Source organism: Glycomyces buryatensis (genome assembly GCF_004912275.1).
GTDB lineage: Bacteria > Actinomycetota > Actinomycetes > Mycobacteriales > Micromonosporaceae > Glycomyces > Glycomyces buryatensis.
Genome location: NZ_STGY01000072.1, coordinates 159,323 through 216,993, shown reverse-complemented (window position 1 = coordinate 216,993; position 57,671 = coordinate 159,323). Strand labels below are relative to the sequence as shown.

Annotated in this window: 44 protein-coding genes (1 of these 44 cut by a window edge); 15 read left to right on the top strand and 29 right to left on the bottom strand. The window is 68.2% G+C overall.

Annotated features, from left to right (window positions below; translation table 11 throughout):
* A protein-coding gene (locus FAB82_RS22215) for a S1 RNA-binding domain-containing protein (RefSeq protein ID WP_136536756.1) crosses the window boundary here: on the bottom strand, positions 1 to 979 show its 5' portion. The gene continues 293 nt to the left of window position 1, outside the view; 979 of the gene's 1,272 nt are visible here — the first part of the coding sequence; the start codon lies at positions 977 to 979; its stop codon lies beyond the left edge, outside the window.
* 210 nt (positions 980 to 1,189) lie between these two features.
* Here FAB82_RS22215 and FAB82_RS22210 point away from each other — a divergent pair, with 210 nt between their 5' ends.
* Positions 1,190 to 1,846: a hypothetical protein gene (locus FAB82_RS22210; RefSeq protein ID WP_136536739.1), complete on the top strand. Its 657-nt coding sequence runs from the start codon at positions 1,190 to 1,192 to the stop codon at positions 1,844 to 1,846.
* 19 nt (positions 1,847 to 1,865) lie between these two features.
* Here FAB82_RS22210 and xynC read toward each other — a convergent pair whose 3' ends face one another.
* Positions 1,866 to 3,134, bottom strand: a complete 1,269-nt coding sequence (gene xynC, locus FAB82_RS22205) for a glucuronoarabinoxylan endo-1,4-beta-xylanase XynC (protein ID WP_136536738.1) — start codon at positions 3,132 to 3,134, stop codon at positions 1,866 to 1,868.
* A gap of 398 nt (positions 3,135 to 3,532) precedes the next feature.
* Here xynC and FAB82_RS22200 point away from each other — a divergent pair, with 398 nt between their 5' ends.
* Together FAB82_RS22200 and FAB82_RS22195 are read left to right on the top strand one after the other, a co-directional pair.
* Entirely contained in the window at positions 3,533 to 4,780 is a 1,248-nt protein-coding gene (locus FAB82_RS22200; protein WP_211116774.1) for a LacI family DNA-binding transcriptional regulator, read from the top strand.
* Positions 4,781 to 4,866: 86 nt separating this feature from the next.
* The gene (locus FAB82_RS22195) at positions 4,867 to 6,309 is read left to right on the top strand and encodes a non-reducing end alpha-L-arabinofuranosidase family hydrolase (protein WP_136536737.1); all 1,443 of its coding nucleotides are present in this window, start codon (positions 4,867 to 4,869) and stop codon (positions 6,307 to 6,309) included.
* 129 nt (positions 6,310 to 6,438) lie between these two features.
* Here FAB82_RS22195 and FAB82_RS22190 read toward each other — a convergent pair whose 3' ends face one another.
* Positions 6,439 to 8,490 (bottom strand): beta-galactosidase, encoded by a 2,052-nt coding sequence (locus FAB82_RS22190; protein WP_136536736.1) that lies wholly within the window; start codon positions 8,488 to 8,490, stop codon positions 6,439 to 6,441.
* A gap of 220 nt (positions 8,491 to 8,710) precedes the next feature.
* Entirely contained in the window at positions 8,711 to 9,391 is a 681-nt protein-coding gene (locus tag FAB82_RS22185) for an EF-hand domain-containing protein (RefSeq protein WP_136536735.1), read from the bottom strand.
* 296 nt (positions 9,392 to 9,687) lie between these two features.
* Here FAB82_RS22185 and FAB82_RS22180 point away from each other — a divergent pair, with 296 nt between their 5' ends.
* Both FAB82_RS22180 and FAB82_RS22175 read left to right on the top strand, forming a co-directional pair.
* The gene (locus FAB82_RS22180; RefSeq protein WP_136536734.1) at positions 9,688 to 10,830 is read left to right on the top strand and encodes a hypothetical protein; all 1,143 of its coding nucleotides are present in this window, start codon (positions 9,688 to 9,690) and stop codon (positions 10,828 to 10,830) included.
* A 104-nt stretch (positions 10,831 to 10,934) separates the two neighbouring features.
* Positions 10,935 to 11,732, top strand: coding sequence for a phosphotransferase (locus tag FAB82_RS22175; protein ID WP_136536733.1), 798 nt, complete (start codon positions 10,935 to 10,937; stop codon positions 11,730 to 11,732).
* Positions 11,733 to 11,778: 46 nt separating this feature from the next.
* Here FAB82_RS22175 and ligA read toward each other — a convergent pair whose 3' ends face one another.
* On the bottom strand, positions 11,779 to 13,884 hold the full coding sequence (gene ligA / locus FAB82_RS22170; protein ID WP_136536732.1) for an NAD-dependent DNA ligase LigA: 2,106 nt from the start codon (positions 13,882 to 13,884) through the stop codon (positions 11,779 to 11,781).
* Positions 13,885 to 13,956: 72 nt separating this feature from the next.
* Between ligA and FAB82_RS22165 the strand changes: the two genes are divergently transcribed.
* Positions 13,957 to 14,370: an Imm32 family immunity protein gene (locus FAB82_RS22165; RefSeq protein WP_136536731.1), complete on the top strand. Its 414-nt coding sequence runs from the start codon at positions 13,957 to 13,959 to the stop codon at positions 14,368 to 14,370.
* A gap of 68 nt (positions 14,371 to 14,438) precedes the next feature.
* Entirely contained in the window at positions 14,439 to 15,410 is a 972-nt protein-coding gene (locus FAB82_RS22160; RefSeq protein WP_136536730.1) for an aldo/keto reductase, read from the top strand.
* 273 nt (positions 15,411 to 15,683) lie between these two features.
* Here the strand turns inward: FAB82_RS22160 and FAB82_RS22155 are convergent, their stop codons facing one another.
* The 7 genes from FAB82_RS22155 to FAB82_RS22125 all read right to left on the bottom strand — a co-directional run bounded on the left by FAB82_RS22155 (position 15,684) and on the right by FAB82_RS22125 (position 24,041).
* Positions 15,684 to 18,125, bottom strand: a complete 2,442-nt coding sequence (locus FAB82_RS22155; protein WP_168801718.1) for an ATP-binding protein — start codon at positions 18,123 to 18,125, stop codon at positions 15,684 to 15,686.
* 129 nt (positions 18,126 to 18,254) lie between these two features.
* The gene (locus FAB82_RS22150) at positions 18,255 to 19,433 is read right to left on the bottom strand and encodes a 4-hydroxybenzoate 3-monooxygenase (protein WP_136536728.1); all 1,179 of its coding nucleotides are present in this window, start codon (positions 19,431 to 19,433) and stop codon (positions 18,255 to 18,257) included.
* Between the two features lie 30 nt (positions 19,434 to 19,463).
* On the bottom strand, positions 19,464 to 19,919 hold the full coding sequence (locus tag FAB82_RS22145) for a MaoC family dehydratase (protein WP_136536727.1): 456 nt from the start codon (positions 19,917 to 19,919) through the stop codon (positions 19,464 to 19,466).
* Positions 19,916 to 21,412: an acyl-CoA synthetase gene (locus FAB82_RS22140; protein ID WP_136536726.1), complete on the bottom strand. Its 1,497-nt coding sequence runs from the start codon at positions 21,410 to 21,412 to the stop codon at positions 19,916 to 19,918. The genes FAB82_RS22145 and FAB82_RS22140 overlap by 4 nt, the downstream gene beginning before the upstream one ends.
* Before the next feature lie 3 nt (positions 21,413 to 21,415).
* On the bottom strand, positions 21,416 to 22,294 hold the full coding sequence (locus tag FAB82_RS22135) for an amidohydrolase family protein (RefSeq protein WP_136536725.1): 879 nt from the start codon (positions 22,292 to 22,294) through the stop codon (positions 21,416 to 21,418).
* Positions 22,295 to 22,296: 2 nt separating this feature from the next.
* Positions 22,297 to 23,208: an SDR family oxidoreductase gene (locus FAB82_RS22130; protein ID WP_136536724.1), complete on the bottom strand. Its 912-nt coding sequence runs from the start codon at positions 23,206 to 23,208 to the stop codon at positions 22,297 to 22,299.
* Positions 23,208 to 24,041: a PaaX family transcriptional regulator gene (locus FAB82_RS22125; protein WP_136536723.1), complete on the bottom strand. Its 834-nt coding sequence runs from the start codon at positions 24,039 to 24,041 to the stop codon at positions 23,208 to 23,210. Before FAB82_RS22125 ends, FAB82_RS22130 begins: the two co-directional genes overlap by 1 nt.
* Positions 24,042 to 24,153: 112 nt before the next feature.
* Here FAB82_RS22125 and FAB82_RS22120 point away from each other — a divergent pair, with 112 nt between their 5' ends.
* The 3 genes from FAB82_RS22120 to FAB82_RS27610 all read left to right on the top strand — a co-directional run bounded on the left by FAB82_RS22120 (position 24,154) and on the right by FAB82_RS27610 (position 26,489).
* Entirely contained in the window at positions 24,154 to 25,446 is a 1,293-nt protein-coding gene (locus FAB82_RS22120; protein ID WP_136536722.1) for an MFS transporter, read from the top strand.
* 98 nt (positions 25,447 to 25,544) lie between these two features.
* Entirely contained in the window at positions 25,545 to 26,258 is a 714-nt protein-coding gene (locus tag FAB82_RS22115; RefSeq protein WP_211116772.1) for an extracellular catalytic domain type 1 short-chain-length polyhydroxyalkanoate depolymerase, read from the top strand.
* 33 nt (positions 26,259 to 26,291) lie between these two features.
* On the top strand, positions 26,292 to 26,489 hold the full coding sequence (locus tag FAB82_RS27610) for a hypothetical protein (RefSeq protein WP_211116771.1): 198 nt from the start codon (positions 26,292 to 26,294) through the stop codon (positions 26,487 to 26,489).
* A 120-nt stretch (positions 26,490 to 26,609) separates the two neighbouring features.
* Here FAB82_RS27610 and FAB82_RS22110 read toward each other — a convergent pair whose 3' ends face one another.
* The 8 genes from FAB82_RS22110 to FAB82_RS22075 form a co-directional block, all read right to left on the bottom strand.
* The gene (locus FAB82_RS22110) at positions 26,610 to 28,214 is read right to left on the bottom strand and encodes an alpha/beta hydrolase (protein ID WP_136536721.1); all 1,605 of its coding nucleotides are present in this window, start codon (positions 28,212 to 28,214) and stop codon (positions 26,610 to 26,612) included.
* Positions 28,215 to 28,347: 133 nt separating this feature from the next.
* Positions 28,348 to 29,079 (bottom strand): MerR family transcriptional regulator, encoded by a 732-nt coding sequence (locus FAB82_RS22105; protein ID WP_136536720.1) that lies wholly within the window; start codon positions 29,077 to 29,079, stop codon positions 28,348 to 28,350.
* 197 nt (positions 29,080 to 29,276) lie between these two features.
* Positions 29,277 to 29,990 carry a hypothetical protein gene (locus FAB82_RS22100; RefSeq protein ID WP_136536719.1) on the bottom strand — a complete coding sequence of 238 codons (714 nt, stop codon included), beginning with the start codon at positions 29,988 to 29,990 and terminating at the stop codon, positions 29,277 to 29,279.
* A gap of 5 nt (positions 29,991 to 29,995) precedes the next feature.
* Positions 29,996 to 30,403, bottom strand: a complete 408-nt coding sequence (locus FAB82_RS22095) for a hypothetical protein (protein ID WP_136536718.1) — start codon at positions 30,401 to 30,403, stop codon at positions 29,996 to 29,998.
* 19 nt (positions 30,404 to 30,422) lie between these two features.
* Positions 30,423 to 30,914: an SMI1/KNR4 family protein gene (locus tag FAB82_RS22090; RefSeq protein WP_168801717.1), complete on the bottom strand. Its 492-nt coding sequence runs from the start codon at positions 30,912 to 30,914 to the stop codon at positions 30,423 to 30,425.
* A complete protein-coding gene (locus tag FAB82_RS22085; protein WP_136536717.1) occupies positions 30,911 to 31,255 on the bottom strand; it encodes a hypothetical protein in 345 nt (114 codons plus the stop codon). The genes FAB82_RS22090 and FAB82_RS22085 overlap by 4 nt, the downstream gene beginning before the upstream one ends.
* A complete protein-coding gene (locus FAB82_RS22080; protein WP_136536716.1) occupies positions 31,252 to 31,842 on the bottom strand; it encodes a hypothetical protein in 591 nt (196 codons plus the stop codon). The genes FAB82_RS22085 and FAB82_RS22080 overlap by 4 nt, the downstream gene beginning before the upstream one ends.
* A gap of 46 nt (positions 31,843 to 31,888) precedes the next feature.
* On the bottom strand, positions 31,889 to 35,839 hold the full coding sequence (locus tag FAB82_RS22075; protein ID WP_136536715.1) for a CHAT domain-containing protein: 3,951 nt from the start codon (positions 35,837 to 35,839) through the stop codon (positions 31,889 to 31,891).
* 261 nt (positions 35,840 to 36,100) lie between these two features.
* On the opposite strand from FAB82_RS22075, the gene FAB82_RS22070 reads away from it, so the two are divergent.
* Positions 36,101 to 36,613, top strand: a complete 513-nt coding sequence (locus FAB82_RS22070; RefSeq protein WP_136536714.1) for a hypothetical protein — start codon at positions 36,101 to 36,103, stop codon at positions 36,611 to 36,613.
* A 101-nt stretch (positions 36,614 to 36,714) separates the two neighbouring features.
* On the opposite strand, the gene FAB82_RS22065 is transcribed toward FAB82_RS22070, so the two are convergent.
* The 7 genes from FAB82_RS22065 to FAB82_RS22035 all read right to left on the bottom strand — a co-directional run bounded on the left by FAB82_RS22065 (position 36,715) and on the right by FAB82_RS22035 (position 49,209).
* Positions 36,715 to 38,001, bottom strand: coding sequence for a cellulase-like family protein (locus tag FAB82_RS22065; protein WP_136536713.1), 1,287 nt, complete (start codon positions 37,999 to 38,001; stop codon positions 36,715 to 36,717).
* Positions 37,998 to 38,858: a carbohydrate ABC transporter permease gene (locus tag FAB82_RS22060; protein ID WP_136536712.1), complete on the bottom strand. Its 861-nt coding sequence runs from the start codon at positions 38,856 to 38,858 to the stop codon at positions 37,998 to 38,000. The genes FAB82_RS22065 and FAB82_RS22060 overlap by 4 nt, the downstream gene beginning before the upstream one ends.
* The gene (locus FAB82_RS22055; RefSeq protein ID WP_136536711.1) at positions 38,855 to 39,790 is read right to left on the bottom strand and encodes a carbohydrate ABC transporter permease; all 936 of its coding nucleotides are present in this window, start codon (positions 39,788 to 39,790) and stop codon (positions 38,855 to 38,857) included. Before FAB82_RS22055 ends, FAB82_RS22060 begins: the two co-directional genes overlap by 4 nt.
* Positions 39,787 to 41,106 carry an ABC transporter substrate-binding protein gene (locus FAB82_RS22050; protein WP_136536710.1) on the bottom strand — a complete coding sequence of 440 codons (1,320 nt, stop codon included), beginning with the start codon at positions 41,104 to 41,106 and terminating at the stop codon, positions 39,787 to 39,789. The genes FAB82_RS22055 and FAB82_RS22050 overlap by 4 nt, the downstream gene beginning before the upstream one ends.
* Positions 41,103 to 43,433 (bottom strand): beta-galactosidase, encoded by a 2,331-nt coding sequence (locus FAB82_RS22045; protein WP_168801716.1) that lies wholly within the window; start codon positions 43,431 to 43,433, stop codon positions 41,103 to 41,105. Before FAB82_RS22045 ends, FAB82_RS22050 begins: the two co-directional genes overlap by 4 nt.
* Before the next feature lie 26 nt (positions 43,434 to 43,459).
* Positions 43,460 to 46,828, bottom strand: a complete 3,369-nt coding sequence (locus FAB82_RS22040; protein WP_136536708.1) for a DUF5107 domain-containing protein — start codon at positions 46,826 to 46,828, stop codon at positions 43,460 to 43,462.
* A 197-nt stretch (positions 46,829 to 47,025) separates the two neighbouring features.
* Positions 47,026 to 49,209: a family 43 glycosylhydrolase gene (locus FAB82_RS22035; RefSeq protein ID WP_136536707.1), complete on the bottom strand. Its 2,184-nt coding sequence runs from the start codon at positions 49,207 to 49,209 to the stop codon at positions 47,026 to 47,028.
* A gap of 296 nt (positions 49,210 to 49,505) precedes the next feature.
* On the opposite strand from FAB82_RS22035, the gene FAB82_RS22030 reads away from it, so the two are divergent.
* Positions 49,506 to 50,408 (top strand): AraC family transcriptional regulator, encoded by a 903-nt coding sequence (locus tag FAB82_RS22030; protein ID WP_136536706.1) that lies wholly within the window; start codon positions 49,506 to 49,508, stop codon positions 50,406 to 50,408.
* A gap of 369 nt (positions 50,409 to 50,777) precedes the next feature.
* Complete coding sequence (locus tag FAB82_RS22025) at positions 50,778 to 51,653, top strand: alpha/beta hydrolase family protein (protein WP_136536705.1); 876 nt, start codon at positions 50,778 to 50,780, stop codon at positions 51,651 to 51,653.
* Between the two features lie 214 nt (positions 51,654 to 51,867).
* Here the strand turns inward: FAB82_RS22025 and FAB82_RS22020 are convergent, their stop codons facing one another.
* Positions 51,868 to 53,211 carry a right-handed parallel beta-helix repeat-containing protein gene (locus FAB82_RS22020; RefSeq protein ID WP_136536753.1) on the bottom strand — a complete coding sequence of 448 codons (1,344 nt, stop codon included), beginning with the start codon at positions 53,209 to 53,211 and terminating at the stop codon, positions 51,868 to 51,870.
* Between the two features lie 128 nt (positions 53,212 to 53,339).
* The gene (locus FAB82_RS22015; protein WP_211116769.1) at positions 53,340 to 55,265 is read right to left on the bottom strand and encodes a family 43 glycosylhydrolase; all 1,926 of its coding nucleotides are present in this window, start codon (positions 55,263 to 55,265) and stop codon (positions 53,340 to 53,342) included.
* 423 nt (positions 55,266 to 55,688) lie between these two features.
* On the opposite strand from FAB82_RS22015, the gene FAB82_RS22010 reads away from it, so the two are divergent.
* Together FAB82_RS22010 and FAB82_RS22005 are read left to right on the top strand one after the other, a co-directional pair.
* Positions 55,689 to 56,498: a GH12 family glycosyl hydrolase domain-containing protein gene (locus FAB82_RS22010; protein ID WP_136536704.1), complete on the top strand. Its 810-nt coding sequence runs from the start codon at positions 55,689 to 55,691 to the stop codon at positions 56,496 to 56,498.
* Positions 56,499 to 56,730: 232 nt separating this feature from the next.
* Positions 56,731 to 57,671 (top strand): alpha/beta hydrolase family protein (locus tag FAB82_RS22005; protein WP_211116768.1); only part of this gene is annotated, 941 nt, incomplete at its 3' end.

The following is a 57,671-nucleotide window of genomic DNA, read 5'->3' as shown; positions in this document are numbered from 1 at the left end:
AGTGCCGGTCGCTCGGCGTCGGTTCGGTCCGCCATCGAGCCCGCAACACGCCATCGCTGTCGGGCAGGACCGCGGTGAAGAGGGGATGGCGTTCATCGGTGTACAAGGACAATGCGGTCGCGGCTCGGGCGCGGCTGACTTCTTCGGCCAGTTCACGGAACTGGGTCTCGTCAGCGACGGTGCCGGTGATCCGCCCGTCCTCGTCCTCCCAGACGACTTCGACCAGGCCCTCGTCGGGGAGGCCTGCGATGACCGCCTCGACGTCCGTGGACAGATCCGGCCAGACGGTCAACTGCGCGCGTGGATTGAGTCGGGCACGCACGGTGTCCAATGTGTCTTTGGTGAGGCGGTGCCAGCGGGAGGCGTTGCGGACGAAGCACTCTTCCAGGATCGCGGCCTTGCCCATGGCGACGAGCCACTCCAGTCGGGCCCAGAATTCGTCGTCGGCGGGGCGTTGCTCGCCGTCGTGCTCATCGAACGTCACGTCGTAGGGGGAGGTGTCCAGGCGTTCAGGGAAGAGTCCGAGTGCGCGGGTACGGGCCAAGGCGTTGGCGCTCGGCGTGCTGGTGCCTACATAGACGTACTGGTCCCATCCGACATGCACGGCGAACGCGCCCTCCACCTCCAACCGGCACCACGCGCCGTTGTCGCGGAGCATCGCCCGGACCAGTTCCAGCCCGACATCGACAGTGACCTTTGCGCCGTCGTGGTAGCCGGTCAGGTCCGGCGGGAAGATGCCGGCCAGGCCATGACCCGGCAGGGCCGGCTCGACACCGAAGTGGACGAAACTTGCGGCCTCTGGCTCCCGAATGGCCAGTCGCTCGATGCCGGCGTCCTCAGCGAAGGCGGCCACCGCTCGGAGATACGCCGCTTCGATCGGGCCGTGGTCACTGGTTATCTCCTCGGCGCCGATGTAGTGGCCTGAGTCGTCGCGGTCGGCGGGATCGTACTTGGTGATCCGGTAGACGTAGGGGAGCATGTCACTGCTGGCCATGGGTGAGTTCCTCGAGCTGATGGGCCTGATGCCGCGTGGTGAGGTCCCGCTTCAGGAGGCGATACGGCACGGCCCGATGGGTTCACTCATTGCCGCGAGTGTACGGACAGCCCTTTGTCCTGGACGGATCACCGGGGACCTCCGGCTGGCTCCGTGTCGGCATAATGAGACTCCACTCGAACGTGAGGTCTGCACATGTCCGGGAACGATCGTCTCACCGAAATCACCGTCAAGGACCGTATCGAACCGTCGACCTGGCTTTGGCTGTCGTTCGGCCTCCTTGTGCTGCTCGCCTCCCCGTGGCTCTTGGCCGCCGCCGGCACCGGTGAGGCGATGGCCCGCGACCCGATCACGGGTGAGTACGACGTGCCGACGTTCGCCTGGGCCGGGATGCTGATGCTCGTCGTCGGAGCGCTCGGTTACCCGCTGGCGCTGGTGATCAGTTTGTTCTTCCGTGCCCCGGTGGTGCGCTTGGACGCCGACCGAGTCCGGCTCCGCGGCAAGGCCAAGGTCTCCGTGCGGTGGGGCGAGATCGATCGGATCGTGATCTGGCGCCGGAGGGTCAGACGGCTCGGGTTCATTCCCGGCTGGGAACCGCAGGTAGGCATCGTGCCGGACACCGCCCGGACCAAGGGCTTCCAGCAGGTTGCGAGCGGGCGCGATTGGGCCGCGAGTGACTTGCGGCCCAACGGCGTTCCGGAATGGCTGCCCGGCGGGGTGCAGAAGCACAGTGTCCGGCTCTCCTACCGGTGCGCTCCCGAGTTGGCCGCGGGCGTGGCCCACTTCGCACCGGATCTGGTGGTCGTGGACGAACGGGCCCCCGGGCAGGCGACTCCGGTCGAACCTCGGTGAGGTTCGTTCGCGATTGGAGCTACTCCACGACGAAGGTCCTGATGCTGCGGGCCGGGAGTTGGGCGTTGAAGGAGCCGTTCGAGATGTTGAAGGTGTTGTAGTGCTCGAGGGTCCGGTTCGCATCCGTCAGCCAGGTCGAGACGCTCGCGGACCCGGTGTCCTTGATGGTGTACGGGTGGTACGCCGGTGAACTGTTCTTGTTGACGGCGACGATGACGGTCTTGGAGCCGCTCTTGAACGCCGTGATGTAGACGTTCGACTGAGGGTTCGCGGTCGCGGTGATCCGCGAGTAGCCCGGGCGGACCCACTTCGAGAAGTGCGCCATGTTCGCTCCGCGCTTGCTGATCCGGCCGTCTTCGCGCATGGGGCCGTAGGAGCGGCGGATGTACCACCACACGTAGGTCTGGAACCGGCCGTACAACAGCGACCGGTGGATGTGCTCGCCGACGTCGAGCGCTTGGGGCCAGAGATCGGCCGAGTCGCTGCTGTTGGGGTGGTAGACCTCGGTCATCCACAGCTCCTTGCCGGAGCCCTTCTCCCGGAAGTTCGGGTAGGGGAGGTCCGCGGACTGGGTGCCGTAGAGGTGGGCGCCGAGGATGTCGAGATTGGCCAGGGCCTGAGGGTCGTTGAGGATGGGGTCGGAGAGGTTCTTGCGGTACTGGAACGACTCCGGTGCGATGACCCTGGCGTTGAGCGATCCGGCGTTGTAGCGCAGGAATCTGACGATCTCGCTCGGGGTCCACGCCGTCCAGTCGTGCGCGTAGTCCGGTTCGTTCTGCACCGAGATGCCGTACAGGTTGACCCCGTTGTCGCTCATGAACGAAACGAAGTCGTTGAGGTGCTGCGCGTAGGCGGCGTATTCGTCGTGGCGCAGGCGCTTGCCACCGGAGAAGGTCTCGGTCATCGACGCCGGCGGATTCCACGGCGAGGCGATGACCTTGGCCCCGAGCTCGCTGGCGCGCCGGGCGGTCGCGACTTCGCCGCTCCACCTCGACCGGTCCTCGTAGACCGGGATCCGCAGCACGGTGAAGCCCAACTGCCCCTGTCCATTGCCGAACGCCGTCTCGCGCTGGCCGGGGGTCAGATCGTTGATCCAGACCGTGTGGTTCATGCCGCCGAAACCCAGGATCGTCTGCTGCACGATCGACGGCTCGACGACCACCCCGGATTGCGCCGCGGCGGGCTTCGCGCTCGCGAGGATCGGTAGCGCGGTGCCCGCCGCCAGTAGCGACCGTCGACGCAGCGACTGCGGCCTTGCGGACTCTGATCGGCCTCGACGGGGTGTCATGGTTCCTCCTCCTGCGACGCGGAATCGACACGCGCCGCATTGGTCGGTTTCGGCGAACAACTGAACTGGCGTCCTGTCATCGCCATTCACAGAGATTAATTCGAAGATAGGAATACGTCAATACATTGTGCATGGTCACTGTGGAACGACTTTCTTGTCGAAACGCATGAATGAAACAGCTCGAAACCATGAGAAGCGACTCTCGCGGCGCCCCTCCGGCCGGACGGCGTTGAAGGCGTTCGGAGATCGCCGATTTCCACCGCTCGTGGAGCCGTTCATGGAGCTACATCGAGTCCCACTGGCACGATCCTCGTCGCTAGGATGGCTCCATGAGGACTCCTTCCGGTCCGCGGCGGTCCCGCGGTGAGATCGAACGGCTCCCGAGTGGGTCGCTGCGGGTGCGGGTCTACGACGGCCTCGACCCGGTGTCCGGGAAGCGCCGCTACTTGACGGAGACGGTGCCCGCCGGCCCGGACGCCGAGGCCGAGGCCGAGCGGGTGCGCGCTCGCCTGCTCGACGAGGCCGCCGAGCGTTCGAAGACTCGTGCAGCCCGAGGGCGGGGTGGAGAGTCCGCGAAAGGGCAGAAGAACGGCGGCGCCGCAGCCCCAGAGGGCACCGTCTCCGAGCGACCCAAAGAGCGGGAGGGGCGTCAATTGACGGTCGCGGCGGTCGCGCAGATGGCCGGAGTGTCGGCGCCGACCGTGTCGAAGGTGCTCAACGGGCGTCCGGGAGTGGCCGCCGAGACGCGGAGGCGCGTGGAGCGGCTGCTGCGGGAAGAGGGGTATCGCCGCCCGGAGAAGGTGACTCGGGCGGCGAGCGTCGAGGTGACCTTCTACGGCATGAACGGCCAAATCGCCGTGGAGGTCATGCGGGGCGTGCAGGGGGTCGTCGCCGAGCATGGGCTGGCAGTGGCCTTCACCGATGCGCGACAGGAGGAGTCGTCCGGCCGCGGTTGGGCGCGGGAACTGCTGGCGCGCCGCCCGACCGGTGTGATCGTCGCCCATATCGGCTTCACGTCCGAGCAGCACGGCCTTCTGGCGGCCAGCGGCATCCCGATGGTGGTGCTCGATCCGATCAGTGAACCGCTGCGTCCGGTCCCCTCGGTGGCTGCGGCGAACCGGCACGGTGGCGTCGCCGCCGCACAGCACCTGCTCGACCTCGGCCATACCCGCATCGGCGTGATCACCGGGCCGCTCGAGCGGCTGTGCGCCCGGGACCGGTTCGAAGGCGCGCGTGCCGCCATGGAGGCCGCTGGTGCGCCGTTGGACCGACGCTTGGTCCGCACGGGCATGTGGTTCTCGTTCGAGGAGGGAGTGGCACTCGGCAAGGAGCTGCTGGGACTCGCCGACCCTCCGACCGCCCTGCTGTGCGGCAACGACCTGCAGGCGCTCGGGGTCTACGAGGCCGCACGCCATGCCGGCGTCGGTATCCCCGGCGATCTGAGCGTGGTGGGCTTCGACGATGTCACGTACACCCGGTGGTGCGGCCCGCCGATGTCGACTGTGCGCCAGCCGTTTGCCGAGATGGGCGCCACCGCCGCGAAGCTGCTGCTGGAGCAGGTTGCCGGTCGGACCGTGACGCAGACCCGCATTGAACTGGCGACCACCTTGGTCGCCCGCGCCAGCACCGCGCCTCCGAAAGACTGAGTCATTGAAACGATCCTTGTAGTCGACGAATGTTTCTGCCACACTGTGTGTATCGATATATTTCGATTAGTCAGTGAGGAGTTCCGATGGGTCGGCTGCTGAAGTTTGCCGTCATGCCGGTCGTTTTGGCAGCGGCGCTGTTCGTGGTGAGCGCGGTGCACGCGCCGACCGCCAGCGCGCAGGCGAGCCGGTACGAGGCCGAGAGTGCCGTGTGCGACGGCACCGTGGACTCCAACCACTCCGGGTTCTCCGGTACCGGCTTCTGCAATCCGCCGAACCAGAGTGGTACGGGCGTCCAGTTCACAGTGAACGCCGCCAGCGCGGGCACCGTGGCGCTCGGCTTCAAGTACGCGAACGGGAGCAGCACCAGTCGCCCTGCATCGCTCAGCGTCAACGGGACCGTGGTCCAGACCAATGTGCCGTTCGAGTCGAACGCCGCCTGGAGCAATTGGACGGTCAAGAACGTGACCGTGTCCCTGAAGGCGGGCGCCAACACCATCAGGCTCGCGGGCACCACGAGCGCTGGACTGGCGAACATCGACCTCCTCGACGTCGCGAAGGGCGGCACCAGCCTGCCGTCGAGCTTCACGTGGGACTCAAGCGGCATCCTGGTCGCGCCGAAGTCGGACTCGACCCACAACATCGTGTCCGTGAAGGACCCGTCGGTCGTGTACCACAACGGCAGGTACCACGTGTTCGTCAGCGTCGTGAGCGTCAACCAGGGATACAGCCTGGCGTACCTGAGCTTCACGGACTGGTCGCAGGCCGGGTCCGCGCAGCTCCACTTCCTGGACCGGTCGGCGATGGGCGCGGGGTACAAGGCGGCGCCGCAGGTGTTCTACTTCGCGCCCCAACAGAAGTGGTACCTGACGTACCAGATCGGTGACAACGTCGCCTATTCGACGACCACGGACATCGGCAACCCGAGCTCGTGGAGTGCCCCGAAGCCGTTCTACTCCAAGACTCCGCAGATCGTGCTCGACAACATGGGCAGCGGGCAGTGGCTCGACTTCTGGACCGTCTGCGACAGCGCGAACTGCCACATGTACTCCTCGGACGACAACGGGAACCTGTACCGGGCGCAGACCTCGGTGGCGAACTTCCCGAACGGCTTCTCCGCACCGGTGATCGCGATGCACGACCCCAACCACCACTGGCTGTTCGAGGGCGCCAACGTGTACAAACTCGACGGCACGGGCGAATACCTGCTGATGGTCGAGGCCATCGCCCAAGAGGGCCGCATGTTCCGCTCCTGGACCTCCCAGTCCATCACCGGACCCTGGACTCCTCTGGCCGACACCAAGGAGAACCCGTTCGCCCGCTACAGCAACGTCACGTTCGACGGCACGGCCTGGACGCGCGACATCAGCCATGGGGAGCTGATCCGCAGCGGCATCGATCAGACGCTGACGGTCAGCCCCTGCGACCTTCGGTTCCTCTACCAGGGTAAGGACCCGGACGCCTCCGGCCCGTACAACCTCTTGCCCTGGCGGCTCGGCCTGCTGACGCAGACCAACTCCACCTGCTGACGTCTCCGGCAACTGAAGTACTGATCGGCCGCGCCGTCGAGCGATTCCTGCGCTGGGTCGACCGCTGGGGGACGCACCGGCGACCGGGCAAGGCCGAGTCGAACGCTCGTCCCTGCCCAGTCTTGGCATTCAGGAGGCGTTGCCGCCCTTGCGGGGCCGTTCGAGAACGGTGTTGCCATGCGGCTCGAGCGGCAGGAGTTCGCCGTCGAGTTCAACGGTCACCGGGGTCGGGTTGCAGTTGAGGACGAACACGTGGTCGGTGTCGCCGTCGCTGCGGACCTGCGCCGTGACTCCCGCCGGAAGGTCCGCGTCGAGGACGCGTTCGACGCCGGTCTCCGCGATCACCGTGCGATAGAAGTCGTCGAGGAAGTCCGCACCGGTCCGTGCCGCGATGAAGTACGCCTTGCCCTCGCCGCGGCGGTTCACGGTGAGCGCCGGTCGGCCCGCGTAGAAGTCCGCGCCATAGGCGCCCAGGACCTCGGCTTCCTCGGCATGGATCAGCTCGCACAGGTCGAACGCCTCGTATTCCCTCCCGTTCCAGGCGATCGCGTTCCGGTCGTCGGGGTAGAGGGCGTCGATTTCCTCGGCCCAGACGCCGAGCGTGTCCCGGAGCGGGCCGGGGAAGCCGCCGAGGAAGGTCTTGTCGTTCTCGTCGACATAGCCGGTGGCGTACGTGGCGACGAAGGTGCCGCCTCGCTCGACGAACGCGTTCACGGCCTCGGCCACCCCGGGCCGGAGCATGTAGAGCATCGGCGCGACGAGCACGCGGTACTGGTCCAGCCCGCCGGGCGCGGCGATGAGCGAGCCGTCGACGACGTCCACGGGCACACCCTGCTGCCAGAACGCCTGGTAGTGGTCGACCACCGTGCTCGCGTATCCGGTCTTGTTCTGGAGCAGGCCCTTCATGTCGTCCAGGGCCCACCGGTTGTGCCAGTCGTAGACGAGCGCGACGTCGGCGGGCGTCGCGGTGCCCACGACCGCGTCGAGCCCGGCGAGGCGCTCGCCGACCTCGGCGACGTCGCGGAACACGCGGGTGTTCTCGGTGCCCTCGTGGTCGACGATCGCGCCGTGGAACTTCTCGGAGCCGCCGCGGCCCTTGCGGAACTGGAAGTACTGCACCGTGTCCGAGCCGTGGGCGACGGCCTGCATCGACTGGAGCATGTGGACGCCGGGCCGGTGGAGCTTGGCGACCGGCCGCCAGTTGGTGGCCGACGGAGAGGACTCCATGAGCATGAACGGCTTCCCCTTGAGGCTGCGCGTCAGGTCGTGGTGGAAGGAGGCCTCGACGCCGGTGCGCACGTCCCGGTCCGTGCCGCTCCATTGCGGGTACGAGTCCCACGAGACCACGTCGAGCACCTGGGCGAGCCGGAAGTAGTCGATGCCCGGGTAGGTGCCCATGAGGTTGGTGGTGCACGGGATCTCGGGCGTGATCGCCTTGAGCGGCGCGGCCTCGTGGAGGTAGAAGTCGACGAACTGCTCGGTGGTGAACCGCATCCAGTCCAGGTGCAGGCCGTGGATGTCCTGCTCGCCGCGCCAGTGCGTGCTCGGGGACTCGACGTGGGACCAGTCGGAGTAGGTCTTGGCCCAGAACGCCGACCACCACGCCTGGTTCAGCTCGTCAAGCGAACCGTACTTGTCGCGCAGGAACCCGCGGAACCGCTCCTGGCACAGGTCGCAGTGGCATTCGCCGCCGTACTCGTTGGAGAGGTGCCAGACGCCGAGCGCGGGGTGCTCGCCGTAGCGCTCGGCCAGCGCCGTGTTGATCGCGAGGGTCTTCTCCCGGTACACCGGGGAGGTGAGGCAGTGATTGTGGCGGCCGCCGTGACGGTTCCTGGTGCGGTCGCCGTTCACTCGCAGGACCTCGGGATACCGGTGGCTCATCCAGCCGGGTCGGGCACCGGAGGGGGTGGCGAGCACGGCGGTGATGTCATTCTCGGCCATGAGGTCGAGGATCTCGTCGAGCCAGCCGAACTCGTATCGGCCCTCTTCGGGTTCGAGTGCGGCCCAGGCGAAGATGCCGACCGACAGCGTGTTCACCCCGGCGAGCCGGGCGAGACGCATGTCCTCTTTCCAGATGGCGTCCTTGGACCGCAGCCATTGGTCGGGGTTGTAGTCACCGCCGTGGAGGAGGTGGGGGACGCCCTTGACGATGGGCGCGTGGCGGATGATCTTCCGGCTCACGAGGCGTACTTCCTTAGATCGGTACCATGTATTTACCGATCAAGACCTTATGGCAATACGGCCGATTGTCAACCCGAGCCGCGTTCGCCTACGGTCGCCGGATTGCCGCCATCGGCGCGACCGTGGACGGTTTCCGGCTCGGGTGGGCGCCCTACGAGGGCCGGTGACGCCCCGGGGCGGCGCCGCTCGACACCGCACCCGAGGCCCGCTTGCGTTCCGGTCAGAACTCGACCGGGGCCAGGATCGGACTGCCGACCTTGCCCATGAGGTCGTTCGCCGGATGGTTGCGCTCACTGCCGAGGAAGAAGCCGAAGATGGCGCTCCGCCATTCGTCGGGCGAGATCCGGTTGTCGTGGTCGGCGTCGAGATACTCGAACACCCGGTGGCTCTCCTGGTAGTCGACGCCGTTCCAGTTGCGCAGTAGCTGCACGAACTCGCCGGAGCTGATGAGGCCGTCGCCGTCCTCGTCGGCGATCGCGAAATAGGCGTCCGCGATCGAGGCGAGCTTGGCGGCCGCGGCGATCTGGTCGGCGAGCATGTTCTCGGCGAGCGCGGAATGCAGTTCCCTGCGGCCGACGCGGCCTTCGCGGCCGACGGCGTTCGGGGCTATGAACTCGGTCCAAAGTCGCTGGGTGGCCTCGCGGAGCTCGAGGCCCATGGGACTGTCGACGGGGACGCCGCGGGCGCCGAGGACGCGGGTGGCGGCCTCGATCAGGTTCGCCTCGGTGATGTAGTCGTTCCCGGCGGTGTCGAGCGTGTCGAACCAGCGGTCGAACTTGTTCAGGCGGACCCTGCCGACGTTCGCGCTCTGCTTGAACTTGATGCGGATGAGGATCGCCGCCCCGGCGGCGACCGCCGTCGCCGCGGTTCCCACTGCCAGTGCCTTGGTGTTCGCCTTCATGGATCTCCCATTCCTTCTTCTGTTCCGCGGCCGGCTCCCCGTTCGGGAACGTCCGGTTTCCTGTCTAGGTCGGATCGTGCCATGGCGGGCGGGGCGGTGCGCTGAAACCGCTGATCCGGGGCCGACCCACGGAGTAATCCACTGGCGACGGCTCCGCGCGTCGATGAGGAGCGGTCGATCCGACGGGGAGGGCGGTCGGCCTCCTCCGGTGGGGCGACCGTCACGCCGGGTGTGCGCGCAAGCCGCCGCGGGGGATACTGCACTCCAGGACTTCTGGAAGGGGACGCCCTATGCCGATGACCGAGAAAGACCGCGAGCGGTGGATCGCCGTCCTCGACGGCCTGCCTGCCGATCAGACCCCCGATCCCGAGAACCGCGTCGCCGTCGAAGCCAACATGTCAGGCTTCTTCGGCAACATGTGGCTGCACTCCACCATCCCTGAGGTCCAGGGCGTCTCGGCGGCCGAGCTGCAGTTGGTCGCCGTGCAGTACTTCCTCAATCGCGCCGACCCGTACGCGGCGGCGAGCCTCGCGGCGATGACGGAGTTGGCGGAGACGCCGGGCGGGCGGCGCGCCGCCGTCAAGGCCCTCGACCGCCTGGAGCGGATCGGCGTCCCCGCACCCCGCTGGTACGGCGAGGAACTGGTCCTGGATGAGTGCTGGGAGGGCGGCGACGTCTACGGCGACTGCCGCACCTACTTCATGTCCTTCCGCGCTCCCAGCAGCGATTTCGCCCTGTCGTACACGGTGGACTACTCCGATTACCACTTCGACATGGTCACCGCCTGCGGGCACCATCCCGACATCGAGGAACTGCTCCGTCCGCACCGGGAGCGGAACGCCTTCTTCTCCGACCGGCTCTACGTGCCGCGCAGGTGCGAACCGGTCGAGGTCTACAAGGGCACATTCAGGTCCCTCGAGGATTGGGACATCTTCTGCGTCGGCGGTGATTCGGCGAAGCTCGATTTCAGCTATGTGGCGGTTCGCGCGATGTGGAAGGCCCGGATGCGACTGCTCCCGCAGGTGGAAGTGGACCCCGGCGAGATGGTCGCGCCGACCGATGAGGAGCAGGGACTGCGCAACGGCGCGTTCCTCACGTTCCTCCTGACCGGCCGCCGCGAGCTCGGCGACCCGCAGCTGAAGGCGATCGATGAGATGTGCTGGTTCCACGGCTTCAACGGCTTCTCGGTGAGCCCCGTCAGCTCGTTCGTCTTCCTGGAGCGCTACCTCCCCGGGAAGTACGAGCCGCGCGACCCGGTCATCCGCGCGGTTAGGGAGCTCATGCCGGACTTCGTCACCTGGGCCGCCAATGTCACCGACGTCCCGCTCGAAGCCGTGCCGTACCTGGAGCACAAGACCGAGCAGGTACTCAAGGGCTATCCGAAGTGGAAGGCCATGGACAAGGACATCGCCCGGGTCCCGCGGCCCCGCTCGCTCTGACTTCCACTGCGCCACCGAGACCTGGTAGTCGAGCTTCCCGCCGCGTCAGCGGTGATCGCGGCGGTCGGCGTCTCCAGTCTCGGCCCGCTCGATAGCCTACGGGCGTGACAGCGCAAAGCAGGCCATCGGATGAAGTCTTCTCCGCGTTCGGCAGCGGAGGGACGAGACCGGAGAAGCTCGACGGTGGTCGCGGGTTGACGTGGAGAGCAGGGCCCGTGGTGGTGCGCCCGACCGGTGGTGGGGACGAAGCGAATTGGCGAGCAGGCGTGCTCGAGCGTCTCGCGCACACGGGGGAGTTCCGGACGCCGCGTCCCATCAGAGCCGCATCGGGCCAGTGGATCGAAGCCGGATGGGAAGCGTGGCAGTGGGTGCCCGGCGCCGCGGACGAGTCACGCGTCCTCGACGTCGTCAAGGCAGGAAAGGCGTTCCATCACGCGATCTCGGCTCTGCCTCGCCCGTCGTTCATCGACACCTCCGACGACCCCTGGGCCCGCGCTGACCGCATCGCCTGGGGAGAGGCGCCACTGCCTGCCGATGCGATGCTCGAACGCCTTGCGGCACAGTTCCATCCCGTGGAGTCGCCATCGCAGGTCATCCATGGCGACTTGCTCGGCAATGTCCTCTTCGCCGAAGGCGAGCCGCCGACGATCATCGACTGGGCGCCGTATTGGCGACCGGCCGGTCTCGGTGCCGCGATCGCGGTAGTGGACGCGGTGTGCTGGTATGGCTCTCCGATCGAGCTGCTGCCCGCGGTAGGGCAGGGCATCCCCGAGTGGGAGCAGCTGTTGGTGCGTGCCTTCGCCTTCCGCATGGCGACCCTTCACCTGCTCAAGGTGTGGGACTCGTCGCTGGCGGATCGACATGCTCCCGTCACGGACGCGATTGTGGCCCTTGTCCGGTGACGGGTTCCGCCGGTGCCGCGTTCTAGGACCGTCGGCGGTCAAGAGGTTAGTCGAGCACGGCAGAGAGCCGTTCGGCGAACACCTCGGGCGTGATTACTTCAAGCCCGAGAGTCTGGGCCTTGTCCAACTTGCTGCCGGCCTTCTCCCCGGCGACGACGAGACTGGTCCGCGCGGAGACGCTGGAAGACGCGCGGCCCCCCGCTGTCGCAATGAGTTCAGTCATTTCGGTGCGGGAGTAAGCCGCCAGGGGCCCGGTCATTCCTCCGGTCACCACCACCGTCATTCCCGCCAGCGGCAGGCCGGTTCCCGCTTCCTCGGACTCGGCTTCCGTTTCCGTGGCGTCCAAGGCAGCGGGCATGACGAAGTTCGGCTGGTCCAGGTTCACCTCAGCGGCCTTGAGCTTGTCAATCACCGGAGCAAGCTCGGCGAGTTCGGCGACGATGACGGGGGCCTTCTCTCCGCCGATGCCGTCCACCAGCTCCAGGGCGACAGTGTCGGCGGCCTGGATCGCCTGCATCGATCCGAAGTGGGTGGCGATGCGCAGCGACATGGACCGTCCCGTGCCGAGGACACCGAGGGCGCAGAAGACCCGGTTCAACGGTTTGGCTTTGGCGTTTGCGATCGCAACCAGGAGATTGTCGGCACTTTTCTCTCCCATACGGTCGAGCGTTAGCAGCTGCTCGCGGGTGAGGGTGAACAGGTCGGCGAAGTCCTCGATCATCTGTTTCTCGACCAGCTGGATGACGATTTTCTCGCCGAGGCCGTCAATGTCGAGCGCGTCGCGGGCGACCGCGTACCGAATCGCTTCGACCTGGCCGCAGGCACGGCCGCGATCGCACCGCCACCGCTCCCCGGACTTGTCGATGTCCGCACCGCACCGCGGGCACACTTCGGGGAACACGATGGGCTGTTCGTCGCCGGTGCGCTGGCCGGCGACGGCACCTTCAACCCGGGGGATGACTTCGCCGGCGCGGAGGACGAAGACTTTGTCGCCCAGCATCAGGTCCTTACGTCCGATGTCGGCAACGTTGTGCAGGCTCGCGTAGGTGATGGTGGTGCCGCCGACTTCAACGGGTTCGAGGATCGCGCGCGGGGCGATGACGCCGGTGCGGCCGACGTTCCATTCCACGGCCTTCAGCTTCGTGATCTTTTGCGCCGCAGGGAACTTGTAGGCGGTCGCCCAGTGCGGGGTGCGCGAACCCGTACCGGCTTCGACCTGGTCGGCTCTGGTGTCGGCTTTGATGACGGCACCGTCGAGTTCGAAGTCGAGTCCGGCTCTGAGGGCACCGATCTCGTGGATGCGGGCCAGAACCTCGTCAAGGTCGGCGCAGGCGAGGGTGGCAACTTTCGTACCCGCGGTGGTGCCGATCCCGAGCGTGGCAAGGCGGGCGATGAGCTGCGTGTGCGACAGGTCCGCCAGAGTCAAGTCGCTGGTGTACTCGGGATCGGTGAGAGCGTCGTAGGCGAGGAACGTCTGTTCCACCTGGTAGGCACGGTCTTTCGCCCGCAGCGACCCAGAGGAGGCGTTGCGGCGATTGGCGAACGGCTGGCCGCCGTGCGCGGTCCGGAGCTCGTTCGCGGCGGCGAACTGGCCTGAGGTCATGAGGACTTCGCCGCGGACTTCGACCGTGATCGGCTCAGCCAGCGTTCGGGGCAGGCCGACGATGTGTCCGATCGTGTGGGACACGTCCTCACCGGTGGACCCATCGCCGCGCGTCACCAGCCGCACGAGCTTGCCGTCCAGATAGCGGGCAGCGAGCGCGACACCGTCAAGTTTCGGCTCCACCGCCCATGCGGTGACGGCACGCCCGTCCAAGCGCCGTTCCAGAGACGCGGCCCAGTCGTGCACCTGCTCGTCGGAGAACACGTTTCCGAGGCTGAGCATCCGCACCGAATGCTCAACATCGCCGGTGGTCACTCCGGCCGCGACCTGCTGTGTCGGCGAGTCTGCGGCGACCTGGTCGGGATGTTCGGCCTCCCAGGCGATGATGCCGCGCAGCAGCCGGTCATAGGTGTCGTCGTCCATACCGGATTCGCCCGTGCCGTAGTAGGCATCGGCGGCTTCGCGTGCCTGCGCGACCGCTTCCCGGTAGGTGTTCTCTTCAGCGATGGCAACGGCCGGGGCCGCGGATGTCGTCGTCATAGCCTTCATGTTGTCACCTGGCACCGACAGTTTCCCAGTCACCGATGAGGGACGCACGCAGGTGAAGGAGCGCTCCCGGACATGAGGCAGGATGAACCGGTGAACCTTTATCGGCTTTGTCGCCTGTCGACTTCTGGCGGCGAGCTGGAGCTTGCCGGACCTCCGGCTGCTCTTCGTGCCCTTGCCCTGCTGCTCCGTGAGACGCAGGGGCGGGTGGAAGCGCAGGTTTCGGGCGGCGCTGTCGTTCAGGAACGGACAGCTGGGCCGCTGACCGTCAGCCTTCGAGGCGCGGACAGGCTGCATCTCGCCGGTGGTCATCGGTATCTCGACATCGTTTGGGACGCTCTCGACGGGGTGGCCGAGCAAGCAGAAGACGCTGCGGATCGCGAAGTCAAGCGGCATCAGCACATCGAGTACCTACCACCGGACGACGAGTACCGCTCCCCGCTGTCTGTCCCGCTGATCATCGTGTCCGACTGGCCAGACGTCAAATAGCGAACGAGTGACGCCCTGGCCTAGGGCGTTCGGTTCGCCTACGGTGGTGCGAGGAGAGGAGACCGTTCATGGACTACGCACGGTTGGGATCGTCCGGCCTCAAGGTCAGCCGGATCGCCCTGGGATGCATGAGCTTCGGTCATATGGCCGGAGAGCCCGACGCATGGGCCCTCGACGAGGCGGCGGCGGAGCCGCTGTTCCGTCAGGCGGTCGAGTTGGGGATCACCTTCTGGGACACCGCGAACATGTACTGGGCCGGGAGTTCAGAAGCATTGGTCGGCAAGGCGATCAGGAAGTACACGCGTCGAGAAGACGTGGTACTCGCTACGAAGGTGTTCTTCAAGATGCATGACGGGCCCGGCGGATCGGGCCTGTCGCGGAAGGCGATCTTCGAGCAGATCGACGCGTCCCTGGCACGGTTGGGAACCGACTATGTGGACCTGTACCAGATCCACCGGTTCGACCCCGAGACGCCGGTCGAGGAGACCATGGAGGCGCTGCACGATGTGGTGAGGGCGGGCAAGGCCCGCTATATCGGGGCGTCGTCGATGTGGGCCTGGCAGTTCGCCAAGATGCAGCACGTCGCCGAAGCGAACGGCTGGACCAGGTTCATCTCCATGCAGGACCAGTACAACCTGATGCAGCGCGAGGAAGAGCGCGAGATGTTCGGCCTGCTCGCGGACCAGGGCGTCGGAAGCCTTCCGTGGAGCCCGCTCGCCAAGGGGCGCCTGGCGCGCCCTTGGGGGGAGCGGACGGCCCGGTCCGAGAACGATCCGATGGGCGCCCGCTACGACGTCGACCGCGACCGTCCGATCGTGGAGTCCGTGGCGCGAATCGCCGAGTCGCGCGGGGTGCCGATGGCGCAGATCGCGCTCGCCTGGGTGCTGGGCAAACCGGTGGTGACCGCCCCGATCGTGGGACCTACGAGACCGCACCACCTCCCCGACGCCGCCGCAGCTGTCGAAATCGAGCTCGCCGACGACGAGATCGCGGCGATGGAGGAGTTCTACACTCCGCGTCTTCCTACTGCGTTCAGCTAGCGGGCTACCCGCGGATCACCTGGGACCCTGGGGAGAGATCTCCAGGGCCGCCATTTGGCAGCGCCAGTCGCCTGATCTGGTGAAGAGGACCGGCCGGGGTCGATCATCACCATTGCCCGAGCCGCTTAGCGCGGACCTGCGGGGATGGCGGTGGCGCGATTGAGCTTCGGCCTTGATGCTGGTTTCGTGGCAGGAAACGGCATTCGTGAAGTGGTCGTCGCCCACCGGCGAATCACGGGCACCGTTCGGATACTTGGGGGTCTTGAACGCCCCCTAAAACCGGTCCAGCCGCTCGGTGACCGCTGCCGCTTCGGGCACGTCGCAGGCCGCGTAGCCTCGGGCGGCACGGCGCAGGTACCGCCGCTCGGCGTCCGTGTCGCCCCGGAGCCGGTGGGCGTCGGCCAGGCCGTGGTGGGCCCGCGCGAGCTCGTAGGTGTCTTCATGGGATTCGGCAAGGGCCGCCGCCTGCTCGAGGTGGCCGATCGCCTCCTCCGGGCGGCCCGAGGCGGTGAGCGCTCGGCCGAGCCCGTTTCGGGCGGCGCGCTCCAGTGAGCGGTCCGCGCGCTCCTCCGCCCACCCCACGGCCTGGCCGAATCGCTCGACCGCTTCGGCCCGGCGGTCCAGGCGCAGGAGATCCTCGCCGAGTTCGCAGAGCGTCGCGGTAATCCCGGCCGGAACGCTCTCCCGCAGGCAGGCCGCAAGGCAGGTGGTATGCATCGATTCGGCTCCGGCCAGGTCGCCGCGTTCGCGCAGCAGGACCCCGCGGAAGACCTCGATCCGAGTGCGGTCGTGGTCGTCGTCGGGCCTCAGCAGCGCTTCGGCCTCCGCGAGCCGCAGTTCGGCGTCATCGAGCCGTCCGAGGCGGACCAATGGGGCGACCATGTTGATGCTGACGATCGCCGACACGGCCGGGGCGGCAGCGGTCTCCTCCACCAGCGTGAGAGCCGTTTCATACACCGTCAGCGCCTCGGCGAACCGGCCGGACCGCCGGTGCAGGACACCGATATTGGCGAACGTCAGGGCCGCGTCACCGGTTTCACCGAGGTCGCGCTTGAGCGCGACGGCCTGCTCGAGGTACCGGATCCCGTCCCGGTGCCTGCCCTCGAGCCCCAGCTGTCGTCCCGCGTCTCCCAGGGCGTACGCCTCCTTCCAGGCGTCCCCGAGCCGGCGGGCGCTGGTGAGTGCGATCTCGTTGACGGTGGCCTGCGCGCCGAGGTCGAGGTCGTACATGAAGAACCCGCTGAAGGCCGTGGCCAGATGCCAGGCAAGCTCGAGTCGCCCGGTGCGCTCGGCCGCCGCCACGGCGGACTCCAGGTTGCCGCGTTCGGTCCGGAACCATGACAGCGCGCTGTCCCGGTCGGCGAACCCCGGAAGGCCGGAGTCGTACGCCGTTTCGCCCGCTATGAAACGCGGTACGTTCGGCGTCGCCCGCGCCGCCGCCCGGTAGGCGAAGTGCAGGTAGACGCGGTTCAACCGCAGAACGGCGTCGTCGAGGTCGCTCTCCGTCTCTTCCACGGCCGCGACCTTGGCCGCGAACAGCCGCACCAGGTCGTGCAGCCGGTACCGTCCGGGCGACCGGGTCTCGGCGAGGTGAACATCTACAAGGGATTCCAGCATTGGAGCCGCCCGCTCTTCGCTCACCTCGCACAATGCGGCGGCCGCGTGGACGTCCAGGTCGTCTCCGGGGACCAGGCCCAGGCGTCGCAACATCCGACGGTGGTCGGTGTCGAGCTCCAGGTACGAGGCGTGCAGCGCCCCGGCGACGCCTCGGTGCCCCAAGTCGAACTCTTCGAAGAGCCGACCCTCGTCGACGAGGCGCTTCAACAGGTCCTCTACCCGCCAGAGCGGTCGGCTGCGCAGACGCGCCGCCGCCAGCCCCAGCGCCAGCGGAAGCCGCCCGCATCGCTCGGCGACCGCGACCGCCTCTGCTTCGGTGACCCGACCGGCGACGGCGGCACTGAGCATGGCGGCGGCTTCCCGTACCGGCGGCGGTTCCAGCGGCACCGAATACGCGCCCGTCAGCGAAGAGAGGTCGCGCCGACTCGTCGCCAGAATGAGGCTGCCCGGCGTGCCCGGCAGAAGCGCATCCACCTGCTCCGCGCTCGCTGCGTTGTCGAGCACCAGGAGGATGCGACGATCGGCGATGGCGCTGCGGTAGCGGGCGGTGAGTTCGTCGATGTCCGCGGGTAGGGGCCGATCGGAAAGGCCGAGGCTCCGCAGCACCCGCGTCAGCACCGACTCGATGCTGGGGCGTGGCCCGGTCGAGTGCGTGAAGCCGTGAAGGTCCACGAACAGCTGCCCGTCGGGGTATCGAGGGGCGAGGGCGTGGGCGACCCGCACCGCCAGGGAGGTCTTCCCCACTCCGGCCATGCCGTGAACCGTGATGACGGCGGCGCCGTCGTCGACCGCGGCGAAGAGCGCGTCCAGCTGGCCCTCTCGTCCGGTGAACGCGGCCAGGGCCATCGGCAGTTCACGGGGCACCACCGCAATCAGATCCGACGCCCCGGCCAGCCGTGCCCGGTCATCCGCTTCCAGGCCCAGCGCCCTGGCGAGCAGCCTCAATGTCTTCGGTTGCGGCCGCACCTTTCCCGACTCGATGTCTCTGATGGTGCGGGTCCCGACACCGGATTTGAGGGCGAGTTCTTCCTGCGTCATCATCGCCCGCAACCGGTGCGGCCGGAGACTGTTGCGGGTATCGAACGCTCGGTCGGCCATGCCGCAATGATAGGGCGGCCGGGCCGGGCCGGGCCGTTGACCGTCGACGGGTATGCCGGTTCCGACGGCCGTCGGGTGGGGACGGCCGCCCACCCGCCCGCGATCGATCATATATCCACTGTGGAGTGATCAGCCGGATTCATCGGCGCTGAAGGGTAGACCCACGTAGTTCTCGGCCAAGGTCGTCGCCTGGGCCCGGGAGGAGACGACGTAGTCGAGGTCGGCGCGCTGGAGGCGGCGATCGTAAAGGGTGGCATGGTCGGACGTGTGGAGGAGCGATGTCATCCACCAGGAGAAATGCTGAGCACGCCAGACTCGGCGCAGGCAGATCTCGCTGTAGCGGTCGAGCAGGTCCTCGCGGCCGTGGCGGTAGTAGTCGGTCAGGGACCTGGCCAGGACGCGAATGTCGGCCACGGCCAGATTGAGGCCCTTGGCTCCTGTCGGCGGGACGATGTGGGCGGCGTCGCCGGCGAGGAGGAGACGGCCGTGGCGCATGGGTTCGGCGACGAACGAGCGCATCGCGGCGACGTCGACCGAGGTGATCTCGCCCTGGGTGTTGAGCTCGAAGTCGGGGACGGTTTCGTGGCGGGCCTTGAGCTCGGCCCAGATCTCGTCCTCCGCCCAGTCCTCGGGCCTGGTCTGAGGCGGGACTTGCAGGTAGAAGCGGCTGACCTCGTCGCTGCGCATGCTGTGCAGAGCGAAGCCTCGCTCCGAGGCCGAATAGATGAGTTCGCGAGTGGAGGGCCGGACGTTGGCAAGGATTCCGAGCCACGCGAACGGGTAGGTCTTCTCGAAGACGCGGATCGCACCGGGAGGGATCGCCGGGCGGGAGACCCCGTGGAAACCGTCGCAGCCGGCGATGAAGTCACAGTCGAGGCGCTCGCCGCCGAAGGTGAGGTGCGGGTGGTCGGCCATGTCGCCGATGGCGACGTCGTCGATCTCGAAGCGCAGGTCCACGCCCGCTTCGAGGTTCGCCTTGATGAGGTCCTTGACGATCTCCTGCTGGCCGTAGACGGTGATGCCCCGCCCGGGGACGAGTTCTTCGAAGGCGATGCGGTGGCCCGCGCCCCCGAAACGCAGCTCGATGCCATGGTGGACTTGCCCTTCGGCCTTGAGACGCGCGCCGACCCCGGCCTCGGCGAGGGTGTCGACGGTGCCCTGTTCGAGGACGCCCGCCCTCACCCGGCGCTCGCAGTACTCGCGGCTGCGTCGCTCGAGTACGACTGCCGCGATGCCCTGGCGCCGGAGGAGCCAGGCCAGAAGGAGCCCCGCGGGCCCGGCGCCGATGATCGCGACCTGAGTGCGCATCGCTCATCCCTTCTCCTGGAACACGACCGATCAGGTGTAGTAGCGGTAGACGGCCTGGGCGGCGCACGCCGGTTTGGCACCGTTCTCCAGCTCCACGGTGAAGTCCAGGGTCAGCTGGGCGCCGCCCTTGACCTCCTCCGCCTCGACCACCACCGCATGGAGGCGGATCTTGTCGCCGACCCGCACCGGCGCGGGGAAGCGCACCCGATTCAGCCCGTAGTTGACGCTCGTGGTGACGCCGCCGATTTCGAGCAGTTCGCCGAACATCGGGATGACCAGGGCCAGCGTGAGGTAGCCGTGCGCGATGGCTTGGCCGAAGGGGCCCTCGGCGGCGCGTACCGGGTCGGTGTGTATCCACTGGTGGTCGTCTGCCGCGTCGGCGAACAGGTTCACCCTCTCCTGGTCGATCGACCTCCAGCCGGTCCGGCCGAGATCGGTGCCGGCCAGAGCGTTGACCTCCGCAATACCGTTGACTCGTCGGCTCATGGGTATTCCTCTCGTAGCACTCTTCTGAGGATCTTTCCGCTGGGGGAGCGGGGGAGCTCTCCGGCGAACTCCAGAGACTTCGGGACCTTGTAGCCGGCGAGCCCGCGGCGCAGGAAGCTCAGCAACTCGGTCTCGTTCGCGTGCTCGGCGGACGTCGGCACGACGATGGCCTTGCCCGCCTCGCCCCAGGTCGGATCGGGGACGCCGATCACCGCGCAGTCGGCGACGTCGGGATGTTCGCCCAGCGCCCGTTCGACCTCGGCGGGATACACGTTCTCGCCGCCGGAGATGAACATGTCCTTGGCCCGGTCGACGATGGATATGTAGCCCTCGTCGTCGACGGTGGCGATGTCGCCGGTGCGGAGCCAGCCGCCTTCGAAGGAGCGTTCGGTGGCCTCGGGGCGCGCCCAGTATCCGGGTATCACGTTGGGCCCGGACACCATCACCTCGCCTTTCTGTCCAGCGGCGACCGGACACGACTCGGCGTCGACGACGCGGGCGTCGGTGAAGAAGTGCGGCACGCCCGCCGTCCCGGCCTTGCGCACCGAGTCCTCGCCGGCCAGGAACAGCACGCCGGGGGCCGCCTCCGTCAGGCCGTACCCCTGACTGAACACGACCCCCCTGTCGAGGAAGGCGGCGATCGTGGCGGGCGGGACCGGGGCACCACCGCAGCTGACCAGCCGGAGACTCGACAGGTCGGCGGTGGCCCAGGCCCGGGACCCCGCGATCGCATCGAACATGACGGGGACGCCGAACATGTAGGTCACCCCTTGCGTCTCGATCAGCTTCAGGGCGCGCTCGGCATCGAACGATGCCTCCAGGACCACCGTGCCGCCTTTGAGCAGTGTGGGCAGGCAGGTCATGTTCAGACCCGCGGTATGGAACAGCGGCGCGACGCAGAGCGTGGTCTCGTCCGAGGCGAGGTCGATGTCGACGAGGACGTTGACCGCGTTCCAGGTGAGGTTGCCATGCGTGAGCAGCGCGCCCTTGGGACGACCCGTCGTGCCCGAGGTGTACATGATCATGAACGGGTCGTCGAGCGCGATCGTCTCGTCGATCGGCGTCGCCGCCGCGTCCGCCAGCAGGTCCTCGTAGTCGAGGGAGCCCGGATCGCCGGATCCGAACGCGATGGTGTGGCGCACGGCGCCCGCGGGGGCGGGCAGGGCGGGGCTGTGGATCAGCACCGTGCTGCCGGAATCCTCCAGGCAGTACCCGAGTTCGGGCGCGGCCAGCCGGGTGTTCAAGGGGACGAAGACCGCGCCGAGTACGCCACTGGCGAAGAGCGCCTCGAGGAACGTGTGGTGGTTCGGACCCAGGTACGCCACGCGGTCGCCGCGTCGGACGCCGAGGTCGCGCAGGCCGTGGGCGAGGCGGTGCACGCGCTCATTGAATTCGGCGTATGTGAAGCGGCCGCCGGGATCGAGGACGGCGGTCTTGTGCGGCGTCTTGCGCGCCCTGCGCGCCGCCCAGGACCCGATGCCCGAGTCGCGCATGGCTCATCCTCCTTCGGATCTGAGCAGGCCCAGGAGCCGGGCGGCGTTCTCCTTGAGGATCAGCGGCCTGACCTCGGGTTTGAGGTCGAGGTCGGCGAAGTCGGCCAACCACCGGTCGGGGGTGATCAGCGGGTAGTCCGAGCCGAACAGGACCTTGTGCTTCAGCAGCGAGCCCGCGTACTTCACGAGCAACGGCGGGAAGTACTTCGGTGACCAGCCCGACAGGTCGATGTAGACCGACGGTTTGTGGACGGCCACGGCGAGCGCCTCCTCCTGCCAAGGAAACGAGGGATGGGCCATCACGATGGTCAGGCCGGGGAAGTCGGCCGCCAGGTCGTCGAGCAGCATCGGATTCGAGTGCTTCAGCCGGATGCCGCCCCCGCCGGGAACCCCCGCCCCGATGCCGGTCTGTCCGGTGTGGAACACCACCGGGAGCCGGAGTTCCTCGAGCGCCTCATACAGCGGGTAGGCCATGCGGTCGGACGGGTCGAACGCCTGGAGGCTCGGGTGGAACTTGAACCCGCGGACGCCGTGGTCGGCGGCGAGGCGGCGGATCGCCGCCACCGCGGCGGCGCCGCGCCACGGGTCCACGCTGCCGAACGGGATCAGCACGTCCGCGTTGCGTGCGCACGACTCGGCCACCGCCTCATTCGCGATCGGCGCTCGGCCCGTCGCGTGTTCGGCGTCGACGGTGAAGACCACCGCGGCCATGTCGCGCTCGCGGTAGTAGGCGGCGGTCTCGTCGACCGTGGGGCTGCGGTCCCTCGCTGAGAAGTGCGCGCCGGACGCGGCCAGCAGATGATCCGGCAACGAGGTGTGCCCCTCATCCGAGATCTCCGCGTGGACGTGCATGTCGATCGCGGTGAGCCGGTCGACGTCCATCGTCAGGCCCCCGGATTCTCGACGTCTGGGATCCCGTACGACTCGATCCTGGCGTCGAACACGGCGGGCCATGCTGCCGCGATCGCGTCGGCGTCCCATCCGCCGTCGCGATGGGCCAGGACCGCTTCGTGGGGATGCGACCACAATGCCAATCGGTCGCCGCCGATGCCGATGGCCTGACCCGTGATCGAGGCGGCGGCGTCCGACAGCAGGAACACCGGCAACTCCGCGGCGTCCTCCGGCGTCCCGAAACCCGCCCCGGCGCGAAGCCACTGCGGCAGCGGTCGGCCGTGCTCCCGCGACTCGCGCACGTACGGCTCGAACATCGGGATGCTCTCGGTCATAGCCGTGGCCGCCACCGGAATCACCGCGTTGACCGCGATCCCGTCCCGCGCGCACTCCATGGCCCAGGTGCGGACCATGCCGACGATCGCCGCCTTGGCGGCCGAGTAGTTGGTCTGGCCGACGTTGCCGCGCTGGCCGGCCGGCGAGCCCACCACGACGATCCGGCCGCCTTCGCCTTGCGCGCGCATTCGCTGGACGGCCGCGCGCACGCACGTGAAGGTGCCGCGCAGGTGGACGTTGACGACCGTGTCGAAGTCGTCGTCGGACATCTTCCACAGGATCCGATCGCGCAGCACGCCGGCGTTCGTGATCAGGCCGTCCAAGCGGCCGAACTCCTTGAACGCCAGTTCGACGAGCGACTCGGCCACTTCCGTGCTGCCGACGGCCCCGGTCACGGCGACGGCCCGACCGCCGACGGCGGCGGCTTCGCCCACCACTGCTTCCGCGGCGGCGCTGTCGACGTCGTTGACGACGAGCGCGGCGCCGGCCCTGGCGAGTGCGAGGGCGTACGCCCGCCCCAATCCGCGGCCGGCGCCGGTGACGATGACGATCTTGCCGGTCAGGTCCATCAGCTCGCTCCTTCGTCAGTGTCGGGAATGGTCTCCAGCAGTTCGACGGCGATGGCCCGCGCCTCGGGTTCGAGGGCGGCGTGGAGCCGCCGGAAGAGCCGCTGGGCCTGCTCGGCTGGCCAATCGTCCGGCAAGTGCCGGATCGGCAGGCGCGGGTCCTGGCGGAGGATTTGCAGCCACTCGGCGGTCAGTTGCAGTTGCCGCGCCAGCGCGTCCATCGCCTCGGATTCGGGCGGGTCCGGCGACCATCGTTCGATGAACCGCTGGTACGTCTTCGCGAGTCCTTGGAGGTCCCAGGCGCCGCCGACCAGGTCGTCGACGTCGGTGGGGGCGATCGCCCGGGCCTGGAACACTTTCACGTGCTCGGCCGCTTCGATGTCCTCGAGCACGGCGTTCACCTCCACAGGGGAGGGGGCGATCCACAGTCCGCCCTGGAGGGAGCCGAACCCGGCCCACAGCAACCGGGAGCGCAGCAGGTGGCGCTGCTGCCGCTGCGATTCGGGGACGGTGAAGCCGAGCAGCGTCCAGGTGCCGTCCCAGCGGTCGTTGACGACGCCGGTCCTCCAGATGCGAATCTCGCCGTCGTTGAGGATCTCGCGCGAGCGGGACGTGAGCCCCAGGTAGACCTGGCGCCCGCGCCGATGCCGTTGCAGGAGGCCGTGGTCGGCCATCCGGCCCAGCGCGGACCGGGCGGCGTGCTGGGCGACCCCGACGCGGTCGAGCACCTTCAAGACGCTGCCGGTCGACACGCGCACGCCGCGTCCGAGCACGTGGCCGCCGAAGAACGTGAGGAGGAGCGCCTGTGGGCGCACCTCGGCTATGTCACTTGCCATGAATTCATAATAGTCAATGTATTGACTGTCGTCACGTATCTGCCTAAGTTTATTTGGGAACGGGCCGGCCGCCCGACCGGCCCGCCACCGCTACCCCGACCGGAGGCGCGCAATGTCTCGGACCGACGCGGCGTCGAGCACGCAGCTCCGCCGAGCAGTCTTCTCCAGCTATCTCGGCAGTCTGATCGAGTTCTACGACTTCCTTCTGTACGCCACCGCCGCCGCCCTCGTGTTCAACCAGGTCTTCTTCTCCGACCTGGACCCGCTCGTCGGTACGGTGGCCAGCTTCGGCACCCTCTTCGCCGGCTACCTCGCGCGGCCGCTCGGCGGCATCGTGTTCGGTCACTTCGGCGACCGGCTGGGCCGCAAGAAGATGCTCATCATCACCATGGCCACTATGGGCATCGCCAGCACCCTCGTCGGGTTGCTGCCGACGTACGAGCAGGTCGGCGCACTGGCGCCGATCCTCTTGGTCGCCCTGCGCATCGTGCAGGGGATCGCGCTCGGCGGCGAGTGGGGCGGAGCGGTACTGCTCTCGGCCGAGCACGCCACCTCGCGGCGCGGCCTGTGGGCCTCGTTCACCAACGCGGGCGCCCCGAGCGGCATGGTCGTTTCCACGGGAATGCTCGCCCTGGTCGCCGCCGGCACCACCGAAGCGCAGTTCCTCGCGTGGGGCTGGCGGATTCCGTTCCTGGGCAGCATCGCCCTCCTCGCCCTCGGCCTGTTCGTGCGGATGAAGGTCGTGGAGACCCCGGTCTTCACGAACGCCGCTCCAGCGGCGTCGGAGTCGTGGCCGCTGCTCGAGGTGATCAAGCGGCACCCGAAGAACCTGCTGCTGGCGATCGGCATCGGCTTCGGCGCATTTGTCGCCCAGTCGGCGATCACGGTGTTCGTCGTCTCGTACGCGGTCCAGAGCGGATTCGCGCGCGGCGCGGTCCTGAACGCGCTCGTCATCTCCTCGACGCTTGCGGTGGCCGGCATACTCGGATACTCGGCCCTGTCGGATCGGATCGGCAGGCGCCCGGTCGTGATGGTCGGGGCGCTCGGCATGGCCGCGGTCGCGTTCGTGCTGTTCCCGCTGATCGACACCGGCTCCTGGGTACTGCTCGTCCTCGCCGTGGTCCTCGGGCAGGCCGTCGTCCACCCGATGATGTACGGGCCGTTGGCCGCCCTGTACAGCGAAATGTTCGGCACCCGCACCCGCTATACGGGCGCCTCGCTCGGATACCAGATTTCCTCGACGGGCGCGGGCGCGACGCCCCTCGCGTTCGCCGCGCTGCTCGCCGCGGGTGCGAGCCCGGTGATGCTCTCCGCGGTCATCGCCGCGTGCTGCCTGATCACGGTCCTGTGCATCTGGGCGGTCAAGGAGACCCACCGGAGCGACCTGACCCGGCCGACTCCTTGAACTCTCATTCATATCTGTATCGATCGTCGTGTACTCGACGAATGACCCAGCCGAGTTTTCTGCAGCGACCTCGGCGTGAAGGAGGGAAAGAATCCATCATGAAACGAACGAGAACCGTCTTCGCGGCCGTCCTCAGCGGACTGCTGCTCATCGCCGCCGGGATCGCATTCGCGCCCGCGGCCGCCGCGGCCTCCTTGACCGAGGTGACCGACTTCGGCGAGAACCCCGGCAACCTGCGAATGCACATCTACGTGCCGGACACCCGCCCGGCCGAGCCCGCGATCCTTGTGGCCATGCACGGCTGCGGCGGATCAGGGACCGGGTTCTACTCGGGCTCCGAGTTCGCCTCGCTGGCCGACCAGTACGGCTTCATCGTCATCTACCCCACCGCCACGAAGCAGACGTCGATGGGCAACTGCTTCGACGTGTGGTCGGAGGCGTCCAAGACCCGAGGCGGCGGCAGTGACCCGGCATCCGTCGTCTCGATGGTCGAATACGCGGAGCGGGAGTACGACGGCGATCCGGAGCGGATCTACGTCACCGGCAGCTCCTCCGGCGGCATGGAGACCAACGCCCTCCTCGCGCTCTACCCGGACGTGTTCGCGGCCGGAACGGTGTTCATGGGCGTGCCCTTCACCTGTTTCAAGAACGAGGCCGACTTCCCGCCCCAGACCAGCAAGTGCGTCAACGGGAGCATGGACCAGGCCCCGCAGGCGTGGGGCGACGCGGTCCGGCAGGCCTACCCCGAATACAGCGGTCCGAGACCCCGGGTGCAGCTCTGGCACGGCGATCAGGACTCCCTCGTCCCGTAGCTCCTCCAGGAAGAGGTCGACCAGTGGACGGACGTGTTCGGGCTGAGCCAGAATCCGACGTCCACCGATCGGCCGCAGTCGAACTGGGAACGCGAACGCTACGCGGACGCGAGCGGAACCGTCGGCGTCGAGTCCATCACTGCCGAGGGCTCCGGGCACGACCTGCCGCAGACCGGCATGGCGCAGCTCGCCATCGAGTTCTTCGGCCTGCACCAGTCGGACCCGGCTTGATGAAGCTTGCGAACGCTTCGACCTCGGACGTCGGCCAGTAGACCGCCCGAGTAGTCGATAGCCGCGCCTCACATTGAACGTGAGGCGCGGCCATCGACTATTCGATCTTGGTTCGGGTCGCTACAGCCCCAATCGGTCGAGTGCTTCGGCTCGTTGCTGTTGGCCGGTGTCGTCCAGGTCCAGGCCCGACTCGTCTGAAGCCTCGCAGCGCACGTCCGACTCCGGGAACTCGCCGTCCACAAGGTAGTCCGTGGTGATGTTCAGCGCGCACGGGTTGTCGCCGTACACATAGACGCCATGGCCGTCGTCGTCGACGGTGACCAGGCGGGCCCGGTCGCCGAACGCCTCGCTGACCAGGTGCCCGCCCTCCAGCGGGGTGGCCACGTCTCGCTCGTTCTGGAGCACCAGGACGTTCGCCGGACCCTCATCGGTGATCGCCACCTGCGGCTCGAGCGGGTCGTTGTGCCAGAAGGCGCAGGGAGTGATGTTCCCGCCGGCCCCGCCGAACATCGGGTACTCCTCGCGGTCGGCGGCGACCGCGTCCTGGTAGGTCGCGACGTCCTCAGGCCAGTCGGTGTCGTTGCACGTGACGGCCAGGTACGCGGACAGGGCATTGTCGAAGGGCGACGGTTCAGCCGCCCCTTCGGTGCCGTCGGCCCGCGAAGCCGGCACCGGAAGATCGAGCTGGTCGGCCTGGCGGCGGACCTCGTCCTCGTCGGAGGCGGCCAGCGACTCCCACAGCCGGGCCATCGGCCCGTAGGACGACTCTTTATAGAGCGTGAAGAACACGTAGAACCGGAACATCGGGCCGTCGAAGATGTCCACGGGCTGCTCGTCGAGCTGCTGGGCCAGCGCGAAGTAGCCTTCCCGCACCTCCTCCGGGGTCTGTCCCAGACCGTAGCTGTCGTGCCGCTCGGCAGCCCAGGCCGCGAAGGTCGGGAAACTCTCCTCCACTCCGGGGCCCCACCGGCGCTGCATCGCGAAGTCGAGCGCGGTGTCGCCGCCGTTGCTGTCGATCACGATCCGGTCGCTGTGCTCGGGGAACAGCGAGGCGTAGGCCGAGCCCAGCGAGGAGCCGTACGAGGAGCCGTAGAAGTTGATCTTCTCCTCGCCGAGCGCTTGGCGGATCCAGTCCATGTCGCGGGCGGTGTTGGCCGTGGTCATGTGCTGCATGAGCCCGTCGGGATCGTTCGCGGCGCACTGCTCGGCGACACCCTCGGCGATCGCGGCTCGCTCGGCGACCGCGGCCTCGTCGACCGCGAACGGCGGAACATTGGCCCCGTAGTCCTGATCGGTGGTGAAGCCGCAGCTCACCGGCGAGGAATGGCCGACGCCTCGCGGGTCCATGCCGATCAGGTCGTAGGCGTCCGAGACGCCGTTCGGCAGCCCCAGGTCCACCAGGTCGGTCGGCTGCGACAGTCCCGCACCACCCGGCCCGCCCGGGTTGAGCATCAGCACGCCCCGTCGGTCGGCCTCGTTCTGGCTGGCCAGCCGGGAGATCATGACATCGATGCGGGTGCCGTCGGGTTCGTCGTAGTCGAGCGGCACGGGAACCGTGGCGCATTCCAGGCGCTCCGCTCCCGTCACGTCCTCCGGACACGCTCCCCAGTCCACTTTGCTCGCGTCGCCGTCGTCGGCGATCGCCGGCAAGGTCACCAGCGTCGCGGTGAGTCCTGCCGCGGCCGCCAGTGTCACGCCGATCCCGACGATTCGTCGTCGTTGCATCTCGTTTCCTCCTGCCCTGTCGCCCCCTTTTGGGGGCTATGGGGCACAGTTCAGGCCATGCCGTAGCGGCATGGTCAAGCGCTCGGCGCGGTTTCATGAACGAGATCACATGGAGCGGCGCGCGGCCGGCGGATCAATCGGCTTGCGGCGGTTCGTATATGAGCGCATGGATGCGCTGCATGACGTCCAGTTGCGCGGGGTTGTACAGGTCCCTGAGGGTCTTGCCGATCGACCGCTTGATGAAGCCCTCGCTGTGCGGGGCGTCGGTGAAGTCGTTCAGCTCCGGGTGCCGCTCATTGAGATCGCGTGCGAACGGCGCGAGGCGTTCGGCCAGGGCGATGCGGGTCGGCTCGTCGGCGTCGGCGGGCAGGTCGTCGAATTCGCGGCCGACGGGATCGTCGGGCGGGTCCCGCAGCAGGTCACCGTACGCCTGGACGGACCGTGGACCGAGGATCCGGCTCATGACGACCACAAAGGAGCGGTCGGTTTCGGACAGTCCGGCGGCTGCCGCGGGCGCGAGTTCGGGGGGCAGGTCGGTCGGGGCGGACTGGCGCAGGATCACGCCGAGCTCGACGCGGATGCGTTGCAGGCGTTCGATGGTGGCCGCGAGCTCGGCATCGAGGTTGCGCAGGGCCTCCTCGGGATGGTGGTCGTCATCGCCCACATCGGCGATCTGGGGCAGGGAGAAACCGAGGTCGACCAGACGCTTGATCCGCAGCAACCGGACGAGATGGGCGACGCCGTACTGCTTGTAGCCGTTGGGGAGCCGTTCGGGCTCATCGAGCAGGCCCACCTCGTGGTAGTGCCGTACCGCCCGGAGGCTGGTACCGGCGAGCTCGGCGATCTCGCGGGTGCTCCATGCCAAGGTCGTCACCTCATTGGTCCACTGTGGTCGATGCTCTCGCGTCGATGGCTCCAGTCAAAGCCATGCATCGCGACACCGTCGAACGCATTCGGCTCGAAACGGGTGAGGGCGGGATCCTGACGAATGATATCGGCAATCGCGACGGAGACGGGGCCGCAGCCGGGACGCTCCGGCTGCGGTTCGGGCGGAAGCGATCGTCAAAGTGCCAGTCCACCCGCGCGGCCCACGACGTGCTCCCAGGAGACCTCCGCCAGACCCGGCAGAGGGTCGGGCAACGACTCCCTGAGGACGGATAGGAACGTCGCGTCGCCGGCAACGACGCAGCCTCCCCAGGGATGGAGATCCAGCGGGATCAGGCTCGCGTATCCGGCGGCGGGCCCCGAGGCCAGATAGGTGAGCGTTGCCGAGTCGTCGACCTCCCTGCGGTCCAGGTCGCCCAGCCCTCCAAAAACGGTCAGAGCTCGGTGCAGCAAGGCGGTCGACGCGGCGTACCAGGCTCGCGGCGAGGTGCCCTGCGCGGCGAGCGAGAGACACGATCCGGCCGCCCGGGTCGCCCTGAGGAACTCGTGGACGGCGCTCGAGCGGGGGTCGAGCGTGCTCCACTCCGAACGCACCCGAAGCCCTTGGGGCGTCGTCAATGACCCTTCGGCGATGAGGTCGCGCTGTAGGTCGGCGTAGCGATCGGCCATACCCGGCGGTGGCTCTGCCGCGGTACCCGGCGCGAACCACGTCCCCATCCCGTACCACTGGCAGTTCTCCCACGAGGAACGGAGGGCGGCGAGCAAGCTCCGCTCGTCGTCCGGATGATCAGCAGGGAGCCACAATGCGGGCGGCAGGCGCTCAGGCGCGAAGTCGTGCCGGTTGAGGAGCGCTCCGAGCGCGGGGCCGTCGATCAGCGTGGCGGTTGGCATGTGCGCTATTCTCCGTTGTCGGCCACGAGAACCCAGAACTCGTACTCCTCGGTGCTCACCGCCACCATTGCGGAGCGGTCCAGACTGGACGCGATGAACCCTGGCTCGCCCGGGTAGGGCCCGAGATCACGGATCGTCGGCCTCCCGTCCGTCCGGACATGCAGCCACGGCTTGCCGAACGTTCCCTCTCCTTCCACGGTGAGCAGGAATTCCCCGTCGCCCGAGATGATGTTCAACTGATTCGCCATCGCATTCCAGGCCTGGTCCAGAATGGTCAGTGAGGTCTCACCCAGCGAGTCCGAGACCCGCACGGAGGGCTTGGCGTCTGCCGAGGCGAACACCTTCCATGCCGACTGAACGTCTGCGGGTGTGCCTGCCTCGCCGAGCAGTGCGAGCCCGGCCTGAGCGAGCATCTCGGCGTCTCGTGATGGTTCAGCTGCCGAATTCATCGCTATCCCGGAGACCCGTGATGAATTCGGAGAACGACGACGCGATCCGCTGAGGAACGCGATTCTCGTCGATATACGCCACCGACGGCTCGCTGTGCCGACCGGCTTCGCTGTAGTCCAGCATGACCGCGTCATGGCCGCCCGACGGCATGGCGCATAGCACGATGCCGATCGCCGGATACTCCCACTCACTGATCATGTACTCGCTGTCGAACCCTGAGTCGCTGTGGAGGCCGTGTCCGCCGCCGATGCCGAGGATCGCCTTGATCTCGATGTGGTCGTCGGCCCACGAGGTGGGGGAGGAGATCGGATAGCAGCGCCGCGCCGGGACGCCCCCGTTGCAATCGTCCAGGAGAGCGACCAGTGACTGCGGCAAGGTATAGCCGAGCGAGCTCTCCGCCGTCGACACCATGTCCGAGGTGAGCTCGGGGCCGGTGTACCGGTCCGACGCCGCGAGGAATCCGGCGATGGTCATGCGGCATCAGCTCGCGCGACAAAGATCCAGCTCGCTGCGTCGTGAGGGGTTATGACCGGCGACTCGAGGATGTGATGGGCGGAGGTGACATTGACGTGCGCTCCCAGCAACAGGGTCAGTTCCTGAGCGATCTCGCGTAGATCTTCCTTGTCTGCGCGGGTGATCGCTTGCAACTGGCATGTCACGGTCACGTCGAGACCATCCACTGTGACTCCCAGTGCCAGGGCATTGCGCGGAATGAGCCCGAGTGACGCTTGCGTCGCCTGCGCGATGATGTAGTTCTCCCACAGGGGAGCGGCGCCGAGATCCTCCGGTGTCGGTGGTGGCATCGCGTTGGTCATGAGCGGCCGATGCCACGAAGCGTCGCGAGGGCGGGCGCTGGTTCGCCGAGAGACCAGTCGCCCCAGTCCTCGAACGCCGTCTCGACATGCTGCCTCGACACGACCAGTAGGTCCGGGAGCGGCGGAGTCTCGCCGCTCCCGCTCATGAACGCGTCCCAGTCGAAATCGGCCGTGACACCTCGCCTGTCGACGACGATTCCAACGACGTCTTCCGGTCGCTCTTCCAGGAGCCGATCCGTACCGGCTACCGCCGAGTCCATCTGCTCGGTCGTGAGTCCGTCCAGGTAGCAGTAGACACCGTAGAACTCGCCGGACGGCGAGCCGTGGCCGAGACGGCGCCGGAGGGTGACGGTCAGGTCATCCGAGCGGGTGAACCACATCTGAAAGGTCAGCGAAGGCTCGACGCCCTCCAACCAGGACATGAACGCCTCCCGCGTGACGAACTCCTGGGTGCCTTCAAAGTCGAGGATGCTTACCTCGTCGTGGGAACCCGGCATGGACAGGACCGCGCCTGTCCCGGTCAGCCACCTGACAAGCTGCGCATGGACCGGTCCGCGCAGGAACCAGGCCATGAATTCGTCCGACACCGCTGCTCCTTTCGATTGCACCGCTTCCGTCCCGTACCGGACCCCCTCAAGGTCCGAGGTGTACGAACCGGGCCCAGTATGCGGCGTCGCGAGGCGCCTCCGCCCGAAGCGCGCGGACGGCCTCGTGCAGGGCGAAGGCACTGGCCGACAGGTCGACCTGTCCGTCGCGGATCACCTGCCCGTAGAAGCGCCCGGCCACGAGCGAGGCGGCTCCGTCGAAAATCGTCCACAGTGTTCCGACCACGTGCGGCCATCCGACGTACTGCATGGCGGCCGCGATATTCATCGCCTCGTCGAGGTTCACCGCACCGCCGGTGGCGGTCTGGCAGGCCGACAGGAAGGCGAGGCTCCGAGGCCCCGGAGTGATCTGCGCGAGGTCGTCGACGCGGACCAGCCCGGCCGTTTCCCAGTCGAAGGGCACGAGCCCTCCGTCGGCGGGACGGCTCAAATCCTGGATGCCATGCGAGGCGATGTGCACCATCGAGTGGGCGCCGAGGCCCGCGATGATCGCGTCACGGGTCGCTTCGGACTCGGACAGCGAGGTGACCGCTTCGGACCCGAAGTGCTCGGTGAACATGCGCTGCTCCTTCGCGACGCCCGGCAGTTTCGCGAACGGACCCGGGGTGTCGGCGATCGACACCAGCAGCGGAGTGGGAATCCGGTCGGGGACGGTTATCGAGCGCGCGTGCGCCAGCGCGCGAAGCGTCGGGGTGTAGGAGGAGACGGCGCGGTCGAGCACCGTGCTGCCGTCGTCGCGGTCGTGGTATCCGGCGGCGTGGACGGGCAGGAGGGTCAGCGGTCCGGTGGGGCACCACCAGATCCGCGGGAGATCGGATCGCTTGGGCACGAAGCCGAGGTGGTCGAGCACCGGTTCGGCGACGTGGTCCCACAGCCACTCCAGAACCCGATTGGCCTCGGTCTCCAGTTCCGGGTCGCGGACCGGGCCCGTATTGCGGCGCAACGCGTTCAAGTACCGATTCGTCTCCTCCGCGAGCTCGGGCTGGTTGAACGGCATTGGCACGACGGCGATACCGGACGGGGACACCACCAGGGCGTCGCAGCGCCAGCGGCTCGCATTGAGGATCACGACCGGGCCGGCGTCTTGGGGCGGCATGAGGTGCGCGAGCCTCGGCGGGCCCATGAACTCCTCCGGGTCCGGGAATCGCTCGGTCGGCGGCAGGGCGCGGACGCGAGCCACCAGGTCGTCAAGGCGGCGAACGGCTTCGGACTGATCGATGTGGAAGCGCCCCAACGATTCAGGGATGGGGCTCAATGGAGCGTCGGCACCGGCGGGATCGAGGACCGCGAGGCAGCGTTCGAGCTCGGCGGCGAGCTTCGGATGTGCCGTAAGCAGTAGGTCCCGATCCGAGCGCAGATCGAGCAGCTGTCCCCACACGATGCCCCGGCCCTGCTCCAGCAACCGCACCGCTTCGGCCGGGTCGCCGGCGTTCAGCGCACATGCGGCTGCGTCCACGGCAACGGTCGCGGCGTCGTTTTCGAGCAGGTGCCGGCGGTCGCCGCGATCAAGGCTGTGCCGTGCCATCCTCGGCAGGAGCTCCACCGCCTCCCGAAGCAGCGGTAGCGCTTGCGCCGAGCGCGATCGGTCTTGGAGCATCAGGAGTGTGGCCGCGACGAAGGCCGCACTGACGCGAAGCGCGACCGGCCCGGTCGGGATCGCCGCCGCCGCGGCAAAACTCGCGGCGGCCTCCGAACCGGAAGCCTCGTCGCCGTTCGAGTAGAACCGATCGCCCAGGACCTTGCCGAGCAGCAAGAAAATATTCGCGCGTTCCGGGCCGTCCTCCGGGGCACTGTCGAGGGCCTCACGCGCCAGCGCGGTAGCCCGTTCCAAATCATCCTCATCGGATAGTGTCGTGAACCGCTGATAGATCATTACTCCGAGGTTCATGAGCGGGACCGCGCGGAGCGGATCATCCTCAGGGGTCGCGGACACCGCTTCGTGTGCCAGGGACACGGCCGCCTCCAGATCGGCGAGGTCGCGTTCGGCGTCCCCGACGCTCAGGTATCGCTCGAGGTACGCGCTGGCGAGGTTGGTGTGTATCACCGAGTAACCAACGTGCCCGGCATGGGTCAGGTCGATCGCCTCGCAACCCAGGAGGATGGCCTCATCGAGCGCGTCGCGCTCCCCGAACCGTTGATATCTCGTGACGAGTACGGAGGAGAGGGTATGCGCACGAGTGGCCCGGGCCCGGTGTGTCACGGGAGTTCGGTTCAGCGCCTCGTCGGCGGCGTCGACGGCCTCGTCCAGATCACTCGCATCACCGGTGAGCTGGTATCTCCTCCGGAACGCGGAGGCCAGGTTGGCGAAATGGCCTGCCAGGTAGGGGCCGCCATCGTGCGTCTCTCGGACGGCCTGCCGCCCGATCGCCACGGCTTCGTCGAGGATCTCCAGGTCACCGGTCCGTTCGGCCCGGTATTCGAGGGTGATCGTCAGGTTGAAGAGCGCCGCCGCTCGTTGGTAGTCGGTGGGGTGGAACGAGTCGACCGCTTTCCGGAGCAGGGCCGTCGCCGTTTCGAGGTCGGCGGGGTCGCCGGCTCGCTCGGCCAGTTCGCGCAGTGCGTTCCCCGCGTTCGACAGTATCGGTCCGGGAGCCTGCATGTCGGCCGGCATGGAGCGCACCGAGATGCGGGCCAGATCGGCGGCCTCGGCGATGTCGCGGAGTCGCGAAGTGCGTCGGTATTTTGTCCTCAGGGACGCGGAGAGATTGGAGGTCCGATGGCACAGGAACGGCGAGTCCGGAGGCGTCTGGTCGACCGCGCTCCTGCCGGCCGCGACGGCCTGTTCCAGGTCGTTCTCATCCCCGGCGAGGTCGTACCGGGTCGACTGCGCATTGCCCAGGCTGGAAAGGAGCTTCGCCGGGTCCTCGCCGGAGCCGCCGCCGTCGATGAGCGTCCGCAGTATGCGGATGGCTTCGTCGGCGTCGCCGACGGTGCCGTTGCGATCCGCCCGGACCCGAAGCGTCACTGCCAACAGCGAGGCCACCGTGCCGTGGGACCGGTGCCCCACCGGGAAGTGGTCGAGCGCCGCGCTCCACGACGCGAGGGCGGCATCGAGGTCGGTCGGTTCCCCTGCTGCCTCGAATCGCCGCCAGAGCATCGTGCCGAGGTTGTACTGGTAAGGGCCGCAATCGCTGTGGCCGGACGGGGCGTTTTCCAGCGCAGTCATCCAGCCGTTGACGGCGGCATCGACGTGCTCGATGCGGTTCGTGATGGTGGCGCGCTGGTTCAGGGCCAGAGCAAGGTCGGAGAAGTACGACTGGCGCTGCGGGTCATCGCCGGATGCGGTTGCGACGGCGGCACGGTGACAGGCGATCGCCTCGTCGAGACGGCCCGGATCACCGAGCATGAGCGAGCCGACGAACTCTGCCAGACCGAGCCGCCACAGGCGGAAGGCGCGCTCGACGTGCAACTCGGGGGTGTTGTCGAGCCAGACCCGGCCGATGGCGACGGCCTCGTCCAGGTCCTCGATGTCTCGCACGAGTTCGACACGCGCCCAAAGGATCTCGGCCATTGAGGCCAGGTCTTCGAGGCGGGCGCCGTTCGGGTGCGTGACGAGCCCCCGGAACAGCGCGGCGGCGAGGCTCAGCGCGGCCGCGTCGCGGGAGTCGATCGCATAGTCGCGCAAGTCGCGCACGCGTGACTCCGCTGGCGCTTGCGGGTCGCTCTCCAGCTCGATAAACCTCCGAATGTCCGGTGGTACCAGGTCCGGGCGGATCTGCGCGATCGTCGCCCAGAGCCCGGCGGACCGAGTCATCTCCGCGAGACTCTCATTCTCCTCCAACTTCGAAGCCCTGTACATGTGCAGCGTCGCGATCGCAGTGCAGGCCGAACCCGCCAGTTCGATGTCGGTGATGCGCCGCGCGCGCAACTCGTCGGCGACCGCCAGGACCCGCTCATCGAGCACCTGTCGCGGGTCGCCGCCGGGGAAGTCGTCGAGCCGGCTTTCCAACCACTCGATCAACTCGGGCACTGACGCCATGGGAAGTCCTTGGGGAGTAAGGGAGTTCCGTTCCAGACTAGAGTGCCGGGGCTACGATTGGTGGATGCCCAGCAACGCTGAGGGTCCGCCGCCCGAGGCGCAGACCGCCCCGGATGCGCCCGAACCCGAACCTGCGCCGAAGCCGCCGCCCGACTCGTCCTGGCTGAAGACCGAGGAGGTCCGAGGCACTGGCAGCGAGCAGCCCGCCATCCCATTGGAGCCGCGAAGGCGCAGAAGGTCACCGGATACGGGACGACCGGAGTGAGCGACCCGCAGCAAGGCGAAGCGTACGCCGACTACATCGCGTCCGAACTCGGCGAGGAACACCGCCGACGGGACAACCTGCAGGGCCGGTCGCAATGGCTGGTCAGCTCCTCGGCCGTGCTCCTGACGCTGATGACCGGCATCGCCGTCTTCACGCAGTTCTCGCAACCGGTCGCGGTCCCCGGGTGGCTCCAGGCCGGGTACGTCATCGCGCTGGCGGCACTGGTCGCCGCGGTGGCCGCCGGGATTTGGGCCGGACGCGCCTACCGGTACCGCGTCGCCGACGGCTCCACTCTGTCGCTCATGCTCGGCGAGCATTGGGGAGACGACCACGTCGACGCCCGGAACCTGGTGGCGAAACTGCGGGTCGCGGAGATCGCCTCCCTTCGCCACGGCAACAACCTCATGGCGAAGTGGGTCCTGGCGGGACAGGTCTCGCAGCTGAGCTTCGTCGTCCTCTTCACGATCAGCGCCCTGCTGACCGCGGCAGCGGCGACGCCCGCCGGGTGAACGGTGCGGTAGACCGGTGCTCTTCGATGCGGCGACGACCTGGTCGACCCGCGCATCGGCCTCCAGCGGTGGGGCGGCTGGATAGGCGCTCCTGGACTGTGTCATCCCTTGCGCAGCAACGCGTTGCATTCGCGCTGGAGGGCTTCGTCGGCCCACATGGCGTGCTGCGGGGCGGCGTTGGAGCACACCAGGGAGCCCCAGGCGCCGACGCGGACGGAGTGGGCGATGGCGTCGCGGCAGATCTGGGTGCCGACCGGGCCCTCTTCGAAGCGGGCGTCGCGCGGCGTGTAGCCGACCCAGCCCTCGCCGAAGACCAGCGGGATGCCGAGGCGGGCGGCGTAGTCGGCGGCCACGTCGATCCAGTCGCGCAGCTGAACGGCCATGGCGAGGCGGTGCGCGCCGTAGCGGTCGTAGAGCCAGCGGTCGAACTTAGCCGGGTCGCACCAGTCGTGCACGTAGATCTCGGCGGGCTGCATGATCGAGGCCCGGAGCTTCCACTCGTTCCCGGCGGGCAGCACCCAGTCGGCGATGCGCGGCGCGCCCGGGCGGAGCAGTTCGGCGTCGGCACGCTCCTGCGGGAAGTCGGCGATGGGGCGGCGCAGGCCGAACTCCTCCACGAGGTCGTTCAGGACGCCGTATACATAGGGGTGAACGGCCAAGGCGGTGGCGTTCCTCGGCAGGCCGCGCATCGCCCCGACCGGCACCCCGCCGTAGTTGGGGGCACAGAGGACTTCAGGGTGCCGGGCCTGGAAGGCCGCTATCCCATTCTCAAGGCGGCCTTGGAGTTCGACCACGGCGTCCTCCGCGCCGCGCAGCCCCTCGGTGAGGTGTCCGATCTGGACTTCATTGTGGAGTTCCGTGTACGCGATGACGTGTGCGAGGCCGTGTTCGGCGACGAAGTCCACGAGGTCGGCCATGGCCTCGCCGAGGACGGTGAGGCGCGCGTCGGGGTCGACGGCGTGGAGTGCCCGATACCAGGCGGGGTCGTCGGCGAAGGCCGGGCTCTGCTGATACTCCCAGGAAGAGGCGATCACGCTGATACCGTGCCGGTCGGCGGCGCGGAATAGATCGAGCAGACGGGCTTTGGCGTCGATGACGGTGGGCTGCTCGACGTCATACCAGCGCACGCGGGACCCGTAGCCGCCGCCCAGGGGCTCCAGCCGAAGCGCGGTGGTGTCGAGGCCGGATTTGAAGAGCAGGAACGGCATCGCGCAGATCCGGACGGCGTTGTAGCCGAGATCGACCGCGCGGGCGAGGGCGGCGTCGAGGTCGGCGAACGGTTCGCCGGGCCCGGTGCGCACGTACCAGGAGAAGTCCCAGAGGGAGATCGCCAGGCGCTCGGGCAGATGGTCGGGTATCACGGTCGCTCCCTGTTGATCGGCGGTCATGACTTCACCGCTCCGGCGGTCAGGCCGGAGACGAGCTGCTTGCGCAGCAGGATGAACACGACGATCGCGGGGATCGCCGCCAGGATGGAGCCGGCCAGCACCAGGTCGTACTGGCGTCCCTCGGCGCCGAACAGCGCCTGGAGTCCGAGAGGGACGGTGTAGTACTCGGGTTCGGAGACGATCACCAGCGGCCACAGCAGTGTGTTGTAGGCGTTGAGGAAGCTCCACACCCCTAGCGCGCCGACGGCGGGGCGCAGCAGCGGCAGCACCACGCTCCAGAAGATCCGGAACTCCGAGCAGCCGTCGATGCGGGCGGCGTGGATCAGTTCGTCGGGGATGGCCTGCTCGGTGTACTGGCGCATCATGAAAATCCCGAAGGCCGGCGCCACCCACGGGACGATCAGCGCGAACAGCGGGTGGGCCAGGCCGAGCTTGGCGACCAGGATGAACAGCGGGACGACGATGACGGCGAAGGGGATCGCCAGCGAGGAGAACATGATGTCGAACAGGATCCGTTTGCCGCGGAACTCGTACTTGGCGAATCCGTATCCGGCCAGGGAGCAGAAGAAGACGGTCGCGATCATGCTGACGAGCGCGACGCCGGTGCTGACCAACATCCACCGCCAGAACGGCTGGTCGGCCAGCAGGTTGGAGTAGTTCTCCAGCGTGGCAGGGTCGGGCCACAGCCGCGGCGGGAACGAGAAGATGTCGCTGCGGTCCTTGAACGACGAGGACAGCGCCCACACCAGGGGGGTGAAGGCGATCAGGGCCAGGGCGGTCAGGACCGCGTATAGCCCGATGCGGGCGGGCCGGATGCGGGGACGGCGGCCCCCCGGGGTTTCGACGGCGGTGCTCATCGGTTCCTCCCCACGCCGAAGGCGCTGATACTGAGTCGGCCGAGCGCGAAGACGATGACGAACATGACCACGCCCGCGGCCGCGGCGTATCCGAGTTCTTGGCGCAGGAAGGCGGCCCGGTAGACGAACATCGAGATCGACAGGGTGGATTCGCCGGGCCCGCCGTTGGTGAGCAGGAACGGCTCCTCGAAGATCTGGGCGGTGTTGACGAGCATGGTGACCGCGATGAACGCGGTGACCGGGTGCAGGATCGGGATGGTGATGGAGAAGAAGCGGCGGACCGGTCCGGCGCCGTCGACCAGTGCGGCCTCGTTCAGCTCCTGGGGGATGTTCTGGAGACCGGCCAGGAAGAAGATCGTCAGGAAGCCGGTCCAGCGCCACAGGACCAGTACCACGACCACGATCCGGGCCCACAGCGGATCGGTGAGCCATGAGACGCCGCCGAAGCCGAACAGGGCCTCGAGGACGGCGTTGAACAGGCCGTACTCGCCGTCGAAGATAAGCCCGAAGATCAGGGCGATGATGATCGGCGACAGGACGACCGGCATGAAGTAGACCAGGCGGAAGAAGTCGCGCAGCTTCAGGCCGCGGGCGTTGAGCGCCTGGGCGATCATGAGCGACGCGGGGAGCACGACGATCAGGGCGCACACGGTGTAGAAGCCGGTGTTGGCCAGGGACGCGCCGAAGCTCTCGTCCTGGAAGAGCCTGGTGTAGTTGGCCGTTCCGATGAACTCGGGGGTGCCGAGTCCGGCCCAGTCGGTGAAGCTCAGGTAGATCCCGGCGCCGATGGGCACGAGCATGAACAGGGTGAACAGTATGAAGAACGGTGAGATGAAGAGGTAGGGCGCCCACTGCCGGCGGGCACGGGCGCGCGTCCGGCGCGCGGGAGGCGGCGCCGGGCGGGCGGCGGGGCGGGTGTCGGTGGCGGTCATCGGGGTGCCTGCCTTTCGTATGCGCGCACGCCCTCTTCCAGGGCGGCCTCGGCGTCGATCTCGCCGCGCTGGGCCCGCAGGATGGGCCCGCCGAGGCTGTCGCGCAGGACAGGGAGGCCGGCGCCCTGGTAGAAGCCGGGCAGCTCCTCGACGGCCGCGCCGTAGGTTTCGAAGATGCGCTGGTCGCCGAGGTAGGGATCGGTGATGTCCTGGAATTCGGGGGTCTCGTAGAGGTCGGCGAGGGTGGGCAGGTAGGCCCCGGCCCAGTAGCGGGCGAGCTGGCCCTCGGGGGTCAGGTAGCTGCGTTCGAGGAAGTCGACGGCCGCGTCGGTGAGGACCTGGTCTTTGACTACACCGAAGGCGGTGCCGCCCATGGTGGAGGAGATGGAGCCGCCGCTGGAGAAGCGCGGGATGTTGCGCGCCCGCCACAGGCCGGCCTGGTCGGGGACGTTGGCTTCGAGGCCGTAGACCTTGTACCAGTTCGGCATGACGGTGGCGATGAGTCTGCCGTCCTTGAGCGCGGCGCCGGTGGCGCTGCCGTACGGGTCGGTGAGCGACACGAACGCGCCGGTGCGGACGCCCTCGGCCATGAGCTCGAGAACTTCGACGGACTCCTCGGATTCCACTGTGAGCTCGCCGTCGGCGTCGAACAGTCCGCCGCCGCGTTGGAGGAGGAACTGCATGAAGCCCTGGACGATCGCGGTGTTGTCTCCGTCGGAGACCATGCCGATCGACTGGCCGGTGTCGGCGGCGACCTGGGCGCCGATGTCGAGCAGCTCTTCCCAGGTCTCGACGTCGTCGGGGATGCCGAGCCGCTCGAACTCGTCGGCCCGGTAGTACATGACCGAGACCGAGTTGTCGGACTCGAGGGCGTAGACCTTGCCGTCCACGGTGTACGGCTGGGTCTTGAGCAGTCGGTCTCCGAGGGATTCGGTCAGGGGCGTGAGGTCGACCAGGAGGTTCTCGGCGATGTCGGCCCGCATCATGCGCGGGAACTGGCCGAGTTCGAGCCCGGCGAGGGTCGGCAGGGGCCGCTGCGCGACCGCCTGGGTGATCATTCGTGTGACGAGGGCGTCCGCGGCGACCGAGGCGACTTCGACCGAGTAGGTCCACGCGCTGCCGCCGACGATTTCGGCGTCGGTCGCGGCTTCGGTGAAGAACGACGCGTATCCCGGGTCGTGTGTCCACATCGTCAGGTCGGCTTGGCCGGAGCGGAGCGGTGGGCCTGCCGTGGGCGAGGCGCACGAGGCGAGGGCTCCGGTGCCGAGACCGGCGGCTGCGGTCAGGCGCAGCAGTTGTCTGCGGTCGATGGTCATGACGGCTCCTTTCTGGCGCTGAGTCGGATCTTGGTGACCCGGACGGCGGTGGCGGCGTCGATCGTGATCCCGTCGGCGGCGTCGCGCACGGACGGGTCGACCCACACGCCAGTCGCGCGCCGCCAGGGCAGGAGCTCGAGCCGGACGCCGTGCTCGGCGACCGCCTCGCGGTACGGGGTGAGGTCGATGTCCCAGGCGCGGCCGTGCCAGAAGTGGTCGGAGACGAGGCGGTCGCCGATGAAGGCGCGGCCGGTGTCGCCGGTCCACTCCAGCCGGAGCAGTGTCCGGTCGGTTTCGAATGCTTCGGACGGGACTTCGATGTGGACGGTCGCCGCGTTCGAGTAATCGCTCGGGGCGCTGAGGCGCCGCAGGGGGCCGCCGCGTCCGGGTTCGGGTGGGGGCCCGTGCCGGGGTCGGTGCTCGACGGGCAGCGGGACCGGGCCGGCGCTGTGAGCGGCGACGGTCCAGGACCGCCAGAGTCCTTGGGCGCGAGGGCCGTCGAGGTCGGCGCTGGCGGCACTGTCGGCGCCGAATCCGTCGGGTGCGGGCAGGACGGCGACGTCGACGTGTGCGCTCTCGGATTGGATGACGAGGTCTTCCCCGTCGGCCCACACAGGAGCGTCGGCCAGGACGAGGCGGTCGCGCCCGGCGAGATCGAGCCGGTAGAGGCGGTTCGCGCTCGCCTCGTCCAGGACCAGCAGCCGCACACCGGGCAGGCCGATGAGGCAGTCCGGGCCCGGCGGGGCGGGCAGGTCGACGGCGGTTCCGTCGCCCAGGACGATCTCGACCGGGATGCCGGGAGTGGCGGCGAGGACCACGAGGTCGCCCTCGTCGTCGCTGATGCGCGTCAGCAGCTGCGCGGTGGCGCTGCGCAGCTCCAGATCGGAGGTGAGCGGATAGCGCAGCGGCCACACCAGCGACTGCCCGGCCGGGACGTCCACGGCAGTGGTCGGGACCGTGATCTCGGCGTCGTCGAAGGCGACGGCGAACTGCACGCCGGGCTGCGATGCCAAGGGCCGCTTGGGAGGCTGGTAGGTGGTGAGGAACAGGTAGCCGCTCGCGCCGTCCGAGCGGACCGCCCAGCGCAGGTCGTTCGGGTCGTCGCTGCCGCCGCCCACAGTGGCGGTCATGGTGGCGAGGCGGTGCCCCTCCTCGCGGAGCCACAGGTGCTGGCGGCGCAGGTAGTGATGGTGGGGCCGGATCTGGCCGTGCTCGCCGATCGGGGCGTGGAAGTCGTAGCTCAGGGCCGGGACGTCGTTGGGGTAGCCGGTGGCCTGCGACTCCTGTTCGCTCCCTAGCGGTCCGATGCGCTGGGTGCCGCCGGCGTACATGTAGTAGCCCTGCCAGGCCGAACCGGACCCGATCTTGGCGAGGGCCAGCGCGGCGACGTCCTCGCCCGAGACGAGGGGCCGGCGGTGGTAGGCCACGTGCATGCCGCCGCCGAGTTCGCACGTGGCGAACGGCAGCCGCTCGTCGGCCTTCGCAGGATCGGCGGCGGTGGTGCCGTCGAGGGCTTCGCGGAGGTCGGCCCCGACGGTGAGGTCGTCGCGGAACTCGCTGTAGCGGAAGTGGACCGGGGCGAACGCGGGCCATTCGGTGGTCTCGTCCTCCCAGAACCCGTCGGCGTAGGCACTGTAGACCGGCAGGAGCGTCTGGGGCACCTGCGCCCCGCCCCAGCCGGTCGCCGTCCAGATCGGCACGCGCAGCCCGCGCTCCTCGGCGATGTCGCGCAAGGTCGCGAGGTGTTCGGGCTGGTCGTACAGCTCGTTTTCGACCTGCGCGCCGATGACCGGTCCGCCCTCGGCGTGGGTCAAGCCCCGCAGTCGGGCGATGGTCTGGGCGTAGAGCGGGCGCATCAGCGTGAGGTAGTCCGGGTCGTTCGTGCGGTTCCGCAGGCCGCGCTCCAGGACCCAGTCGGGGAAGCCGCCGTTGCGGTACTCGCCGTGGCCCCAGGGGCCGAGGCGCACGATGACGTCGAGTCCGTGGTCGGCGGCGAGTTCGACGAAGGCGCGCAGGTCGAGGTTCCCCCTCCAGTCGAAGCGTCCCGGTTCGGACTCGTGGGCGGCCCAGAACACATAGGTGGCGACGGAGTCGAGGCCGCCGGCGCGGGCGTGGCCGAGGACCTCGTTCCAGCGGTCGCGCGGGAGCCGGGAGTAGTGGATCTCGCCGGTGACCGGGAACCATGGGCGTCCGGCGCGCTCGATCCAGCGGCCGGTGACCTCGATCCGGTCGGGTGCTCCCGCGGGCTCGCCGAGGGGCAGGTGGCCGCGGGGCGGCGGTGGAGGTGCGCCGACGCGCAGTGCGCGGGCAGGGGACGGATCCTTCATGTCGCTCCTTTGCGAACGTGAGGTGGTCAACGGGTCGGGGTCGGTGCGGCGATGGCGCGGGCGGCGCCGTTGAGCGGGTCGCGCTCGAGCACGGCATCGGCAAGGGCCGCAGCGCGGTCGAAGGCGCCGTCCAGGTGCGCGAGCTGCGCCCGCAGCACCCGGACCCGGGTGTCGTGGGCGGCCTGGATGTCGACGGTGAACAGCAGCATGGTCGGCAGTGAGGTGGCGAAGTAGTCGATCCGGGCCTCGGTCCGGTCCTGTTCCTCGATGTAGCGGGCGAGGTCGTCGCGCAGCGCCTGCGCGGCGTCGGTCTTGCCCAGGCGCCGCAGCGCGGTGACGGCGGCGGCGGTGTGCTCGGAGTGGGCCTGGACTTGCATGGTCTGGAAGTCGCCCTGCTGGGCGGCGGCCTGCTCCCATGCGTCCCGGGCGGCGACGGGATCCTCCATGGCCGCCAACGCGTCGCCGAGCAACAGGTGGAGGTCGGCGGTGTTGGCCAGCAGGTGGCGGGCCTCCCCGAGATTCGGGGCGGGGTCGAGCGCGGCCCGGGCGTGGACCACGGCGCGGTGGGCATCGCCTGCGGTGAGGGCGTCGCGGGCGAGGGCGAGGTGGGCCGCTTCCCAGGCGGCGAGGACGCGGCCTTCGCCGCCTTCCCAGGGCTGGAAGTCGCGGCCCGCCAGCACGTCGATCGCCTCGCTCGGACGTCTTGCGGCGGTGAGGAGTTCGGCGAGCTGCACCGACAGGTCGTCGCGGAGCCCGACCAGGTCGCGGCGTCCCTCCAGGACCGCGAGGCGGCGTTCGGGGGAGATGCCGCGGCGGGCGTCGAGCTGGTCGGACTCGTAGAGGAGCCTGGCGTCGTCGGGTGCGGCGGCGCGGGCGCGCCCGTACCAGTGGGCGGCGCGCTCGGGATCGCCTTGGACGTTGTGGGCGGCGACGCCGAGGTTGCGCAGGACGACCGGGTCGCCGGTGGTGGCGGCCGCCTCCCAGGCGGCGATCGCTTCGTGGCGGCGGTTGGCGGCGTAGAGCCAGTGCCCGGCGAGGCCGGCGAGGATGGCGTCGTCGGGGCGGCGCTCGCGCAGGCGCGCCAGGGCGTCATTGTCGGCGGCCGAGGGGAAGCACCAGGTGCGGTCGAGGTCGTGGATCTGTTGCAGTGCAAGGTCGGCGGCGGTCTCGTCCCCGCGTTCGAACTCGAGGTCGGCGCGGTGGAGCCAGGCGAGCGGGGCGACATTGACCTGGCCGGAAGCGGATACGAGCTGCGCGGCGGTGTCGAAGAGGCCGAGCGCGAACGCATCCTCGCGGATCGAGCGGTATTCGAGGGCGACATCCATGGCGATCGTCGGGTCGGTGGTGGGCTGGGCGTCGGAGCCGAGCCGGTGGGCCAGATCGCGGGCCCAGGCGTCGAGTGGGTTGCCCCGCAGGGTCTCCCGCACGATCGCGGCCGCACGAACCCGGTCTCCGCGCCGCAGGACCGCCACCGCCATGAGATTGCGGGCCTGCGTGTGACCCGGGCAGCGCTCGAGCAGCACGGCGAGATCGGCCTCAGCGTCCGCATCGCGCCCGGCTGCGAGAGCGACGCGCGCCGAGGCGACCGTGGCGGCGTCGGCCCAAGCCCGATCCCACAGGGCCTTTCCGAACGCCGCCTTGGCGTCGGCGTGGCGGCCCTGGCGAGCGAGGACGAGGCCGAGCAGGTAGTGCGACTCGCCGTCGCGGGGATTCGGGTTGCGGCGCGTCAGCCGGGCGATGGCCGTGCGCAGGTGCTCCTCGGCCTCGGCAAGTCGTCCCGCGCGGGCCAGCCGCCCGGCCAGCGCCGTGTTGCACCGGGCGTCACCGGGATCGCGGCGCAGGGCCTCCTCCCAGTACGGCTCGGGCCTGCGGGTGGCGTGCCGGTACTGATCGAGGTGCAGGCCGGTGAGGTACAGCTCGTCGACCGAATCGATATCGGCCGGCGCGGGCGGCTCGGTCGCGGACTCAGCGGCAGGCGGCTTCGCGGGTTCGGGGCGGGGACGCCAGGAGACCAGCACCGCATTGCGGTGCACGACAACGAGTTCACATTCGTGGGGATCGGCGACCTCGTGCAAGCGGACCTCGCGGACATACGGATCACCGGGAGCCAGATCGACGACCGCTTCGTGCATCACTCTGCCGCCGACGCGCAGCACCACGCGAGCACCTGGGCGCGGGGCGGTGACTGCTGCGGCGATCCGGGCGTGCGTGCCGCCTACGGTGGTGCCGACGTCGAGGCGGACGGCGGCGTCGAGTGTGGCCTGGTGGACGGGGCCGGTGTCCTGGATCGGGTACCAGTACTGCGAGAACGTCTTCGTCTCGCCGGGTGCAAGGAACGCGAAGTCGGGCTGGTTGTCGGTGAACACTCCGGCCATCAGTTCCACATAGGGCCCGTTGTCGTCGGTGAGGTGGGCGTCCCAGGCCCGGCCGAAGGGGGCGTTGCCCCAGGTCCACTGCTTCTTGCCGGGGGCGGTGCGGTGGTCGGCCCAGTAGACGAACCCGGCACGCGCGGCATGGTCGTAGCCGCCGAAGAAGTCGTCCTCAGTGCCCAGACACATGTAAGAGGTCGGGACGGGGATGTTGCGGTACCAGTCGAGCCGGTCGCCGTCGGGGCGCTCAGGAGTGCGGCGGGCCGGATAGTCCACCCCGTAGTAGCGGCCGTCGGCCGCGGGGAAGGTCGCGGTGGCGCGCTTGGCGTGGTCGGCGACCACATGCACATCCGTGGGGAAGAACGACTGGTAGTCGTCGTGGGATTCGGCCGCCGCGTTCGCCCACCACAGGAAGGTCTGGACCTCCGCCGACCGGTTCACCAGGTGGCCGCGCAGCTCCACCAGCGCGCTTTTCGGACGCAGGCGGATGCCGTGCATGCCCTGCATGCGGGCGAACGGATCGTGGTCGGAGCACCAGACGGTGACCGCGCCGTCGTCCCCATGCTCGATCGCGGTCTCGACGGGCAGATGGGTGGCAGGGCGGTGGTGCTGGGGCCAGTTGAACTCGACGCCGCCGGAGACCCAGGGGCCCGCCAGACCCACGAGCGCGGGCTTGATGACGTCGTTGCGGTAGAAGAAGTCGTAGCCGCGCGTCTTGTCGAGTCCGATGTGGATTCTGCCGCCGAGTTCGGGGAGGATCATCAGCCGCACGTACTCGTTCTCGAGGTGGATCGGATCCCAATGACGCGACGCCTTCTCGCGGGCGACCGCGTCGATGAACGGCAGCGGATAGACCGCGCCGGAGGAGCCCTGGTAGACGCGCTGGTCGAGATAGGCCGGGTAGCGGTCGGGGTCGTCCGGCGCGTAGGTATCGATCGAGACCGCCTCGCGCCAAGCCTTCACCGGCGTGCCGGTGAGCGGGGCCGGGGCTTCGGGTAGGACGATTCTCGTCGGCTCGGATGACATGCACTCGACCTTACGAACGCCTGACGTGCCTGTCGATGGTCATTTCTCTGAAGGACATGGACGAAACAGCGGCAGACCCGTGATGTTGGAGAAATGGGGGAGGATTCGACCGGTTGATCCGGGAGACCGCGAGGGAGACGGAGTCGAATCCGCCTCCCCGCAGCCTCCGGCAGTGGTTAGGGGGTGGTTACGAACCCCTAGCCGCTCGCCTGCGCGACGTCGAGGTAATCGATGTTGGGCAGACCGTTCGCGGTGGTCGGGTCCAATCGGATGGTGTTGGCGCCCGCGACCAGTTGGACGGTGACGGTCTGCGTGGACCAGCCCGTCCACGAACCGGTGGACGCGAACGAGGCCGTCTCGACCCTGGTTCCGTTCACGATCAGGTCGGCCGGGCGTCCGGCGCTGCTGCCGTTGGCGAACCGGAGGTCCAGGGTCGCCGTCCCGGCGGCCGACGCCTGCACGGTGAACTCGGCATAGGCGCTGTCGGTGTTGTCGCCGTTGCAGAATCCGGTCCCGGAATAGCCCGAGTGGTTGGAGTCGATGGTGCCGGTGCAGGTTGCCCCGGAGCCCTCGGCCTCATAGCGCGTCGCGTCCCCCGGACCGGGATCGTCCCCGCCCTGCCTGACGAGCGAGAACTGGTCGGCGGTGAGGTTGCCGCTCCCGCCATTGACGGTTACCGTGGCGGTCCCGGCCGGCAGCGTGATGCCGGTGAGCTCGCGCTTGGACCAGCCGCTCGACGACGGGACGTTGAGGGTGTGCACCTGGCCGTCGGCGCCGGTGACGGTCACCCGGCCGGAGCCCTTGGTGTACAGGCCGAGCGTGTAGGTGCCCGAGGGCACCTGCATCTGCTGCCGGACGCCGGACCCGTTGCTCACCTGCAGCGCGAAGCGGCTCCCGTTCGCCCCGCCGTTGACGTTGGTAACGCCGCCGGAACCGGTCCTGGTCCACCCGACCACGTTCGAGACGATGATCCGGTCGGCCTGGATGTCGGGGTTGAGGATGTAGTTGTTGCCGGGTGCGACGCGGAATTCACCGGTCGTCGCGTTGAACTGCCACTGGCTCATCGAGTGGAAGCGGATCCCGGTGCCCTCCTTCGTGATCGGCACCCACTGGTTGTAGCCGATCCCGTTCCACGCGAAATCGGCCCAGCGGTCGCCCGCGTAGAGCACCGTTTCCTGCTGCGTCCCTTTGACGGTCACGAAGAACCCGGTCTGGGTCACGTGGCTGTAGTCCATCTGGGTGCCCGGCATCGTGTAGTAGCCCGTGTAGTCGCCCTGGACCCTGCCCTGAGTGGAGTCGAGGCAGTAGTTGACCGAGGTGTTCCAGCCGTGCAGGTCCGAGGCGCACATGTGGTACTTGCCGTCGAGCTTGAACATCGCGTTGCCCTCGCGGCCGTCGCCATTGCGGCCGATCTCGACCGCCGGCTCCGCATAGAGCGAGTCGGACGCACGGAGCTTGGAGACGAACGCTCGGGAGCGGCCCTCGCGGTTGGAGAAGATCAGGTAGTCCTGCCCGTCCTCGTCGGTGAAGACGGTCTGGTCGCCGGTACCGGTCGTCGGCGAGTTCGTGACCTGCCTCTGGAAGTTGCCGAAAGTGAAATTGCCGGTGGGCGAGTTGCCCTGCAGGAACAGCACGCCGTGGTCGTGCGAGGGGCGCCACATCTGCACCGGGAGGACGTACTTGCCGGTGTTCTCGTTGTAGGAGACACCCAGGCGCCCGATCCAGCCGGCGTTGCCCATGGTGCCGCCCAGGTTGCCGAGTCCCGTCGAGGTCGTGGCGACGTTGTTCTCGAACTTCCAGTTCACCAGGTCCTGCGAGGAGTACACCGGGATCGACCTGAAGCTGACCTGGTTGTCGTACTTCTGCGTCGGGTTGGCCAGGTAGGACTCGGCGCCGCGGTAGTGCACGCCGTACCAGTAGTAGGTGTCGCCGAACTTGAAGACCCCGCCGCCCTGGGAGTAGATGGGGTTGCCGGCGGTGTCCCTCCAGAAGGTGTTGTTGGTGATGGTCTCGAACGTCGACTGGAGGACTTCCAGCTCCGAGGCGGCGGTCTGCAGTTCCGTCTTCGCGTCCGCGACCTCGGACTCGGTCGCCGCATCGTCCTCGGAGATGTCGGCCGCGGTGGTCAGGGCTTCGGCGAAGGGCTCCCAGGATTCGGTCGTGTACTCCGTGGGGACACGCGTCTCGTAGTCCGAGACCATCGTCTCGAGGCCATCGGCGGTGGTCAAGTCGGCGGCAGCGGCTTGGACCTCAGTCTGCGCCGGGCTTTCGTCCTCGGCGGCGGATCCGGAAGCCGCGGGCCCGGCCAAGGCCAAGGCGAACAACGCCGCGGCGACGAGGGGTCCCCATCGGCGTGGAGATCTGCGGGCAATGAGGGTCATGGTCTTGCCTCTCACTCGATATCGCCCGGCAGCGGGACAGGCTGAGACAGCACTGTCACCGACGCCGGTACATGAACACGGGCGGCCACTCGGCGTCCGGGACTCGTGAGGGGAGTCCCGGGCACCGGGGGCGCGCCAGTCGTTCACGATCGCAGTGCCGGGTGAGATCGTGAGGCGGTCGCATCGTCAGTCGGGGCCGGAGGGTTCGGACAAGGCGTTCCCAAACGGCTCGAATGACTTGCAATCGACCCTACGAGCACTTGACATGCCTGTCGATGGTCATTTCACTGGTGGGTATGGACGAAAGCACGGTCATGGACGGCCTTGGCATGATCCGGGACGGTTTCACCGGGCAGCGGATGCTCGTGGTCCCGCGCGAGGCGGTCGCGAACGCACTGAGGCACCCGGTGACCGCGAAGCTGACGGTCACCGACGCCGGCTATTTCCCGCACGCCGCCCGCCACGGCCGCGAGCGCCCCCGCGGCGCGCGCGAGCACCTCCTCCTGGTCTGCACTGACGGCACGGGGTGGTGCCGGATCGGCGACACCCGGTTCGCCGTGTCCCGGGGCGGCACGGTGGTGCTCCCGGCAGACCGACCGCACGCCTACGGTGCGACCGAGGACGACCCGTGGACGCTGTGGTGGTTCCACTTCACGGGCGTCGATGCCGCCGACCTGGTCCGGACCGCGCACGCCGCGACAGGCGGCCCGGTGACGCACCTCAGGGACCCGGCGCCGGTGGCGAGCCTGGTCTCGCAGGTCATTGACGCGCTCGACTCCGGCATCACCACGTCGGCGTCGATCCAGGCCACCGGCGCCGCCTGGCACGCGCTCACGCAGGTGATCGCCACCGGGCGGCGCGGGCCCGGGTCGGACATGAGCCCGCTCGAACGCGCCGCCGAGCACCTGCGGGCCACCTCGCCGCACCGCACCTCCGTCACCGCGCTGGCCTCGATGGTCGGACTGAGCCCTTCGCAGCTCAATGCGCTCTTCCGCGAACGCCTCGGCGTCACCCCGCTCCAGTTCCAGGTGCAGCTGCGCATGACGCGTGCCCGTGAGTTGCTCGACGGCACCGACCTGTCGGTCGCCGCCGTCGCACGCGAAACCTGCTACGGCGATCCGATGTACTTCTCGCGCCAGTTCACCCGAATCCACGGCATGACCCCGACCATGTACCGAATTCGACCCTCGGGAACCTAGAGGAGTGCGGGGGTTCGGCCGCCCCCGCGTGGACGCCTGAACACCCGCAAAATGGTTCGAAATGAATCTATTGACATTGTATCGATATATACCTATATTAGGTGCTCGATGAACGTGCACAGTCCGACCTGAAACGGAGGCAACACCTGACGGAGCGAGGACGCGCCACTGATCTCCCGGCATCTCAGGGGCGCAGTCGACTTCGGCCAGTGCAGCCCGCACGAGCAGGGCACGGACCCGGCCGACCCCGAAGGCATCTCTTCTCAATACACCCCACCTGCGACGCGCAGGACAGGCCGCACCGGCGGCGGACCCCCGGTCCCGCAGCTGTGCGGTCACTCGAATCCACTCTCACGACAAGGAGCCATCATGGCAATTCAACGACGTACATTCCTGGGTCTGAGTACCGCCGCAGCGCTGGGCGCGGGCGGGTACCTGCTCGGCGGCGGAAATGCGCTCGCGGACCCCGCGACCACCCAGCAGCAGCACGCCGTGGGCGTGCGCCGGTACGACTGGGAACGGGACGGGCGCCCGTGCACCACCTTCGTCTACTACCCGGCCACCGGCGACGCCGGCGGCGATCCGGTCGAGGACGCCCCCGTCGCCGACGGTGCCTTCCCGGTCTACAACTTCACCCACGGCTATGGCGCCAGCCCGCAGGGCTCGGAGTTCATCATCCGGCCGCTGGCCGCGGCGGGCTTCATCGTCCCCGGCCCGCACTTCGAATACAACTTCGACGACGTCTACAGCGGCGACATGTCGATGGACGTCTCGGAGATCATCACCCAGACCCTCGCCCTGAACGAGGCCGACGATCCGCTGGCCGGCCACATCGACGACACCCCCGGCGTCGGGGTCTCGGGCCACTCCCTGGGCGGCATGACCACCCACGGGCTGCTGACCGCCTGGCCGGATGAGCGGGTCACGTCCGCGAACCCGCAGTCCTGCGTGGACATGGGCGACCCCTCCGACTCGGTCTCGGCCAAGGTCCTGTTCGTCCACGGCGACCAGGACCCCACCACCGAGTACTCCTCGGCCCGGCAGGCCTATGAGGAGATGTCCGCCCCGAAGGCGTTCCTCACCTTCGAAGGCGGGAACCACACCAGCTTCTGGAGCGACGACCGGTTCCCCAACACGGTGGTGGACTGGGCACTGTGGGGCCTCTACGACGACACCGAAGCCAAGGACCGCCTCGAAGAGGACGCGGCCGGCGACGACACCAACTGGGAGTTCGTCGAGGAATAGGGCGGGCCCGCCCCTTGTCGCCCGCCGGACCGGCCCGGCGGGCGACAAGGGGCCCGCTCATCCGACCGTTCCGACAGCCCGGGGCGCAGTCGAGAGTGCCGGGCGGCTGCGCCCCTCACCATCCGGGTCCATCCCCGATATCGAGGTTGATCGCCCGGATGCGGCGGGAGCCCGCTTCGCGAACGAAGCGGGCTCCCGCTGAATGCTGTCGCCGCTAGGGGGATTCGAAGGCGCCGAGGTCCGGCGCCGCCCCCTCGTAGGGCAGTCCCACGTCGGTGCCCGCATCGATGAGGGCGCTGTCCTCGGCCAGGCGGAGGTGCGGCAGTTCGGGAAGGTTGCCGTCCTCGCCGCGGGGCGCGTCCCAGCCTTCGGTCGACACGCTCTGGAAGTCGGCGTCCGAAATCTCGACGCCCAGGTCCCACGAGTTGTACTCGGAGTCCGTGCCGTCCATGTAATCGGTCGCGGTGCCGGTGTAGGCGATGTTGTTGCGCAACGTGCCCCGGCCGACGGCATTGCCGCCTTCGTCGATGCCCCGCATGCTGAAGTTGGTGCCGTTGTTATAACCGGTGTTGTTGAAGAACTCGCTGGCGACCGGGTGGTGGTTGGCGTAGAAGCCCTGAGCCTTGTTGTCGAACGCCACCGAGCCCGTGACGGTGTGCGCGGGGGCGCCGTCCTCCCAATCGGCGCCGAATCCGCCGATCTTGAAGCCGGCGCCGTTGCCGGCGCTGTTGGTCGTTCCCGGCTCGTACCCGTTCAGCCACGCCCACGAGTTCTCAATGGTCACCGGCGAATAGGTGCTGATGAGGTCGAACCCGTCATCGCCGTTCCACCACGCGCGGCAGCCGCTGAACACGTTCTCCCCGCTCCCGGCCGGGGTGTAGTGCGAACCGAACCCGTCGGCGTTCTCCCCGGGACCGTCGGTGCTGCGCTCGTCGAAATTCTCGTGCGAATCCGTGTTGAGGACGAGGTTGCCGCCCCCGCTGTCGATGAACAGGCCGGTCCCCATGATGTGGTGGATGTCGAGCTGCTCGAAGGTGTTGCCGCTGCCTGAGACCCAGATGCCCCAGGACTCGGCGTTCTGGTCGTTGTTCTGCGGCACACCGGTGACCTCCAGCCCCTTGAGGTGGATCGAGTCCCCGGTGACGCTGATGCCCTTGATCCGGCAGTCGTCGGTCATGCCGGAGAAGTCGAAGACCGGTGTCTCCTCCGGATAGGCCCAGTAGTTGATGGGCTCGTCTTCACTGCCGCTCTTGTCGAGCGTGATCGCGTTGACCCGGTCGGTCTGGCTGCCGCAGTTCCCCTCTGCCTCGGTATAGGCGTAGGTGCCGTCACGGAAGTACACCGTGTCCCCTGCCTCGGCGACCGACTGGGCATGGGCGATCGACGCCCAGGGCTCGGCTTCCGTCCCCGCAGCGCTGTCGCTGCCGTCCGGGGCGACGTAGTAGGCGTCCCCGTCCTGTGCGTTGCTCACGCCCGTTGAACCGGCGACGATGGCGATGGGGCTCGCCACGACGGCCGTGACGAGGAGGGCGCGCGCCACGATCTGGGTAGGTCTCATCATGCACTCCGATCTCTAGAGTGGTTCGGGATTGGCTTGGGGCCGTGGGGGTGCCGGCCGCGGCGGGCACCCCGAGGGCCGCGCTGCCCGCCGCGCGGATCAGGCGGCGGGCAGCGGCTCTCAATCGGTTACTCGCCCGGCTGGGCGAGCGAGAGCTGGTCGACGGCGAAGCTGCCCGAGGACTCGACCGTCACGGTGACGGCCCCTGCGGGCAGGGCGATGTCGGTCAGCTCGTGCTCGGACCAGTCGCCGGAGGAGGGGACCTCCAGGACGTTCTCGTTGCCGTCGGCGTCGGTGACCACCAGCTGGCCCCCATCGCCCCTGGCCGATAGGGCCAGGGTGTAGGAGCCTTCGGGCACCTCGATCTCCTGCTGCGTGCCACCGCCGCTGACCTGCAACGCGAAGCGGCTGCCGTTGGCACCGCCCTCGACATTGCTCACCGAGCCGCCGGTGTTGGTCCACCCCCGCAACTCGGAGACTTCGACCCGGTCGGCCTGGAAGTCGGGGTTGAGAATGTAGTTGTTCTCCGGCCCGACCCTCCATTCCCCGGTGGTGGCGTTGAACTCCCACTGACTCAGCGAGTGGAACTGCGGCCCGTCGCCCTCGTCGGTGATCGGCACCCACTGGTTGTAGCCGATGCCGTTCCACGCGAAGTCGGCCCAACGGTCCCCGGCATAGAGCACGGTGGTCTGCTCGGTGCCCTGGACGGTCACGAAGAACCCGGTCTGGGTCACGTGGCTGTAGTCCATCTCCGTGCCCGGCATCGTGTACCAGTCCGAGTAACCGCCTTGGACGTCGCCGCCGTCGATGCAATAGTTGACCGAGGTGTTCCACCCGTGCAGGTCCGAGGCGCACATGTAGTAGGTGCCGTCGAGCTTGAACATGGCGTTGCCCTCGCGGCCGTCGCCGTGGCGGCCGATCTCCACGGCCGGTTCCAAGCTGAGCGAATCCTCTTCGCTGATCTTGGCGACGAAGGACCGCGAGCGTCCCTCGCGGTTGGACATGATCAGGTAGTCCTGCCCGTCCTCGTCGGTGAACACGGTCTGGTCGCCGGTGCCCGTCGTGGGCGAGTTCTCCACCTGCACCTGGTGGTTGCCGTAGGTGAAGTCGCCGGTCGGCGAGTCGCCTTGGAGGAACAGCACGCTGTGGTCCTGCGAGGGGTGCCACGCCTGTGTGAGCAGCACGTACTTGCCGGTGTTCTCGTTGTAGGAGACTCCCAGGCGTCCGACCCAGCCGAGGTTGCCCATGGTGCCCATGTCGCCGATGGCGGTCGATGTCGTGGCGACATCGTTCTCGAACGTCCAGTTCACCAGGTCCTGCGACGAGTACACCGGGATCGACACGAAGCTGACCTCATTGTCGTACTTCTGCGTCGGGTTTTCCCGGTAGGACTCGGCGCCCTGGTAGTGCACGCCGTACCAGTAGTAGGTGTCGCCGAACTTGAAGACCCCGCCGCCCTGAGAGTAGATGGGGTTGCCGTCGGTGTCGTTCCAGAACGTGTTGTTCGTGATCGTCTCGAACGAGTCCTGGAGCGGCTCCAACTCGGAGGCGGCGGTCTGCAGTTCCGTCTTCGCGTCCGCAACCTCGGACTCGGTCGCCGCATCGTCCTTGGAGATGTCGGCCGCGGTGGTCAGGGCTTCGGCGAAGGGCTCCCAGGATGCGGCGGTGTACTCCGTGGGGACACGCGTTTCGTAGTCGGCGACCAGGGTGTCGAGTCCGCGAACCATCACTAGTTCGTCCGCGGCGTCCTGGAGCGCGTCACGCGCATCGGAGAGTTCCGCATCGGATGCGTCTCCCTCTTCGATCAGCTGCGCGGCGTCGTCCATTGCCGGTGCGAAGGACTCCCAGGATTCGGTGGTGTAGTCCGCGGGGGAGTACTGATCCACCTGTGCGGACAAATCGACTAGGGGATCGGCCGAGGCGGATCCGCTGCCCGAGTCCTGTGCCTCGGCGACTGGTCCGATCGCAGCGAGCGACCCCGCCGCGAGCGCGAACAATGCTCCGGCGGCCAGCGCCCTCCGTCGTTTCGGTTTCGCACGTGTTGCACGTGTCATGGTCTTCCTTTCGCTTGGTGTCGCGCGAAAGCGGTTCGAGCAGAACCACGTACGGGTCGGCCGTGTGCCGGGTTCGATCCGACCGATCGTGACGTGCTCGCGCGTCGAACTTCAGCGCGTTCGCCGCCTTCGCATCAACAGTTCCAATTGGGACTGTAACGAATACAGCCACTTAAAACTATAGATAATCGTCTATATTCGGTCAAGTCGCTCCGCAATTCCGCCTCGAGGCCCTGAAGCGGGTCGCCGCCGCAGTGCCTCTGGCGCGACGGGCTCGACGCCATGGGGCACAACTCCCCGAAATTCAACGAAACCATTGACAGTTCTCAATTTAGCGATATAACGTAGTTTTGTGAGTTGACCCAACAAACAACTCGCTTGAGTTCGCCTCGGCCCGATTGAACTTCAACGGAAGGAACTGAGATGCCCCTCAAGAGACGAAAGGCGCCCTTCAGACGCCTGATCACCGGAATCGTCGCCGCGTTCTGCATCGCCCTGGCCTCGACCCTGGTCGTGGCCTCGCCCGCCCAGGCCGCAAGCACCTGCGACAAGGGTGCCACCATCGCAATGGGCAAGTACTACGTCACCAACAACCTCTGGGGCAACGGCTCCGGCACGGGATGGCAGTGCACGTGGAATAACTGGCAGTCCGGCGACACCATTGGCTGGGGAACCTCCTGGGAGTGGAGCGGGCAGGCGTACTCGGTCAAGAGCTTCTCCAGCTCCGTCCTCGGCTGGCACTGGGGCTGGCAGCGCCCCGGCACGGAACTTCCCGTGCGGCTCAGCGACAACCGCAGCGTCCCGACCACCTGGAACTACAGCGTGAACGCGTCGGGCACGATGAACGTCGCCTATGACCTGTGGTTGCACCCCCAGTCGAATCCCGACTGGTCGAACAACCCCACCGACGAGATCATGATCTGGCCCTACCGAATCGGCGGAGCCGGACCGGCCGGCACCTACCAGACCACCGTCAATCTCGGCGGCGGCACCTGGGACCTGTACCGCGGCTGGATCGACGCGGGGAACGGCGTCGGTTGGAACGTGTTCTCGTTCATCCGCACCTCGAACACCACCTCGGTGAACTTCGACCTGCGGGACTTCACCAACAACCTGGTGAACCGAGGGTGGATGAGCAACAGCAAGTACCTCACCAGCGTCCAGGCCGGCACCGAAGTCTTCACCGGCAGCGGCCAGTTGAACACCAACAGCTACTGGGTCGACGTCCGGTAGCGGAGGGCGGTCGGGTCCCGGTCGCCTTGGGTCGCAAGCGATCAGCCGCCTGTGATTGTTGCGCGCTGATGCTCGACTGGATCTGGACTCGAGATACGTCGTTAAGCAGGGGAGCGGTCATCGCCATGATGGCCGCTCACCTGCCGATAATCGGCAGAACTCATTACCGGCCGCACCCCCTCCATGCAAACCCTCACCGTCCATCTCCCTCCAAGAAGGATTCCTCATGTCAATGCAACGACGCACTTTCCTGAATCTGGGCGCGGCCGGAGTCCTCGGCGCGGGCGTGTCCCTGCTCGGCTCCGGGCAGGCGCTCGCCGATCCCGCTCCCGCGAATCCGTTCGCCGTGGGCGTGCGCCGGTACGACTGGTACCGGGGCAGCCGCCCGGTCACCACGTACGTCTTCTATCCGGCCACCGGCACGCCCGGCGGTACCCCCGTCACGGACGCTCCGGTCGCCGACGGGGTCTTCCCCGTGTACAACTACACCCATGGCCTGGGCGGCAACCCGCAGAACTCCACGTTCGCCCCGGCCCTGGCCTCGGCGGGTTTCATCGTTCCCGCCCCGCACTTCCAGCACAGCTTTGATGACGTCAACAGCGGCAACACCTCACGTGACGTCTCCCAGCTCCTCTCCAACACCCTCGCCCTCAACACCAGCGGGCCGTTCACCGGGCGCATCCGCACCGACATCGGTGTCGGCGTCTGCGGGCACTCCATGGGCGGCATGACCACCCACGGCCTGCTCACCGCCTGGCCCGACAGCCGCATCATCTCCGCCAACCCGCAGTCGTGCCTCGACATGGGGACCCCGTCCAGCACGGTCGAGGCCAAGGTCCTGTTCGTCCACGGAGACCAGGACCCGACCACGCCGTACTCCTCGGGCCGGCAGGCGTACAACGAGATCACCTGGCCCAAGGCGTTCCTCACCTTCCTCGGCGGCGGCCACTCGAGCTTCTGGGACGACCAGCGCTTCAGGAAGACCGTCGTCGATTGGGCGCGCTGGACCATGTACGGCGACACCGCCGCCCGCGACCGCCTCCCCGCCGACGCGGCCGGATCCGACACCCGATGGGAGTCCGCGCTGGGTGACACACCCAGCGAACCGGGTTTCTACCGGCTCGTGGCCCAGCACAGCGGTAAGCACGCGGATATCGACGGGATCTCCACCGT

What these genes read in the sequence shown, in the direction of transcription:
- FAB82_RS22210 (WP_136536739.1), top strand. Translation starts at nt 1,190, where the DNA reads ATGTCCGGGAACGATCGTCTCACCGAAATCACCGTCAAGGACCGTATC.
- xynC (WP_136536738.1), bottom strand. Translation starts at nt 3,134, where the DNA reads ATGACACCCCGTCGAGGCCGATCAGAGTCCGCAAGGCCGCAGTCGCTG.
- FAB82_RS22195 (WP_136536737.1), top strand. Translation starts at nt 4,867, where the DNA reads ATGGGTCGGCTGCTGAAGTTTGCCGTCATGCCGGTCGTTTTGGCAGCG.
- FAB82_RS22185 (WP_136536735.1), bottom strand. Translation starts at nt 9,391, where the DNA reads ATGAAGGCGAACACCAAGGCACTGGCAGTGGGAACCGCGGCGACGGCG.
- FAB82_RS22180 (WP_136536734.1), top strand. Translation starts at nt 9,688, where the DNA reads ATGACCGAGAAAGACCGCGAGCGGTGGATCGCCGTCCTCGACGGCCTG.
- ligA (WP_136536732.1), bottom strand. Translation starts at nt 13,884, where the DNA reads ATGAAGGCTATGACGACGACATCCGCGGCCCCGGCCGTTGCCATCGCT.
- FAB82_RS22165 (WP_136536731.1), top strand. Translation starts at nt 13,957, where the DNA reads ATGAGGCAGGATGAACCGGTGAACCTTTATCGGCTTTGTCGCCTGTCG.
- FAB82_RS22160 (WP_136536730.1), top strand. Translation starts at nt 14,439, where the DNA reads ATGGACTACGCACGGTTGGGATCGTCCGGCCTCAAGGTCAGCCGGATC.
- FAB82_RS22155 (WP_168801718.1), bottom strand. Translation starts at nt 18,125, where the DNA reads ATGGCCGACCGAGCGTTCGATACCCGCAACAGTCTCCGGCCGCACCGG.
- FAB82_RS22150 (WP_136536728.1), bottom strand. Translation starts at nt 19,433, where the DNA reads ATGCGCACTCAGGTCGCGATCATCGGCGCCGGGCCCGCGGGGCTCCTT.
- FAB82_RS22145 (WP_136536727.1), bottom strand. Translation starts at nt 19,919, where the DNA reads ATGAGCCGACGAGTCAACGGTATTGCGGAGGTCAACGCTCTGGCCGGC.
- FAB82_RS22140 (WP_136536726.1), bottom strand. Translation starts at nt 21,412, where the DNA reads ATGCGCGACTCGGGCATCGGGTCCTGGGCGGCGCGCAGGGCGCGCAAG.
- FAB82_RS22135 (WP_136536725.1), bottom strand. Translation starts at nt 22,294, where the DNA reads ATGGACGTCGACCGGCTCACCGCGATCGACATGCACGTCCACGCGGAG.
- FAB82_RS22130 (WP_136536724.1), bottom strand. Translation starts at nt 23,208, where the DNA reads ATGGACCTGACCGGCAAGATCGTCATCGTCACCGGCGCCGGCCGCGGA.
- FAB82_RS22125 (WP_136536723.1), bottom strand. Translation starts at nt 24,041, where the DNA reads ATGGCAAGTGACATAGCCGAGGTGCGCCCACAGGCGCTCCTCCTCACG.
- FAB82_RS22120 (WP_136536722.1), top strand. Translation starts at nt 24,154, where the DNA reads ATGTCTCGGACCGACGCGGCGTCGAGCACGCAGCTCCGCCGAGCAGTC.
- FAB82_RS22115 (WP_211116772.1), top strand. Translation starts at nt 25,545, where the DNA reads ATGAAACGAACGAGAACCGTCTTCGCGGCCGTCCTCAGCGGACTGCTG.
- FAB82_RS22110 (WP_136536721.1), bottom strand. Translation starts at nt 28,214, where the DNA reads ATGCAACGACGACGAATCGTCGGGATCGGCGTGACACTGGCGGCCGCG.
- FAB82_RS22100 (WP_136536719.1), bottom strand. Translation starts at nt 29,990, where the DNA reads ATGCCAACCGCCACGCTGATCGACGGCCCCGCGCTCGGAGCGCTCCTC.
- FAB82_RS22095 (WP_136536718.1), bottom strand. Translation starts at nt 30,403, where the DNA reads ATGCTCGCTCAGGCCGGGCTCGCACTGCTCGGCGAGGCAGGCACACCC.
- FAB82_RS22090 (WP_168801717.1), bottom strand. Translation starts at nt 30,914, where the DNA reads ATGACCATCGCCGGATTCCTCGCGGCGTCGGACCGGTACACCGGCCCC.
- FAB82_RS22085 (WP_136536717.1), bottom strand. Translation starts at nt 31,255, where the DNA reads ATGACCAACGCGATGCCACCACCGACACCGGAGGATCTCGGCGCCGCT.
- FAB82_RS22075 (WP_136536715.1), bottom strand. Translation starts at nt 35,839, where the DNA reads ATGGCGTCAGTGCCCGAGTTGATCGAGTGGTTGGAAAGCCGGCTCGAC.
- FAB82_RS22065 (WP_136536713.1), bottom strand. Translation starts at nt 38,001, where the DNA reads ATGACCGCCGATCAACAGGGAGCGACCGTGATACCCGACCATCTGCCC.
- FAB82_RS22060 (WP_136536712.1), bottom strand. Translation starts at nt 38,858, where the DNA reads ATGAGCACCGCCGTCGAAACCCCGGGGGGCCGCCGTCCCCGCATCCGG.
- FAB82_RS22055 (WP_136536711.1), bottom strand. Translation starts at nt 39,790, where the DNA reads ATGACCGCCACCGACACCCGCCCCGCCGCCCGCCCGGCGCCGCCTCCC.
- FAB82_RS22050 (WP_136536710.1), bottom strand. Translation starts at nt 41,106, where the DNA reads ATGACCATCGACCGCAGACAACTGCTGCGCCTGACCGCAGCCGCCGGT.
- FAB82_RS22045 (WP_168801716.1), bottom strand. Translation starts at nt 43,433, where the DNA reads ATGAAGGATCCGTCCCCTGCCCGCGCACTGCGCGTCGGCGCACCTCCA.
- FAB82_RS22040 (WP_136536708.1), bottom strand. Translation starts at nt 46,828, where the DNA reads ATGTCATCCGAGCCGACGAGAATCGTCCTACCCGAAGCCCCGGCCCCG.
- FAB82_RS22035 (WP_136536707.1), bottom strand. Translation starts at nt 49,209, where the DNA reads ATGACCCTCATTGCCCGCAGATCTCCACGCCGATGGGGACCCCTCGTC.
- FAB82_RS22030 (WP_136536706.1), top strand. Translation starts at nt 49,506, where the DNA reads ATGGACGAAAGCACGGTCATGGACGGCCTTGGCATGATCCGGGACGGT.
- FAB82_RS22025 (WP_136536705.1), top strand. Translation starts at nt 50,778, where the DNA reads ATGGCAATTCAACGACGTACATTCCTGGGTCTGAGTACCGCCGCAGCG.
- FAB82_RS22020 (WP_136536753.1), bottom strand. Translation starts at nt 53,211, where the DNA reads ATGAGACCTACCCAGATCGTGGCGCGCGCCCTCCTCGTCACGGCCGTC.
- FAB82_RS22015 (WP_211116769.1), bottom strand. Translation starts at nt 55,265, where the DNA reads ATGACACGTGCAACACGTGCGAAACCGAAACGACGGAGGGCGCTGGCC.
- FAB82_RS22010 (WP_136536704.1), top strand. Translation starts at nt 55,689, where the DNA reads ATGCCCCTCAAGAGACGAAAGGCGCCCTTCAGACGCCTGATCACCGGA.